The 56,856-nt window shown below is 70.9% G+C and carries 46 protein-coding genes, 5 tRNA genes and 1 other RNA gene (2 of these 52 cut by a window edge); 31 read left to right on the plus strand and 21 right to left on the minus strand.

Going from position 1 to position 56,856, the window contains the following annotated elements:
• Positions 1-587: the 3' portion of a tRNA threonylcarbamoyladenosine dehydratase gene (locus OWM54_RS08955; RefSeq protein WP_248544985.1), read on the plus strand. It extends 307 nt beyond the left edge of the window; only the last 587 of its 894 coding nucleotides appear in the window; its start codon lies off the left edge, out of view; it ends in the stop codon at positions 585-587.
• Between the two features lie 4 nt (positions 588-591).
• Here the strand turns inward: OWM54_RS08955 and OWM54_RS08960 are convergent, their stop codons facing one another.
• Positions 592-1,578 carry a PD-(D/E)XK nuclease family protein gene (locus tag OWM54_RS08960; RefSeq protein ID WP_223750587.1) on the minus strand — a complete coding sequence of 329 codons (987 nt, stop codon included), beginning with the start codon at positions 1,576-1,578 and terminating at the stop codon, positions 592-594.
• A gap of 124 nt (positions 1,579-1,702) precedes the next feature.
• Between OWM54_RS08960 and OWM54_RS08965 the strand changes: the two genes are divergently transcribed.
• The 3 genes from OWM54_RS08965 to OWM54_RS08975 all read left to right on the plus strand — a co-directional run bounded on the left by OWM54_RS08965 (position 1,703) and on the right by OWM54_RS08975 (position 4,637).
• Positions 1,703-2,512 (plus strand): SDR family oxidoreductase, encoded by an 810-nt coding sequence (locus OWM54_RS08965; RefSeq protein ID WP_267697203.1) that lies wholly within the window; start codon positions 1,703-1,705, stop codon positions 2,510-2,512.
• Positions 2,513-3,102: 590 nt separating this feature from the next.
• On the plus strand, positions 3,103-4,254 hold the full coding sequence (gene mutY / locus OWM54_RS08970) for an A/G-specific adenine glycosylase (RefSeq protein WP_420715320.1): 1,152 nt from the start codon (positions 3,103-3,105) through the stop codon (positions 4,252-4,254).
• 164 nt (positions 4,255-4,418) lie between these two features.
• Positions 4,419-4,637 (plus strand): DUF2934 domain-containing protein, encoded by a 219-nt coding sequence (locus OWM54_RS08975; RefSeq protein WP_141331348.1) that lies wholly within the window; start codon positions 4,419-4,421, stop codon positions 4,635-4,637.
• 39 nt (positions 4,638-4,676) lie between these two features.
• On the opposite strand, the gene OWM54_RS08980 is transcribed toward OWM54_RS08975, so the two are convergent.
• From OWM54_RS08980 to OWM54_RS08990, 3 genes are all read right to left on the minus strand, one after another.
• Entirely contained in the window at positions 4,677-5,768 is a 1,092-nt protein-coding gene (locus OWM54_RS08980) for a hypothetical protein (RefSeq protein ID WP_223750583.1), read from the minus strand.
• A 92-nt stretch (positions 5,769-5,860) separates the two neighbouring features.
• A complete protein-coding gene (gene metH, locus OWM54_RS08985) occupies positions 5,861-9,376 on the minus strand; it encodes a methionine synthase (RefSeq protein WP_267697204.1) in 3,516 nt (1,171 codons plus the stop codon).
• Complete coding sequence (locus OWM54_RS08990) at positions 9,373-10,269, minus strand: ArsR/SmtB family transcription factor (protein WP_141331342.1); 897 nt, start codon at positions 10,267-10,269, stop codon at positions 9,373-9,375. Before OWM54_RS08990 ends, metH begins: the two co-directional genes overlap by 4 nt.
• A 93-nt stretch (positions 10,270-10,362) precedes the next feature.
• Here OWM54_RS08990 and OWM54_RS08995 point away from each other — a divergent pair, with 93 nt between their 5' ends.
• Entirely contained in the window at positions 10,363-11,241 is an 879-nt protein-coding gene (locus tag OWM54_RS08995; RefSeq protein ID WP_082165584.1) for a patatin-like phospholipase family protein, read from the plus strand.
• 78 nt (positions 11,242-11,319) lie between these two features.
• Here OWM54_RS08995 and OWM54_RS09000 read toward each other — a convergent pair whose 3' ends face one another.
• The gene (locus tag OWM54_RS09000) at positions 11,320-12,696 is read right to left on the minus strand and encodes a sigma 54-interacting transcriptional regulator (protein ID WP_267697205.1); all 1,377 of its coding nucleotides are present in this window, start codon (positions 12,694-12,696) and stop codon (positions 11,320-11,322) included.
• Positions 12,697-12,905: 209 nt separating this feature from the next.
• Here OWM54_RS09000 and OWM54_RS09005 point away from each other — a divergent pair, with 209 nt between their 5' ends.
• Entirely contained in the window at positions 12,906-14,159 is a 1,254-nt protein-coding gene (locus OWM54_RS09005; protein WP_267697206.1) for an ADYC domain-containing protein, read from the plus strand.
• Between the two features lie 166 nt (positions 14,160-14,325).
• Here OWM54_RS09005 and OWM54_RS09010 read toward each other — a convergent pair whose 3' ends face one another.
• On the minus strand, positions 14,326-17,538 hold the full coding sequence (locus OWM54_RS09010) for a serine/threonine-protein kinase (RefSeq protein WP_267697207.1): 3,213 nt from the start codon (positions 17,536-17,538) through the stop codon (positions 14,326-14,328).
• Between the two features lie 246 nt (positions 17,539-17,784).
• Between OWM54_RS09010 and OWM54_RS09015 the strand changes: the two genes are divergently transcribed.
• Positions 17,785-18,384 (plus strand): hypothetical protein, encoded by a 600-nt coding sequence (locus OWM54_RS09015; protein ID WP_267697208.1) that lies wholly within the window; start codon positions 17,785-17,787, stop codon positions 18,382-18,384.
• Positions 18,385-18,446: 62 nt separating this feature from the next.
• Here the strand turns inward: OWM54_RS09015 and OWM54_RS09020 are convergent, their stop codons facing one another.
• From OWM54_RS09020 to OWM54_RS09030, 3 genes are all read right to left on the minus strand, one after another.
• Positions 18,447-18,890 (minus strand): CoA-binding protein, encoded by a 444-nt coding sequence (locus OWM54_RS09020; protein ID WP_141331334.1) that lies wholly within the window; start codon positions 18,888-18,890, stop codon positions 18,447-18,449.
• Positions 18,887-19,786: a hypothetical protein gene (locus OWM54_RS09025; protein ID WP_267697209.1), complete on the minus strand. Its 900-nt coding sequence runs from the start codon at positions 19,784-19,786 to the stop codon at positions 18,887-18,889. Before OWM54_RS09025 ends, OWM54_RS09020 begins: the two co-directional genes overlap by 4 nt.
• A 65-nt stretch (positions 19,787-19,851) precedes the next feature.
• On the minus strand, positions 19,852-20,169 hold the full coding sequence (locus tag OWM54_RS09030; RefSeq protein WP_223750576.1) for a DUF2795 domain-containing protein: 318 nt from the start codon (positions 20,167-20,169) through the stop codon (positions 19,852-19,854).
• A 194-nt stretch (positions 20,170-20,363) separates the two neighbouring features.
• Between OWM54_RS09030 and OWM54_RS09035 the strand changes: the two genes are divergently transcribed.
• The 4 genes from OWM54_RS09035 to OWM54_RS09050 are packed head-to-tail and all read left to right on the plus strand — an operon-like array spanning position 20,364 to position 23,740.
• On the plus strand, positions 20,364-21,941 hold the full coding sequence (locus OWM54_RS09035) for a YiiX/YebB-like N1pC/P60 family cysteine hydrolase (RefSeq protein ID WP_267697210.1): 1,578 nt from the start codon (positions 20,364-20,366) through the stop codon (positions 21,939-21,941).
• 7 nt (positions 21,942-21,948) lie between these two features.
• Positions 21,949-22,224 (plus strand): hypothetical protein, encoded by a 276-nt coding sequence (locus tag OWM54_RS09040; RefSeq protein ID WP_046712155.1) that lies wholly within the window; start codon positions 21,949-21,951, stop codon positions 22,222-22,224.
• 60 nt (positions 22,225-22,284) lie between these two features.
• A complete protein-coding gene (locus tag OWM54_RS09045; RefSeq protein WP_223750574.1) occupies positions 22,285-23,133 on the plus strand; it encodes a SirB1 family protein in 849 nt (282 codons plus the stop codon).
• Positions 23,134-23,179: 46 nt separating this feature from the next.
• The gene (locus tag OWM54_RS09050; RefSeq protein ID WP_223750573.1) at positions 23,180-23,740 is read left to right on the plus strand and encodes an NUDIX hydrolase; all 561 of its coding nucleotides are present in this window, start codon (positions 23,180-23,182) and stop codon (positions 23,738-23,740) included.
• 3 nt (positions 23,741-23,743) lie between these two features.
• Here OWM54_RS09050 and OWM54_RS09055 read toward each other — a convergent pair whose 3' ends face one another.
• The 4 genes from OWM54_RS09055 to trxB all read right to left on the minus strand — a co-directional run bounded on the left by OWM54_RS09055 (position 23,744) and on the right by trxB (position 27,248).
• Positions 23,744-24,001 carry a hypothetical protein gene (locus OWM54_RS09055; RefSeq protein WP_223750572.1) on the minus strand — a complete coding sequence of 86 codons (258 nt, stop codon included), beginning with the start codon at positions 23,999-24,001 and terminating at the stop codon, positions 23,744-23,746.
• Positions 24,002-24,488: 487 nt separating this feature from the next.
• Positions 24,489-24,977 carry a cyclic pyranopterin monophosphate synthase MoaC gene (gene moaC / locus OWM54_RS09060; protein ID WP_223750571.1) on the minus strand — a complete coding sequence of 163 codons (489 nt, stop codon included), beginning with the start codon at positions 24,975-24,977 and terminating at the stop codon, positions 24,489-24,491.
• A complete protein-coding gene (locus OWM54_RS09065; RefSeq protein WP_223750570.1) occupies positions 24,974-26,158 on the minus strand; it encodes a trans-sulfuration enzyme family protein in 1,185 nt (394 codons plus the stop codon). The genes moaC and OWM54_RS09065 overlap by 4 nt, the downstream gene beginning before the upstream one ends.
• Positions 26,159-26,282: 124 nt before the next feature.
• A complete protein-coding gene (gene trxB / locus OWM54_RS09070; protein WP_141328451.1) occupies positions 26,283-27,248 on the minus strand; it encodes a thioredoxin-disulfide reductase in 966 nt (321 codons plus the stop codon).
• Between the two features lie 79 nt (positions 27,249-27,327).
• Here trxB and OWM54_RS09075 point away from each other — a divergent pair, with 79 nt between their 5' ends.
• From OWM54_RS09075 to OWM54_RS09090, 4 genes are all read left to right on the plus strand, one after another.
• On the plus strand, positions 27,328-27,786 hold the full coding sequence (locus OWM54_RS09075) for a Crp/Fnr family transcriptional regulator (protein WP_267697211.1): 459 nt from the start codon (positions 27,328-27,330) through the stop codon (positions 27,784-27,786).
• A 183-nt stretch (positions 27,787-27,969) separates the two neighbouring features.
• A complete protein-coding gene (radC, locus tag OWM54_RS09080; RefSeq protein WP_267697212.1) occupies positions 27,970-28,737 on the plus strand; it encodes a RadC family protein in 768 nt (255 codons plus the stop codon).
• Positions 28,737-28,982, plus strand: coding sequence for a DUF3006 domain-containing protein (locus OWM54_RS09085; RefSeq protein ID WP_267697213.1), 246 nt, complete (start codon positions 28,737-28,739; stop codon positions 28,980-28,982). Before radC ends, OWM54_RS09085 begins: the two co-directional genes overlap by 1 nt.
• 40 nt (positions 28,983-29,022) lie before the next feature.
• On the plus strand, positions 29,023-31,113 hold the full coding sequence (locus tag OWM54_RS09090) for a RecQ family ATP-dependent DNA helicase (RefSeq protein WP_267697214.1): 2,091 nt from the start codon (positions 29,023-29,025) through the stop codon (positions 31,111-31,113).
• A gap of 15 nt (positions 31,114-31,128) precedes the next feature.
• Here OWM54_RS09090 and OWM54_RS09095 read toward each other — a convergent pair whose 3' ends face one another.
• Positions 31,129-31,449: a hypothetical protein gene (locus OWM54_RS09095; protein WP_141328453.1), complete on the minus strand. Its 321-nt coding sequence runs from the start codon at positions 31,447-31,449 to the stop codon at positions 31,129-31,131.
• A gap of 52 nt (positions 31,450-31,501) precedes the next feature.
• Complete coding sequence (locus tag OWM54_RS09100) at positions 31,502-35,281, minus strand: tetratricopeptide repeat protein (protein ID WP_267697215.1); 3,780 nt, start codon at positions 35,279-35,281, stop codon at positions 31,502-31,504.
• 92 nt (positions 35,282-35,373) lie between these two features.
• On the opposite strand from OWM54_RS09100, the gene OWM54_RS09105 reads away from it, so the two are divergent.
• Positions 35,374-35,790, plus strand: coding sequence for a hypothetical protein (locus tag OWM54_RS09105; RefSeq protein WP_223750565.1), 417 nt, complete (start codon positions 35,374-35,376; stop codon positions 35,788-35,790).
• A 416-nt stretch (positions 35,791-36,206) separates the two neighbouring features.
• Here the strand turns inward: OWM54_RS09105 and OWM54_RS09110 are convergent, their stop codons facing one another.
• A complete protein-coding gene (locus tag OWM54_RS09110) occupies positions 36,207-37,130 on the minus strand; it encodes an SDR family oxidoreductase (protein ID WP_223750564.1) in 924 nt (307 codons plus the stop codon).
• Between the two features lie 40 nt (positions 37,131-37,170).
• Entirely contained in the window at positions 37,171-38,025 is an 855-nt protein-coding gene (locus OWM54_RS09115; protein WP_141328441.1) for a lysophospholipid acyltransferase family protein, read from the minus strand.
• 351 nt (positions 38,026-38,376) lie between these two features.
• Here OWM54_RS09115 and OWM54_RS09120 point away from each other — a divergent pair, with 351 nt between their 5' ends.
• Positions 38,377-39,081 (plus strand): esterase/lipase family protein, encoded by a 705-nt coding sequence (locus OWM54_RS09120; protein WP_267697216.1) that lies wholly within the window; start codon positions 38,377-38,379, stop codon positions 39,079-39,081.
• A gap of 3 nt (positions 39,082-39,084) precedes the next feature.
• On the opposite strand, the gene OWM54_RS09125 is transcribed toward OWM54_RS09120, so the two are convergent.
• The 3 genes from OWM54_RS09125 to OWM54_RS09135 form a co-directional block, all read right to left on the minus strand.
• On the minus strand, positions 39,085-40,023 hold the full coding sequence (locus OWM54_RS09125) for a polysaccharide deacetylase family protein (protein WP_267697217.1): 939 nt from the start codon (positions 40,021-40,023) through the stop codon (positions 39,085-39,087).
• 20 nt (positions 40,024-40,043) lie between these two features.
• Positions 40,044-40,754 carry a glycosyltransferase family 2 protein gene (locus OWM54_RS09130; protein ID WP_141328445.1) on the minus strand — a complete coding sequence of 237 codons (711 nt, stop codon included), beginning with the start codon at positions 40,752-40,754 and terminating at the stop codon, positions 40,044-40,046.
• Between the two features lie 90 nt (positions 40,755-40,844).
• Positions 40,845-42,158 (minus strand): protoporphyrinogen/coproporphyrinogen oxidase, encoded by a 1,314-nt coding sequence (locus OWM54_RS09135; protein WP_223784968.1) that lies wholly within the window; start codon positions 42,156-42,158, stop codon positions 40,845-40,847.
• Between the two features lie 202 nt (positions 42,159-42,360).
• Between OWM54_RS09135 and OWM54_RS09140 the strand changes: the two genes are divergently transcribed.
• From OWM54_RS09140 to ffs, 9 genes are all read left to right on the plus strand, one after another.
• Positions 42,361-46,965 carry a tetratricopeptide repeat protein gene (locus tag OWM54_RS09140; protein ID WP_267697218.1) on the plus strand — a complete coding sequence of 1,535 codons (4,605 nt, stop codon included), beginning with the start codon at positions 42,361-42,363 and terminating at the stop codon, positions 46,963-46,965.
• Positions 46,966-47,101: 136 nt separating this feature from the next.
• Positions 47,102-48,382 (plus strand): serine--tRNA ligase, encoded by a 1,281-nt coding sequence (serS, locus tag OWM54_RS09145; protein ID WP_223785001.1) that lies wholly within the window; start codon positions 47,102-47,104, stop codon positions 48,380-48,382.
• A gap of 114 nt (positions 48,383-48,496) precedes the next feature.
• Positions 48,497-48,583: transfer RNA gene (locus OWM54_RS09150), tRNA-Ser, on the plus strand.
• Positions 48,584-48,625: 42 nt separating this feature from the next.
• Positions 48,626-48,715, plus strand: a tRNA-Ser gene (locus tag OWM54_RS09155).
• Between the two features lie 30 nt (positions 48,716-48,745).
• Positions 48,746-48,819 (plus strand) — tRNA-Arg (locus OWM54_RS09160).
• 23 nt (positions 48,820-48,842) lie between these two features.
• Entirely contained in the window at positions 48,843-49,310 is a 468-nt protein-coding gene (gene tadA, locus OWM54_RS09165; protein WP_267697219.1) for a tRNA adenosine(34) deaminase TadA, read from the plus strand.
• Positions 49,311-49,316: 6 nt separating this feature from the next.
• A tRNA-Ser gene (locus tag OWM54_RS09170) sits at positions 49,317-49,403 on the plus strand.
• Between the two features lie 13 nt (positions 49,404-49,416).
• Positions 49,417-49,503: transfer RNA gene (locus OWM54_RS09175), tRNA-Ser, on the plus strand.
• A 30-nt stretch (positions 49,504-49,533) separates the two neighbouring features.
• Positions 49,534-49,626, plus strand: an RNA gene (ffs, locus tag OWM54_RS09180) — signal recognition particle sRNA small type.
• 97 nt (positions 49,627-49,723) lie between these two features.
• Here the strand turns inward: ffs and OWM54_RS09185 are convergent.
• Positions 49,724-51,073, minus strand: a complete 1,350-nt coding sequence (locus OWM54_RS09185; protein ID WP_267697220.1) for a glycosyltransferase family 39 protein — start codon at positions 51,071-51,073, stop codon at positions 49,724-49,726.
• Positions 51,074-51,284: 211 nt separating this feature from the next.
• Between OWM54_RS09185 and OWM54_RS09190 the strand changes: the two genes are divergently transcribed.
• From OWM54_RS09190 to recR, 5 genes are all read left to right on the plus strand, one after another.
• Positions 51,285-52,823 (plus strand): phytoene desaturase family protein, encoded by a 1,539-nt coding sequence (locus OWM54_RS09190; protein ID WP_223750557.1) that lies wholly within the window; start codon positions 51,285-51,287, stop codon positions 52,821-52,823.
• A 55-nt stretch (positions 52,824-52,878) separates the two neighbouring features.
• Complete coding sequence (gene dnaX, locus OWM54_RS09195; protein WP_267697221.1) at positions 52,879-54,084, plus strand: DNA polymerase III subunit gamma/tau; 1,206 nt, start codon at positions 52,879-52,881, stop codon at positions 54,082-54,084.
• An 892-nt stretch (positions 54,085-54,976) separates the two neighbouring features.
• Entirely contained in the window at positions 54,977-55,972 is a 996-nt protein-coding gene (locus OWM54_RS09200) for a DNA polymerase III subunit gamma/tau (RefSeq protein WP_267697222.1), read from the plus strand.
• A gap of 60 nt (positions 55,973-56,032) precedes the next feature.
• The gene (locus OWM54_RS09205; protein ID WP_046712137.1) at positions 56,033-56,350 is read left to right on the plus strand and encodes a YbaB/EbfC family nucleoid-associated protein; all 318 of its coding nucleotides are present in this window, start codon (positions 56,033-56,035) and stop codon (positions 56,348-56,350) included.
• Positions 56,351-56,356: 6 nt separating this feature from the next.
• Positions 56,357-56,856: the 5' portion of a recombination mediator RecR gene (recR, locus tag OWM54_RS09210; RefSeq protein ID WP_046712136.1), read on the plus strand. It continues 94 nt past the right edge of the window; only the first 500 of its 594 coding nucleotides appear in the window; the start codon lies at positions 56,357-56,359; its stop codon lies beyond the right edge, outside the window.

Consider the following 56,856-nt stretch of genomic DNA (forward strand, 5'->3'; position numbering starts at 1 on the left):
CGACGGTGAAGGGCGTGGGCAAGTCGAAGGCGGAGCTGATGGCGCAGCGCTGCCGCGAAATCAACCCGGAGGCCCGGGTGGAGGCGGTGCGCGAGTTCTACCGCGAAGAGGTCGCCGAGCAGATGCTGCCCGCCGGCCAGTACGACTTCGTGGTGGACGCCATCGACAACGTGAAGGCGAAGCTGCACCTGCTGCACCGGTGCGTGTCGCTGGGCATCCCCGTGGTCAGCTCCATGGGCGCCGCCGCGCGCCTGGACCCGACGGCCATCCGCGTGGAGGACCTGTCCGAGACGCACATGGACCCGTTCGCCAAGGACATCCGCAAGCTGCTCAAGCGCAAGTACGGCGTGGAGACCGAGCGGCACACGGGCATCACCGCCGTGTACTCCATCGAGGCGCGCCGCATGCCGGTGGCCCTCAACTACGACGACGCGACGGACGGGTTCCTGTGTGTCTGCCCGCAGGACAACGAGTTCCACACGTGTGACCACCGCACGCAGATCGACGGCAGCGTGTCCTTCGTCACCTCGTGCTTCGGGATGAACGCCGCCGGCGTCGTGGTGCGAAGGCTCGCCTCCACGCGCTGACGGCTCAGGCCACCTGCTGGGGCTGCGACGCTCGCGCCTGCTGCTCGGCGAGCGCCTCGGCCTCTCGGCCACAGGGCCTGCGGAACACGCAGCGCGTGCAGGGCGTCAGCGTCTCCGACCGGGGGAACGCGTCCGCGTCCAGCGGCGTGTTCGTGACAGGGTCCTTCAGCAGCGCGCGCATCTTCGCCACGCTCGTCTCGAAGTGCCGGTGGAAGGACTCCATGGCGCCCAGGTCCACCTGGACGTCCTGCTCCTTGCCCTCGTTGAGGTACACGAGCGACGCGCGCACCTTCTCCACCGGGAAGCGGTAGCGCTGGGACACGTACAGCGCGTAGCCGAGCACCTGCTCGTCGTAGCCGTCGCGAGACTTGCCCGTCTTCCAGTCCACGACGACGGGCGCGCCGTCCTGGTCCACGAAGGCGAAGTCGGGGATGGCGAAGACCTTGAGGCCGCCGAGCGTGAAGTGGGCGAAGTCGAAGCCCGCGTCCACCTCCAGCCACTGCTCGGGCTTGAGGCTCTTGGCGAGCAGCGGCCAGCGCGAGTTGAAGAACCACGCGAGCGCCACGCGCACCGTCTCCCAGTTCTGCTTCCAGGCCTCGTCGGGGAGCGCCTCGGCGTACTCGTGCTCCACGAGGCCGGTGAACTGCTTGCGGTACTTCTGCGTCCAGTACGCCTTGCCGCGCGAGTGGCGGTAGTCGTCCTGCATCAGCTTGCGCGCGCGGGCCTCCACGACGGCGGGGTCCACCACGCGGCCGGCGCGCCAGTCCAGCAGCACGTCCTTGATGCTCTCGTGCACGACGCTGCCCGCCCAACTGAAGCGGTTGGCCAGCTTCTTGAGCACGTACAGCTCCCGCACGTCCTTCGGCGCGTCCGGCTCCCAACCGCCCCAGGAGCGGTAGTAGTAGAAGTAGTAGGAGCGCAGGCACTCGGAGAACTTCTCGTGGCGGCTCTTGGACCAGGAGAAGTCGTTGTGGAGGGGTGGGCGCCGCATCGAGGCGGCGCATCCTAGGCGTTCGCTCGCTCCGCCAGAAGGGGAACAGGCAGGGAAACGAGCCCTGGGGGTGGGTTGAATGACAGTCCGGGTGGGGAACCCTGGGAGTATGGTCCGCGCCACCATGAAGAGCCGACCCCTGACGGAGCGAGTCGTCCTGATCACAGGCGCTTCCAGCGGCATCGGCCGCGCGGCGGCCCGGGCCTACGCGGAGGCGGGCGCCCACGTGGTGCTCGCCGCCCGGCGGCTGGAGCGGCTGGAGGACGCGGCCCGTGAAGCGGAATCACTGGGGGTCCGGGCACTGGCGGTGCGGTGCGACGTGACTCGTGGCGAGGACGTGGAGCGGCTCATGGCCCAGGTCCGCGCGGACTTCGGTGGGCTGGACGTGCTGGTGAACAACGCGGGCCAGGGGTTGTACGGACCGCTGGAGGCCATCAGCGAGGAGCAGCTGCGGCAGGTGTTCGAGCTGAACGTGTTCGCGCTGTGGCGGGTGACGCGGGCGGCGCTGCCGCTGCTGCGCGGGCGGCGCGGGGCGCACGTGGTGAACGTCAGCTCGGTGCTGGGGCATCGGGGGCTGCCGCTGCTCGGCGGGTATTGCGCGTCGAAGGCGGCGGTGAACGCGATGACGGAGTCCTTGCGCACGGAGCTGGCCTCCGAGGGAATCGGCGTGCGGCTGGTGTCACCGGGCCTCACCGAGAGCGAGTTCCGGGACCACCGGCTGAACGCCCAGGGCTGGGCGCAGGACGCGATTCCGCTGAAGGCCATGTCCTCCGAGGAGGTGGCGCGGGCCATGGTGAAGGCGAGCGTGCGCGGACGACGCGACACCATCCTCACCCTCCCCGGCCGCGCCATGGTACTGGCGAACCGGCTCGCGCCCGGCTTGTTCGACCGGGTCGCCCACCGCATGGCCAACCCGGTGAAGAAGGACGCATGAGCCCCCGCAGTCGCCCCGCGAAGCCCGCTGTCTCGTCGGACACGCCGCCTGTCTCTCGCGAACAAAACGCCAAGACATCCTCAGGCAAGAAGCCGGAGACTGGCGACGTGCCCCGACCTCGCCGCGGACGTCCGCCGAGCGGCAAGGCCGAGCCCCTGCCCTCGCGCGTTGAGCCGACGCTCGCGGATGCGAAGGCACGCAAGGTGTCCACCGGCTCGCTGTTCGATTCCTCCGGGTCACGCGCAGACGTGGGGATGGTTGCGGAGAGCGCCTCGCCGCGCGGTGATGTGGCAAACACCCCCTCGACGCCAGCGAAGGCGCGTCGAGGACGCCCGCCTCGCACCGTGGGAATGGACACGGAGGGCGCCTCGCCGCGCGAGGACCTGGCAAGCCCCTCCTCGACACTACTGGAGGCGCGTCGAGGACGCCCGCCTCGCACCGTGGGAATGGACACGGAGAGCGCCTCGCCGCGCGAGGACGCGGCAAGCACATCTGCGCCTCCTCCGCAGGCCCGTCGAGGACGCCCACCTCTCACCCTGGGGATGGTTGCGGAGAGCGTCGCGCCGCGCGAGGACCTGGCAAGCACACCCTTGACGCCACCGGAGGCGCGACGCGGCCGTCCTCCTCGCACCGCGGCCACATCGACCCGCGTCCCGACAGCGACACCGGGTGCCGCGCAGCTGGCCAGCATCCGCGCGCCGCTGCTCGCCTGGTACGACCGCAACAAGCGCGACCTGCCGTGGCGCCGCACCAAGGACCCGTACGCCATCTGGCTGAGCGAGGTCATGCTCCAGCAGACGCAGGTCTCCACCGTCATCCCCTACTGGGAGCGGTTCCTGAAGCGCTTCCCCACCGCGCTCGCGCTCGCCTCCGCTCCACTCGATGACGTGCTCGCCGGCTGGAAGGGCCTGGGCTACTACACGCGCGCTCGCAACCTGCACCGCGCCGCGCAGGACATCGTCTCACGCTTCGGTGGCACCCTGCCCTCCACCGCGGAGCAGTTGCTCTCGCTGCCCGGCTTCGGCCGCTACACCGCGGGCGCAGTGGCCTCCATCGCCTTCGGTGAAGAAGCCCCCCTCGTCGACGGCAACGTCGCCCGCGTGCTGTCCCGGCTCTTCGAGGTCGAGGGCCTGCCCGGAGACCGCGAGCGCGAGGCCACGCTGTGGGAGCTCGCGGGCCTGCTCGTGAAGGGCGAGCGCCCCGGCGACTTCAACCAGTCCCTCATGGAGCACGGCGCCACCACCTGCCGCCCGGAGAACCCGCTCTGCCTGCTGTGCCCCGTGCGCGAGGGCTGTGTCGCCTTCAAGAAGGGCCGCGTCGCCGAGCTGCCTCCCGCCAAGGTGCGCGCCGCGCCGAAGAAGCTGACCCTGGCCCTGGCCGTGTGGGCCCACGCGGACACGCTGCTGTTCGCGCGCCGCGCGGACTCGGGCCTCTTCGGAGGGCTGTGGGAGCTCCCCGCCGCCGAGGTCGACGAGGACGCCACCGTGGAGGAGACCACGCTGCGCCTCACCGCCGCGCTCGGCACGGGCGTGAAGCTGGAGTCCCTCCTGGGCACGGTGAAGCGGCAGCTCACCCACCGCGACCTCACGCTGCGCCTGTACCGCGTGTCCGGCCCCAAGCGCCCCACCCACTCCGCTGCCTTCCAGGAGCTGCGCTGGTGCACACCCGCCGAGGCCGCGACGCTCGGCATGAGCACCGCCATGCAGCGCGCCCTGGACACCGTGGTGGGCACGCAAGCGTAGGGCCGCTGACTGCTCCGGTCGCCGCCCGGCTCGCCCGCAGTTGTCCTCCCGACGACACGCCCCGGGACGTCGTGTTGCTTCGACAACCCCCGCCAGGTCGGGTCGCTTTCGCGCGTCACGCACGCGACTCAAGCTTCGCGCGCCCTTTCACCGGAGGCGTCCCGATGGCTCGAAACAACGCTCCCAAGTCGACCCCGCACACGAAGCCCCAGCACGCGGAACACGCGCATGAGCCGCAGGGCGCTCACGCGCGCTCCGACATCTCCCACGAGCAGATTGCCCGGCGCGCCTACGAAATCTACATGGCCCGCGGAGGCAGGCCCGGCAACCACGAGCAGGACTGGCAACAAGCCGAGCGAGAGCTGAAGCTCGGCCGTCAGTAGCGGTCCGCCACCTGGGCCCGTGTCCACACCGGGCCCACGTCAGTGAGGCGGCGGCGAGTGCAGCACGGGGCGCTCGGCCTCGAGCGCGCCTCGCAACCTGCGCTGCGCCACCTTCAGCTCCGAGAGGATGCGCTCCGCGTCCTGCACCGAGCGCATCGCCAGGCCGCACGCCGGCGTCAGCAGCACCGTGGACACGGCCCGGGGGAACGAGAAGCCTCGCGGCAGCGCGGCCTTCAGCGAGGCCTCCACCGAGTCCGCCAGCTCCGTCACCTCGTACGTCGACGCGAGGTCCGTGGGGATGATGCCCAGGCTCAGCGTCGCGCCCGAGTGCAGGTAGCGCTCCAGCGCGTCCTTCTCCTCCAGCATCGCGTCGAGCGACAGCCGCACATCCAACGACAACAGGTCCGCCTGCGCGTCCAGCAGCGCGCTCCAGTCCGTGTTGCCGCAGCAGTGCAGGCCCACCAGCGCGCCCTCCCGCTGGAGCGCGACAATCAGGAGCCGCAGCTCCTGCACCGCCAGCAGGTGCCGCGGATTGACGCGCTGGAACGCATACAGGCCCGGCTCGTCGAGGAAGAACAGGGGCGTGGTGCCCGCGCGCCGCAGCGCCTTCACCATGGCCAACGAGCGCGCCAGCACCAACCGGTAGATGGCCTGGTCCAGCCCCGGCACCTCCAGCGCGGACAGCCCCGAGTCCGTCCTCGCCACCGAGCGCACCGTGAAGGGCCCGGCGAGCTGCGCCTTCGCGAAGGCCAGCTTGCGGTGCTCCACCTCCCACAGGAACGGCCGCCATGCACGGCACGCCTCAGGGGAAGGCTCGTACGCCTCCAGCGCCCCGGCCGCGAGCGCGGACTCCAGCTTCGCCTCGAACTGGGCGCGCCCCGCCTCCCAGGCCTGGAGGTCCACCGTGCACAGGCCCTCGTCGTCGAAGCGCAGCCCGGGAAGCCCCTCCAGCGCCGCGGGAATCATCAGCTCGGAGGGCTTACCCACCGGCAGCTGCGGCAGGAAGGGGATGTCCATCGACAAGGCGACCTGGAGCCCCAGCTCCACCTGCGTGTGGGGCAGGCTCCCGATGCCCGTGGTGGCACAGGCGGGCAGCAACTGGACGGCTCGACGGATGTTCGGCGCGCTCATAGGCGCGGGAGTCTAACCGCTCCCCTTCCCCACGGCGCGCTTCGGTGGCCCCGGGCGGGTCCCCAGGGCCCCCGGAGGCCCGTGCGTCCGAATCAGGACACCGAGAAGTACGAGGCCTGGGGATGGTGGAAGACGATGGCGGAGACCGAGGCCTCGGGCTCCATCATGCAGCCGTCGGTGAGCTGCACCCCAATCTCCTCCGGCCGCAGCGCCTCGAAGAGCTTCGACTGGTCCTCCAGCCGGGGGCACGCGGGGTAGCCGAACGAGTAGCGCTTGCCCGCGTACTCCGCCCGGAAGCGCTCCAGCATCGTCATGTCCGGCTTGTCCGGGGTGCCCCACATGCTGCGCAGCTGCGTGTGCAAGAGCTCCGCGTAGCCCTCCGCCGTCTCCAGCGCGAGCGCCTGCACCGCGTGCATCTTCAGGAACTCGCCCCTGGCCTTGAGGCCCTCGGACAGCTCGCGGATGCCCGAGCCCGCCGTCACCACGAACATGGCCACGTTGTCGGTGGGCACGCCGCGCTCCAGCGGCCGCAGGTAGTCGGCCAGGCACAGGCCCCCGTCGCGGTCCTGCCGGGGGAAGTCGAAGCTCGCCGCCTCGCGGCCCGTCGTCCCGTCGAACAGCACCACGCGGTTGCCGTCGCTGCCCGCCTTGAAGAACTGGAACACCGCGCGCGCCTGCATGAGGCCGCCGCGCAGCATGCCCTTGAGCTCCTCCACCGCCTCCTTCAGCGCCAGCGCCTTGCGCCCCTCCTCCGTCTTCGCCAGCTCCGCCTCGGCCGGAGTCCCCAGCGCGCGCGACGACGTGCGCAGGCCCAGGTGCCGTCCGTACAGCATCACCGGGTTGATGAACTTCCAGATGTGGTCCAGCGGCGTGTTCGTCAGCACGTGCCGCTCGAAGTCCGGCGCGGGCGGCACCGTCTCCAGCACCCGAATCTCCGCGCTGCGCCCGCGCGCCACCACCGCCTCCGCGCGGGGACGCTCCTTGACCTCCTGGGCCAGCTTCACGCGGCGCTCGGCCAGCTCCCCGCGAAGCCGCTCGTGCGACGTCGGGTCGACGATCTGCTTGGCCAGGTCCAGGCCGCTCATCGCGTCCTGGGCGTAGGCCACGGTGCCGCCGCCGTACGCCGGGGCGATGTTGCGGTCCACGAAGTTGCGGCTGAGCGCGGCGCCGCCCACCAGGATGGGCACCTCCACGCCCGCGCGCTTCAGGTCCTCCGCCGTGGCCACCATCTGGTGCGCGCTCTTCACGAGCAGGCCCGACAGCCCGAGGATGTCCGGCTGGTGCTCGCGCACCGCCTGCACCAGCTGCTCGGGCGGCACCTTGATGCCCAGGTTCACCACGTGGAAGCCGTTGTTGGCGAGGATGATCTCCACCAGGTTCTTGCCGATGTCGTGGACGTCGCCCTTCACCGTGGCCAGCACCACCTTGCCGCGCATGGCCGCCTTGGCGGAGCTCATGTGCGGCTCCAGGAAGCCCACCGCGGCCTTCATCGACTCGGCGCTCTGGAGCACCTCGGCGACGATGAGCTCGTTGGCGCCGAAGAGCCGACCCACCTCGTCCATGCCCTTCATCAGCGGGCCGTTGATGATGTCCAGCGGCGCGTACTTCTTGAGCGCCTCCTCCAGGTCCGCGAAGAGGCCGTCGCGCGAGCCCTCGATGATGTAGCGCTGCAGCCGCTCCTCCAGCGGCAGCGTGCTCACCGCCACCTTGACGGCCTTGCGCTCACGGAAGTGCGCGGCGAACGGCGTGACGGGGTCCGGTCCCCGGTTGTAGAGCAGGTCCTCCGCCAGCGTGCGCTCCTCCTCGGGCAGCGACGCGTAGCGCTCCAGCTTCTCCGAGTTGACCAGCGCCATGTCCAGGCCCGCCTGGACGCAGTGGTACAGGAAGACGGAGTTGAGCACCTCGCGGCCCGCGGTGGGCAGGCCGAAGGACACGTTGGAGATGCCCAGCACCGTGCGGCACTGCGGGAAGCGCTGCTTGATGAGGCGTACGCCCTCCACCGTCTCCACCCCGCTGCCCGTGTACTGCGCGTCACCGGAGGCGCACGGGAAGACGAGCGGGTCGAAGTAGAGGTCCTCGGCGCGCATGCCGTACTTCTTCGTGAGCAGCTCGAACGAGCGCTCCGCCACGGCGAGCTTCCGCTCGCGCGTCACGGCCATGCCCACCTCGTCGATGCAGCCCACCACCAGCGCCGCGCCGAAGCGCCGCGCCAGGGGCACCACCTTCTCGAAGCGCTCCTCGCCGTCCTCCAGGTTGACGGAGTTGATGATGGCCTTGCCCTGGCTGTACGTCAGCGCCATCTCCAGGACGCGCTCGTCCGTGGAGTCGATCATCAAGGGCACGCGCACCTTCTTGACGACCACCTCCAGGAACTGGCGCATGTCCTCCAGCTCGTCGCGGTCCGGGTTGGCCAGGCAGATGTCGATGACCTGCGCGCCGCGCTTCACCTGGGCGCGCGCAATCTCCGACGCGTCCTCCACCTGCCCCGCGACGATGAGCTCCTTGAACTTCTTGCTGCCGATGACGTTGGTGCGCTCACCGACGATGACCGGGCGCACGTCGTCCGTCACCTCCAGGTAGTCCACGCCCGACAGCGTCGAGCGGGGCTTGGGCACCTTCGTGCGCGGCTTGAGGCCCTTCACCGCCTGGGACACCGCGCGGATGTGCGCCTCCGTGGTGCCGCAACAGCCGCCCACCACGTTGAGCCAGCCCTGCTCACAGAAGCGCGTGAGCGAGCGGGCGATCATGTCCGGCGTCTCCAGGTAGTGGCCGTTCTCGTCCGGCAGGCCCGCGTTGGGCACGCACGACACCGGGAACGGGCTCAGCTCCGACAGGGAGCGCAGGTGGTCCGTCATGAAGTCCGGACCCGTGGCGCAGTTGAGCCCCAGGTAGAGCAGCTCCCAGTGCTCCAGCGACGCCGCCAGGCTCTCCACGCTCTGGCCCGCGAGCATGGTGCCCATGGGCTCAATCGTGCCCGACACCGCCACCGGCAGCGCGTAGCCCAGCTTCTGGAACGCCCGGTCGATGCCCAGGAGCGCCGCCTTGATGTTGCGCGTGTCCTGGCACGTCTCCACCAGCAGGTAGTCGGAGCCGCCCAGCGCGAGCCCCTCCGCCTGCACGGCGAAGTTGTCCACCAGCTCCTCGAAGGTGATGCCGCCGGTGACGCTGATGGCCTTGGTGGTGGGGCCCACCGAGCCGGCCACCCAGCGGATGCGGCCGTCCTTCGCCTCGGCGGCCTCGGCGGCCTCGCGGGCGAGCCGGGCGGAGGCCTGGTTGATTTCGAGCGCCTTGTGGCCCAGGCCGAACTCGTTGAGCACCAGCGGCGTGCCGCCGAAGCTGTCCGTCTCCGTCACGTCCGCGCCCGCGGCGAAGTAGCGCGCGTGGATGTCGCGGATGAGCTCCGGCCGGGTGAGGACCAGGTTCTCGTTGCAGCCCTCGAACTCGGCGCCGCCGAAGTCCGCGGCCTTGAGGTCATGCTGTTGCAACAGCGTCCCCATGGCGCCATCCAGCACCAGCACGCGCTCACGCATGGCGGAGCGCAGGGCCTCCACGCGGCGGCCATGCTCTCCAGGAGGGGGAGGAAGGACGGTGGGCGTCGGGCTCGTCATGATGGCTTCACTCCTGTCAGCAGAAAGACTCGAAAGGGGCTGGCACCGTCGCGGGCGTGCGACTCGCGGGTGAGCTGCGCGAACCCCTGCTCGCGCAAGCTGGCCTCGAGCTGTGACGGCTCGAAGCCCAGGTGGCGGTGGCCCAGCCGGTCCACCACCCAGCGTTCGTCATGCGGCATCAGCTCCAGCACCACCAGCCGGCCGCCCGGCTTGAGCAGGCGCGCGGCCTCGGCCAGCACCGCCGCCGGCTCCTCCACGTGGTGCAGGCTCTGTGAAATCACCACCAGGTCCAGCTGGCCCGATTTCAACGACAGCCGGTGCAGGTCTTCGCAGAGGAAGCTCACGTTGGTGAGGCCCTCGCCCGCCGCGCGCTCCCGCGCCTGCTCCAGCGCGACGGCGTTCTGGTCGATGGCCCACACGTGCCGGGCCCACCGGCCCAGCGCCACGCTCAACACGCCCGTCCCACAGCCGAAGTCCGCGACGTCCAGCGGCGGCAGGAGCGACGCCAGCGCGCCCGCCCACAGGAACCACGACTGGCCCGGCTCCAGGAGCCGCTCGTTGAGGGCCTGCCGGTCCGCGCGGGCGCGCAGCAGGTCCTTGAGCCGCGCCGAGTCCCCCGCCGCGTCCTCCGCCTCGCGCGCCAGCCGGATGAGCGGCCAGCGGGAGTCCTCACCGCCCAGCGCCAGCGAGTAGTAGCTGAAGCCCGCCTGCCGCTCCTCGCGGATGAGCCCCAGCCCCTTGAGCTTGCCCAGGTGATGGGACACCGAGGACTGCGCCACCCCCACCAGCGACACCAGCTCCGTCACGTTCAGCGGAGCCTCCGACACCAGTCGGAGGATGCGCAGCCGCGTCGGGTCGCCGAGCGCCCGGAAGGATTGGGACAGAGCTTCCATATCGCCGCATCAACATACGTCGATGCCGGACTGGAGGCCAGCGGACTTTCGACGCACCGCGTGCTTCCCGGCGGACAGTGGTAGATGTGGGACATGGCATCTCCCAACCTGCAGCAGTTGCTCGAGGGCAAGCGGTTCGGCCTGGTCCTCTCGGCGGGCTACTTCGGCTTCTACGGGCACGCTGGCTTCCTCAAGGGGCTGGCGAGCACGGGGCTCAAGCCCTCGGCGTACGCGGGCACGTCCGCGGGCGGCATGGTGGCGGCGTACGCGGCGGCGGGGATGCCGGTGCACGCGATTGAGGAGCTGGTGCTGCGCCAGACGCGCGCGAACTTCTGGGACCCGGACCCGATTGGCGCCGTGCTGAACGCGGACGCCGCGGGCCATGGGCTCACGGGCCTGCTCAAGGGCGAGCGCTTCCGGCGGCTGCTGGAGGACACGCTGGGCGCGCCGACGTTCGAGGACCTGCCGCATCCGCTGCTGCTGGTGGGCGCGAACCTCACGCTGGGCACGCACGACGTCTTCACCACGGGGGAGCTGGCGCCGCGCGTCCACGCCACCTGCGCCTATCCCGGCCTGTTCCGCGCGGTGCCGCTGGATGGGAACCTGTATTGGGACGGAGGCCTGGTGGACAAGGCGCCCGCGCTGTCGCTGCATGACAGCGCCGCCGGGAAGGACCTGGACGCCATCCTCGTGCACTTCCTGCCGAGCAAGACGCGCAAGGTGGTGGGTGGGCCCATGGCGTATGCGCAGGGACTGGCGGCGGGCTCCGCGGCGCTGCGGAGGGACCACTTCCGGCTCCAGCTGACCGTGCTGGAGGGACGCGGCATCCCCGTCTACGTCGTCGTGTCCAACCTGCCGCCCGTGACGCCCACGACAATGGAGCGCGGGTTCGATGCGCTGGACCAGGCGCGCCTGGCCGCCGCGGTGGCCTTGTCCCGTCCGCCCGTGCCCTTCGGGCAGGCGCAGTGGTGAGCTGAGGCTCCGCGCCCGGCCTCTCGACACGCGCGGCCTCGCCCATCGAGGTGCCGCGCCTCCGACGATGGGGGCACGTCACTTCTCGCCGGGCTTACCGTCCTCTTCGCGCTCGGACGACGGAAGGTCCCAGCGCTCCAGCAGTCGTCGCAACGTCGTGCGGTGCATCCCGAGTTCCCGAGCCGCCGCGCTCACGTTGCCCGAGTGCGTTCGCAGCGCGGCCTCGACCCGGGCGCGCTCCTCGCCCTCCAGCGTCTTCGCCTTCGCGGAGAGTTCGCGCGCCGCGGGGCCCGCCTCGCCGTCACCGAAGGCCGTCCCCGCGCCCGAGCCCAGGTGCACCGAGGAGACGCGTCGCGAGCCCTCCGCCAACGCCTTCTGGACGGCACCACGGACTTCGACGAGCAGCTCGCGCACGTTGCCCGGCCAGGGCCTGAGCAGACACGCCTCCAGCAAGGAGACGTGAGTTCCCATGTCGGGCTCGACACGGTGGACCTGCTCCTGGAGGAGCAACGTGAGTTCCTCCGGGCGCTCACGCAGCGGAGGGAGCACCACCTCCGGTCTGCCGATGCGGAAGTACAGGTCCTCGCGCAGGCGCCCCTTCGCGACGAGCGCTCGCAGCGGCTGATGGCTCGCGGAGCAGACCCGCACGTCGACCTTGGTGGGCCTCGCGGCGCCGAGCGCGAGCACCTCCCCTGTCTCGAGCACGCGCAGCAGCTTCGCCTGGACCGCGAGGTCCAGCTCCACCACCTCGTCGAGGAACAGCGTGCCGCCGTCCGCGCTCTGCAGATAGCCCTGCGCGTCCGCCTCCGCGCCCGAGTACGCGCCGCGCCTGGCGCCGAACAACAGTCGCTCGGCGAGCGCCTGGGGGATGGCCGCGCAGTTGACCGCGATGAAGGGCCCCGTGCTCCTGGGGCCCGACGTATGGAAGGCCCGCGCGACGCCCTCCTTGCCCGTGCCGCTCTCACCGTGGAGGTGCAGGGAGGTACCGAGCCGCGCTGTTCTCGACACCTCGTCCAACACGGCGCGGAAGGAAGGGCCTCGCAGGAAGCCGTCGATACGCTCGACACCGAGTCGCTCCAGTGGACCGACATCCGCGCTGGGGACGAACAGCGAGGTGCCCATGCGGATGACCCGCCGCGCTTCCCGGGGCGCGCCGACGGGCAGCCGCTCACCGTCCACGAAGGTGCCGTTCTGACTGCCCAGGTCCGTCACCCAGAAGCGCTGACCGTCGAAGCGGATGCGCGCGTGCCTGCGGGACATCCTCGGGTCCTCGGTCTCACCCAACGAGGGCGTGCCCCGTCCGACCTCCAGGCTCTCGCCTCTCAGCGGTAGCGCCACCGCCAGGGCGACTCCCGCGCCGTACACCCCCACCAACCCCGGCGTCCGCGCGCGCGCAAAGTCCCCCGCCTCCAGGGAGCCCTCGCTCGGTCCGAGCGTCGACACGTCCCGCGCCATGCCTTCGTCCCTCTCCCGGGGCGCACCGCGTTGGCACAGCCCCTCGTGCCAAACACGCTAGCGCAAGTGTGTCAGCGCTGCTGATGGCACCGAGCTACCGCTCACGAGCCCCCGTGGCACGAAGCTGGCTATGAAGTCGTCGAGGACAGGTCGCTCCGGGTCTGTCCTCGCCACCATCCATGAGGGGGAAGTCATCCGTGAAGGCATTCGTGCGAGTCCGTCCTGGCGTGTCACCGAAGCGGCCACTGTGGGCCGTGGGGCTTCACTGCGCGCTCCTGCTCCTGCTGGCGAGCGGCGCCAGTGGCTGCTGCAAGTACATGGGGCGCTCGTGCCCATCGAGGGGTCCGAGCAAGGACGACACCCTGCCCCACAAGGACTGCGCGCGGGAGAACTGCGAGACGCCCCCGTACGAGGGACGGCTCGTCTCCGATGACTGCCCCTCCGGCCAGTGCGACCCGGAGAGCCCCAACGGCCTGGGCATCTACAACCTCGAGGGCCACAGCCACTGTCTGGCCATCTCCACCAAGGACCGCTACTGCCCGGAGACGTTCCTGAACACGGCGGACGGCATCGCGCTGCGCCTGCGTGACGCGAATGTCGGCGCGCAGGTCATCATGGCCGACGTCGTCGACGCCCGACTGCTCGACGAAGCGATGAGCGCCTCCGAGCCGGTGAAGGTGCTCGAGATTCAAGGCGGGACGGGACAGCTCCGCTTCAAGGGAGTCCACGTGGGCCGCTCCACGGAGCCCTTCGCCATCGAGGGCGGTGAGCTCCCCAGGCTCATCCTCGCGTTGAGCGTGAAGGACCCGTACGAGGAGCCCCGTCGCTACCAGGTGAGGTTCCGTCCCCTGACCCACGCCTCGATGCCGCGCGGCGCGGTGCCCAAGTACGTGATGGAGTACCAGGAGGGTGAGTGGAGGCCGAGCATGTCCTGGGTCAATCCCTGCTCGGGCGTGACGGACGTCCCGGCCCGACCCGACGCCTCGATGGCGGTGCTGCCCGACTTCGCCGTCGACAGCCTCACCGCGGGCGTCACCCACCAAGCGAGGTCCGTCACCCTCGCGTGTGACAAGGGCGCCATCGCGACCTGCCTCGACTGGGGCTACACGCCCTGGGACAAGCACGGGCGACCCGACGCGAACCGCGCGTACCTCTACGCCTCCTGTCTCCAGGCGAAGCGCGCCGCGTACTTCGTCCGGTTCAACAACCTCAAGAGCTACACCGCCAACAACACGCTCATCCGCCGGCGCGACGAGTTCGCGGTCGGCCTGGAGCAGAGCAGCAACCTGGAGACCCTGCCCCGCCTGGAGGCCCTGTGGAGCCCGCGTGGCGCGGAGTGCATCATCCCGGAGAACTTCCGTCGCCCCGAGCTCGTCGACCCCAGGTGGGTCGGCCTGCTGCCCCGCTGCGAGCCCGTCCACTGGACGCAATGGGGCAAGCTCGCCACCGCGCCCGCGCGCTGACTCGGGCCCGTGTACGACACCATCGGGCACGTCACCTGCGCGTGCCCGATGCGCTGGCCCCGTGGGTCTCGAGACAACTCCGTGGACGTGGGACTACGGCGCGATGCCCGGCGTGATGAGGTCTACCTCGGACATGAGCACGTCCAGCTCGCACAACGACAACGGCTCAGCGCCCGGCGTGATGAGGTCCGCGCTCGGAGGTGAGCACGCCTAGCTCGTTCAACGATTGGGCATGCTCCTCGCGGAGGAAGGCATCGAGCGCCAGGGCCCGTTCCAACGACGCGCGGGCCTGCGCTCTCAGCGGTTCGCGCTCCGCCGAGGTCGCGCCCTGTGAGCGCGCGAGCAGGAGGGCGCCTCGAACCGCATGAGCAGCCGCGAGCCGGGGATTGAGCCCGAGGGCGAGGTCGGCCTGCGCCAGCCCCTCGGTGATGAGCGATGACGTACGCGACTCCGACGCCATCCACCAGCTCGCGCGCGCAAGCTCCAGGTGGGCCTCGTCGTAGGGATAGAGCTTCACGGCCCGCCGAGCCTCCTCGAGCGCCTCGCCCACCCATCGCCGCGCGGAGTGTCCGCGCACGCGCTCCCACGAGGCCCGAGTCAGCGACAACCGCGCGCCCAGGACACGGCAGTCCGCGCACGAGGTGTCTCCCGGATAGGGCACGGCGAGGGCTCGACGCGCGGACTCCAGTGAAGCCGTGGGGTCCACCCCCGAGCGCACCGCGTGTTCCGCCGCGAGCAGGTGCACCGACGCGCCCAGGAAGTGCGTCCTTCCCGCCGTGGGGTTGAGTTCGAGCGAGCGCGCGACATGCGCCAGCGCCGCCGCGAGCAAGGTCCCCGGCTCGCCGCCCGTGCGCGACACATGGCGCGCCTGCGTCAGCTCCGCGAACCCCAGCTGCGTGAGCACCGGCGCATACCGCGCATCCAGCGCGAGCGCCCGTGCCCCCGCGGAGCGGGCCTGCTCGACATCCGCCGAGGGGTCCCTCCCGAGGGAGAGCTCATACTGCGCCAGCGCGTTGTGCACCTCCGTGAGGTTGGCGTGCGCGAAGAGGTACTTCGGGTCCACGCGCGCGGCCTCTCGCAGGTGACGCGCGGCCTCGGCGAACGCGGCGCTCGGGTCCTGGCCATGCTCTCGCAACCACGTCCCCCGCCACCGGTGCACGAGGGCCAGGTCATTGAGCGCCCACGGGTAGCGGGGTTGCAGTCGCAATGCCTTCTCGAACCACGCGACGGCCTCGTCATAGGCGGGACGCGGGTCCTTCCCCTCGCGCGCATCCTGGAGCCCGCGCATGAAGTGGCTGTAGCCCAGCGTGTCGTGGGCCTGGACGTTCGCGGGGTCCAACGCCACGGCGCGCGCGGCGGTGGTGGTCCAATCGGACAGCACGGCCTTCGGGTCCATGTCGCGCTCCTGGAAGTTCACCAGCCGGTACCAGTTCATCAGCACCCAGGCCCGCTTCGTGTGCACCGAGGAGCGTCCGGGCGCGGCCTTCACGGCCCGCTCGCTCGCGACCAGCGCCTGCTCCAATGAGGCCCGACGCGAGCGTCCCTGTCGCTTGTCCAGCTCCGACTGCTGCAGCCAGACCTCGGCCAGCGCCTCGTATCCACGGGCGTCACTGCGTCCCAGGTCCGTGGCGGCCTCGTAGCGACGGGTGGCCTCTTGAAGCCCCGTGCGCGCCGCGTCGTAGGCCCCACGCTCCAGCTCACGCATCGCCCGAGCCAGCGTCACCTCGCCCGCGAGCAGCCGCGCCTCCAGGCTCCACGGTGACTCATCGACCGCACGCGCCACCGTGTCCGCCGCCGTCTCCAGCGAGCCCCGGTAGTACGCGATGAGCCCCTCCAGATACGTCCCCGACTCCACCTCCCGACTGCGCTCCAGCGATTGCAACGCAGGAGCCAGATAGCGCGCCTCCAGCGAGCGCTGACGCTCCGCCACCCACGCCGCGTCGCCACTGCGTCGAGCCACCTCGAGTTCCTGGTGGTACAGCCCACCGAGCACCCGCCCCAGCGCATGATGCAGCTCGGGGGACTCGAGCCCCTTGGCCCGCGCGGCCTCCAGCGACTCGCGCGCGGCCTCCAGTTCGTTCATCGCCAGGTGTCCCAACCCCAGCGCCTGCAGCACGAGCACCTCACCCGAGGTCCCCAGCCCATGAGGCAGCGAGGCGATGCGGCGCATGTGCTCGCGGACCAGCGCCTCCTCCCGCCCCGTGTCGTGCAGCGGCGCCAGGTGTGCGGCGCGAAGAACCCACTCGAGGTCCTTCACCTGCTGCCCGAGCTGCTGCGCGAGCAAGGCACGTGCTCCCGAGCGTTGCTCGACGGCCCGCGCCTCCCACCACGAGTGCACGCCGAGCACGGACACCCCCCCGATGCACACGAGGGACACCGCGCTGACGGTGACGAGCGCGCGCTGCGTCCTCCACCGTCGCGCGAGCCTCGCCCACGGCCCCGGCCGTCGTCCGAGGATGGGCTCGCCATCGAGGAAGCGCCCCAGGTCCTCCGCCAGCGCGCGCGCCGAGCCATAGCGGGCCGCGGGCTCCTTGCTCAGGCACTTGAGGAGCACCGTCTCCAGGTCCACGGGCAGGTCCGGCACCAGCGCTCGCGGCGCACGGACGTCCTCGTGGAGGACCTGGTGCAGCACGCTCGCCGCGGACACGCCATGAAACGGCGCGACCCCACAGAGCACCTCGTAGAGCGTCGCGCCCAGGCCGTAGACATCCGAGCGTCGATCCAACGCCCGAACATCTCCCCGAGCCTGCTCCGGCGCCATGTACGCCGGAGTCCCCAGCACCGCGCCGGACTGCGTGAGCCCGCGCTCCAGCCCCGTCTCCTGCGCCAGGCCGAAGTCCATCACCACCGGCAACCAGCGCCCCTCTTCACTCCGCTGCACCAGGATGTTGGAGGGCTTGAGGTCGCGGTGGATGACGCCCAGTCGATGCGCCTCGTGGATGGCCAGGGCCACGTCCCGAAGCACCTGGACCTTGTCCTCCAACGACATGTCCACGGCCGCCACATCCAACGTGCGCCCGGAGACCCACTGCATCGCGATGAAGTCGCGGCCCGCGACCTGCCCCACCTCGTACACCTTGCAGACGTTGGGATGGTCGATGCGCGCCTGCGCCCGGGCCTCCTGGACCAAACGCATCGCGCGCGCGGGAGACGTCCCCTTCACGAACTTGAGCGCCACGTCGCGGCCCAGGCGCGTATCCCTCGCGCGGTAGACCACGCCCATTCCACCCTGCCCGAGCAGCGTCAGGTCCGTGAAGCGCTCCCAGGCCTCGGGCGGCCCCACGTCCTCCCAGGGCGCCCCCGGAGCGACGCTGTCTTCCTGGGTGGAGAGCCCCCTGGGCACGCCGGCCCCCTCCCGGCGGTCATCCGCGTCCGACATGCCCGCGACTCTAGCGCGCCCGCTTCTCCACGGTGAGCCCCTGGCACGGAGCCCACGTGCCACCCGTGCCAACCCAGCGTGTCACCGCACGGCGACTCGAGGCCCATCGCCGAGCGACCTCCTCGGAGAAGCCCGTGCAAGCACGCGGGCACGAGCGGTGCACAAGGCCCCCACGCGACACGCCGGGCAACCCACGTGTCACCGCACCGCGAGCGGTGCGTCCCACCGATATCCGAAAGGCACCCCGTGAAGACTCACGTCACCGTCGCTTCCCTCTCCCTCATGTTCGGCCTCGTCGGCTGCGGCCCCGAGGTGGAGGTGGACTCCACGCAGGCCCCCACCACGCAGGAGCCCGTCAGCGCGCCCGCGGCCGAGGAGCTCGACACCGCGACCCAGGCCATCAACCCCGGCTGCAGGGACCCACAGGTCTACTGGCCCTACGGCGTCATCAACTCCAACGGGACGGTCAACAACGGCTGGGCGGGCAACCTCATCCAGAGCTCGGAAGACCGCGTGTTCTTCTCGTACAGCGGCGCGGGGGTCGCCCCCTCCAACGTCGTGCGCATCACCCTCACCGCCGCCGCGAACATCACCTGGTGGAAGGGCATCGAGGTCTTCCGCCCGGACGGCTCGCGCCACCCCAGCGTGCTCGAGACGCACAACTCCGGCCGCGGTCCCTACACGATGGACATCGTCGTCAACAACACCGACTCGCCGAACCTGTGGGCCATCAAGTTCCTCAAGGGCAAGCTGTTCGGCATCCACACCGGCATGTACTGCCTGGAGGACCTGTCGGCCTGGCGCGGCCGCAACCTGTACTTCACGTGGACCTATGACGCGTCCTGAGCCCTGACGTCGGGCGTGCTTCGTCGGGCCCCCGCACACGAGGCCCGACGGAGCGCGGCGGCTCAGCGTCCGCCGTAGCGGCGGTGGTCCACCATGAGGCAGCGGTCCTGCACCACCTGGATGCCCGCCTCCGCGAGCTTGCGCGCCGCCGCGTCGTTGCGGATGCCGGACTGGAACCACACCGCCTTCGGCTTCTTGGCGATGATGTCGTCCACGTGCGCGTCGATGTCCTGGGGCCTGCGGAACACGTCCACCAGGTCCACCTCGCCCGGCACGTCCGCGAGCTTGCGGAACACGGGCTTGCCGAGGATGTGCGTCACGTCCGGGTAGTAGACGGGCACGGGCACCACCTCCACGCCCGCACGTGCCAGGTAGTCCGGCACGTAGAAGGCCGGCTGCCCCGACTGCTGCTCCGTCTTGATGCCCAGCACCGCCACGCGCCTGGCGCCCTTCACCACGCGCTCCACTCCCGCTTCGTCCTCGACGAGGTTGTCTTCCCAGCTCATGGCGTCTCCTCCTGAAGGGCCTGCGCTCGCGACTGCATCGTCACCGTCCACGCCGCCGGGCCCACCCGGGCCTTCACCGTGAGCTCCCGGCTCACCGGCACGAAGCGCCCGTAGGCCACCACCTGCTCGCCCTCGCACGTCACGCCCGCCGTCAGCTCCGGGCGCCCCGCCGCCACCCACGCGTCCGTCAGCTCCTGTGGCGCGTCCTCCGGCACCGAGTCCAGGCACTTGAGGCTCAGCACCACCGCGTCGCCGTACTCCGTGTCCCGCGTCCCCTGCAGCGTGCGCTCCAGCACATACGCCACCTGCGTGTCGCCCAGGGGCAGCGTGTCCACCGCCCACGTGCGTTGACCCTCCGACAGATGACGCTGGAACAGGCCGCCGAACTTCGCCTCCCACTCGCGCCGCGTGCGCGCCTCCAGGGCCTCCGGCGCCAGGAAGCGCTCCAGCGCCTTCGCGTCCGCGCCCGCGGGCACCGACTGCCGCAAGGCCTCGCTCGCGGACTCCGGTGACACCAGCTTCACGAACGCGCCGTCCGCCGCCAGCTGCAGCCGGAGCACGAAGCGCAGCAGCACGTCATCCACCCAGCCCTCCACCGCCACGCCCGCGCGCGTGCGCTGCGCCCGCGTCACGGACTGGGTCAGCAGCCAGCCGCCCTCGGAGGTGGCGAAGCGGGACTCGGTGGTCAGCTCCGCCTCCTCACGCAGCACCTGTCCGTCCTGCTCCACCGCGCGGCTGGCCTGCTGGGATTCGGTGAGCACGCGCCCCACGGGCGGCTGGAAACCCAGGCGCACCCGAGGCGTCACCGAGGGGACGGGCACCCTCAAGGGCGGCGGCTTCCGACAACCGGACGAGAGCAACAGCACGAGACAGCTCAGCAGGAGACCTGGACGCATGCGCCCGCGAACGCTGGCAGAAACGGCCAGCGCCCGCGAGCGCTTCTTCCCAGGGATGTCGCCCCTCAGGGGTGACGCGAGCTGCCGTCGGGCGCGTTCTCCACCAGGTCCCGACCGATGTTGCGCCGGTCCCTGTTCGCGCCGTCGTCATCCTGCAGCCCGCCCCGGGCGAACCGCCGCGCGGCCTCCGCCAGGTCCCGCATCACGTCCTCGCGCGACGCGTACTCCGTGCGAGGCAGGCACTTGAGGACGTTGATGACGTTGACGGGGGCCTCGCTGTCCTCGGCGGCCTCGACCAGGTCATCCCTCGTCGTGGGGTAGTCCACCGAGTCCAGGTGGGGGGTGATGGAGAGCCCGGGGTCTTCCGCGGTTCCGAATGCCATCTGCCGCTGCCTTTCTGCCCGGCCAGCCCGGTCCGGACGTGAGTCACTTGAGTCCCAGGAACCTGGGGACGAAACCCACGCCGGACCACCCGGCCGTCCCCCTCCCCTCCCCTGGGCAGCCAGGGGGCCAGCCGCCCCGGCAGCTCCCGAGGTAGAGTCCCGCCGCCGCCCTGTCTCCGCCGGAGCCCCACCCCATGCCCGCCGCCTCCCTGCTGCTCGCCTGGCTCACCGTCGCCAGTCCGCCTCCCCAGGCGCCCACTGCCCCTCCCAAGAGCGTCTATGCGCTCGAGGACGACGCCTTCGTGGCCCAGGCCCAGGAGGACCTGCGCCAGCTGGAGCGCTACGCCCAGGGCCTCAGGCGGCTGTCGGAGGAGGTGAAGACGTCGCGCGCGCTGTATCTGCAGAAGCAGAGCGAGCCGTACACGCCGGACCAGAAGCAGCGCCTGCTCACCACGTGGGCCGCCTTCTTCGACTACTTCCTCTCCACCGAGGTCATCCGTCAGCGCTACTGGGACTTCGTGAAGGAGCCCTTGCTCACCCAGCCGAAGAAGCACGCCTGGGGCTTCCTGCTCACCCACGGCGCGCTCACCACGGAGCTGGCCCACGGCCTGACGTTCGCGGAGCTCACCGGAGGCCGCAAGCAGCTGGAGGTGCTCCTGGACGAGCCCGCCCCCGAGTACGGCCTGCCCGCGCGTGCCTTCGCCCGCTTCAAGGAGAAGGTCATCCACGTGGGCACCACCACCCAGCTGCTCACCGGGGACGGCTACAAGCAGCAGCTGCGGCCCCTGCTGGTGAAGGCCGGCGCGCTGGATGCGCCGCGCGTCCCGTGGGTGATGCAGGAGATGAAGCTCAACAGCGAGGTGGCCAAGGGACTGCTCATCAAGCGCGGCCCGGTGCTCTTCGCCAAGGCCGCCACGGACCTCACCCAGGACAGCGCCCAGCGCGCCTTCTTCCCCGTGCAGCGCGCGGTGGCCGAGTGGATGGGCGACACGCGCGTGCACCGCTCCGGCCAGCCGCTCATCTCCCGCGCGCAGGTGCAGGCGTTGCTCGAGCGCATGGAGCCCGGTGACATCCTGGTGGCCCGCCAGAACTGGTACCTCTCCAACATCGGCCTGCCGGGCTTCTGGCCGCACGCGGAGCTGTACGTGGGCACCCAGCAGGAGCTGGCCGCCTACTTCGACGAGGACAAGGACGTGAAGGCCTGGCTCGCGACGCTCGAGGGCAAGCCCCAGAGCTTCACCGGCCACCTGGCCACGGCCTTCCCCACGAAGTGGGCCGCGTACAACCAGACCGACACGCATGGAGATGCCCTGCGCATCATCGAGTCCATCAGCGAGGGCGTCAGCTTCACCGGCCCCGAGCACGGCATGCGCGTGGACTACCTGGGCGTCATGCGCCCCCGGCTGACGCGCGTGGACAAGGCGCGCGCAATCCTCCGGGCCTTCGGCTACCAGGGCCGCCCCTACGACTTCGACTTCGACTTCTTCTCCGACCAGACGCTGGTGTGCACGGAGCTGGTGTGGAAGTCCTACGCGCCCTCGAAGGAGCTGCGGGGGCTCTCCATCCCCCTGGTCGACGTCGTCGGCCGGCGCACCCTGCCCGCCAACGAGCTGGTCCGCCTGTTCGACGCCGAGTTCGGCCGGGAGGACCGCCAGCTGGACTTCGTCGCCTTCCTGGACGGCCGGGAGGGCGAGGGGCTCGCGAAAGAGGCGGACGCGGCGGCTTTCCGTTACAGCTACCGCCGCGCCAAGTGGGACATCGCCCAGGAGTAGACACGCAATGAAGGAAGACGTGGCCCAGGACATGCTGGAGCTGTCCGCCCAGCTCTTCGAGCGGATGATTTCCCAACAGCAGGCGAAGGTGTTGCGGCTGGCCCGCGAGGCCGTCCCCAACATCACCCCCGAGGAGCTCCGCAATCCCCACGACTTTCCCCAACTCAAGGAACACCCGACTTTCGAGTTCGAGGACGGAATCCTGGCGGGGTTGATTTCGGCCCAGATGGGGCTGCGCGCCGAAATCAAGGGGAGGCTGCCCTATGCGCCGCCCACCTTCTGACGCTCGGCCGCCTGCCTTTGCTGTCGGGCTCGTCGTGGGTTAGTGGTTGCCGCCGTGAGCATGACCACAGGATTCAGCCCGCCGCTGGCCCGGGAACGGTTGGTGTCGGCGCTGGCCGCGGAGCCTCCCCGCCTGGACCTGGCGGCGCTGGCGATTGCCACACTGGACAGGCCGGAGCTGGACGCGCCGGCGTGTCTGCACATGCTGGACGTGCTCGCCTGCCGGGTGCAGGTGGAGGCGGAGCGGCTCCACGACAAGGGCGAGGCGCTGGCCCCGCTGCGGGCGCTGCGTCACGTGCTGTCGGACATCGAGGGCTTCCGGGGCAACGAGGACAACTACCACTCGCCGGAGAACAGCTTCCTGGACCAGGTGCTGGAGCGGAAGCTGGGCCTGCCGATAACGCTGTCGGTGGTGTACCTGGAGGTGGCGCGGCGGGCGGGAATCCCGCTGTACGGGGTGCCCTTCCCCGGCCACTTCCTGGTGGCGCACGACGCGGGGGACCACAAGCTGGTGATGGACCCGTTCCACCAGGGGGACATCCTCACGGAGCACGGCTGCGAGGAGCTGCTCAAGCGCGTGGCCCCGCAGCTCAAGTTCGACCGGTCCATGCTGGCGCCCGCGCCGGTGGAGCTGATTGCGTACCGGATGCTGTCGAACCTGCGGCGGGTGTACCTGGGCCGCGAGGACCGCGAGCGCGGGCTGGCGGTGGTGGACCTGTTGTTGCTCCTGGCGCCGGACCATCCGGGGGAGCTGCGCACGCGCGCGGCGCTGCTGGCGAACCTGGGCGCGTACCGGGCGGCGCTGCGCGACGTGGAGCGCTGCCTGGAGCTGTCCCCCGAGGCACCGGACCGTGAGCGGCTGGAGCTGACGGCCCAGGAGCTGCGCGAGCGCGCGGCCCTGCTCAACTGATTCCGAGGGGGCCCACCGCTGTCGCGGGCCCCGCAAGCGAGTGCCCATGTCCCGGACGGTGAAGCCCTGGCTGCGACTGCGCCAGGGGATGGAGCATGACTACCAGGTGCTGACGGTGCGCGAGGACCAGTGGGCGGACCCTCGCACGAACCTGGAGCACCCCCGGGTGCGGGTGGACTGCGCGGACTGGGTGAACGTCATCGCGGTGACGCCGGCCGACGAGCTGGTGCTGGTGCGGCAGTTCCGCTTCGGCACGGGCGCGGACACGCTGGAGGTGCCCGGCGGCATGGTGGACGAGGGCGAGGACCCCGCCGCCGCCGCCGCGCGCGAGCTGGAGGAGGAGACCGGGTACGTGGCGGGCCGTGTGATTCCGCTCGGCTGGGTGCACCCGAATCCCGCGCTGCAGGACAACCGGTGCTTCAGCTTCCTGGCGCTGGATTGCGTGAAGGTGCATGCGGGGCAGCAGGACGAGGGCGAGGACATCGCGGTGGAGCTGCACCCGCGCGCGGATGCGCCCAGGCTCATCCTGGAGGGTCGCATCACCCACTCGCTGGTGGTGGGGGCGTTCTTCCTGGAGCGGCTCCGCGCGGAGGCGAAGACGCCGTAGGGCTCATCGACGCTCGCAGCCGCAGCCGCAGGCGTCGAAGAACGGCGTCTCCCCGGGGGCGCAGACGAAGAGCATGTGGCGGCAGTCCGTCGGGTCCTTGGAGAGGGAGCGCCGGTCCGCGCTCGCGCCGCAGCGCGCGTGGGACTCCTCGGCCACCAGTGTCCGAGGCATCTCCGAGGAGCCCTCGCCCGCGCTGCAGCCGACGCCGAACACGGCCGCGAGCAGGGCCAGGGCGGAGCGGGTCGTCCTGTCGTTCAGCACCGTTCCAACCTCCTCCCTGGCCGAGGACACCCTCGGGCGTACATGGCCCACTCAACATGGGAGTCCCCTCCGACAAGGGGGAGCCCCGAAGGGCACGGGTTCAGGGTGTGACGTGTGGGGGGACACAGTCGCGACGTCCCGCAGCGGACAGTGGCTTGCCCGCACGGGAGCGTGGGCGAATGACGCGGTCTGACCATGCATGCGCGAGCTCGCGGCGATACCGGTGAACGGCTCGGGTGCGGTCTCCGAAGTGGACCTGCCGCGAGAGGGGGGCGTCAGGGACATGCGCTCCCTTGGGCCCCTTGCGCCGCGAGGGCCGACGGGCTGACGCGTCTTCGCGGGCGCCGCGAAACGGGCCCCGATGCGGTGGGAACGCTTCGCATGCTCGCACCCCCTCTTTTCGAGAGAGACGACCGTCCGACCAGCGGAGGGCGAGCCGATCTTCTTCATCGGCTCAAGCCCGCCGCTGGGAAGCAGCGACGAGCGCCTACCGCCCGGAGCGCTTTCGGGCGGTACGCGAAGACGCGGTGGTCTTCTTCACCGGCTCGCGCTCCCATGTCCCCGAGCGGCCGCCGGACTTGTGCTCCAATTGCACCGCGTCCAGCACCATGCCGCGGTCCGAGCTCTTGCACATGTCATAGACGGTGAGCGCCGCCGCGCACGCGGCCGTGAGCGCCTCCATCTCCACGCCCGTGCGGTCCACGGTGCGCACCGTCACGCGGACGGTGAGCCCCTCGACCACGGGCTGGAGCGTCACCTCGACACCGGACAGCGCGATGGGATGGCACAGCGGGATGAAGTCCGGGGTGCGCTTGGCGGCCATGATGCCCGCGAGCCTCGCCGCCGCGAGCACGTCCCCCTTCTCCATCTTCCCCGCGAGGATGCGCTCGCGCGTCTCGGCCTGCATGCGCAGAAGCCCCGTCGCCACCGCCACCCGCTCCGTCTTCGGCTTCGCGCCGACGTCCACCATCTTCATCGCGCCACCCCACGGGCCACGGCCTGGAGCAGGTCGTCCACCACGTCGTCCGGGTCCTCCAGTCCCACGGAGACCCGGATGAGGCTCTCGCGGATTCCCGCCGCCTCGCGCTCCTCGGGCGTGAAGCGCCGCGCGCTCGCGCTGGCCGCGTGCATCACCAGCGTGCAGACATCCCCCAGCGAGGGCCCGGGCCGCCCCACCTTCAGCGCCTCCAGGAAGCGCATGGCCTCCGGTCGCCCCGCGCCCCGAATCTCGAACGACACCATGGGCCCGCCATCCTTCAACAGCTCGCGCGCCACCGCGTGGTCCGGGTGCGTGGGCAGCCCCGGGTAGATGACGCGCTCGAGCAGCGGCGACTCCGACAGTCGCCTCGCCACATGGGCCGCGTGCTCCGCATGCGCCTTCATCCGCACCGGCAACGTGCGCAGCCCGCGCAGCGTCAGCCACGCCTCGAACGGCCCCAGCACATCGCCCGCGAGGATGCGCGCGGCGCGCAGCACGTCGATGCGCTCACGCGAGCCGCTCACCGTGCCGCCCAGCGCGTCGCTGTGCCCGTTGAGCCACTTGCTGGTGGACTGCACCGCGTAGTCCGCGCCCAGCTCCAGCGCGCGCTGGCCCATGGGTGAAGGGAACGTCGCGTCCACCGCGAACGCCGCGCCCACGTCGTGGCTCGCCTTGGCGAGGACGCGCAGGTCCGCCACGCGCAGGAGCGGATTGGTGATGCTCTCCGCCAGCACCAGCCGGGGACGGAGCTCCCGGATGCGCGCCGGAGCGTCCGCGTCCGTCAGCTTCAGCGCGTGCAGCTCCACGCCCAGCGCCGCGCACAGCTTCTTGTAGAGCGCACGCGTGACGCCGTAGCCGTCGGCCGGCATCACCAACCTGTCCCCGGGACGCAAGCCCTGCGCCTCGAAGAGCGAGCGCAGCGCGGCCATGCCGCTGGCGTAGGCCACACAGGACTCGGCGCCCTCGAGCGCCGCCACCGCCTCCTCCAGCAGCGTCGTGTTGGGCGCGCTGATGCGGGCATATGCGTAGTCCTTGCCGTCGAGCGCGCCGTCCAGGTCGTCACTGCTGTCGAACCAGCTCACCGCCGCCACGGAGATGGGCGGCGAGACGGGCACCGCCTTGCTCCCCGTCAGCCGCGTCCCGGCGTGCACCGCCAGCGTCTTCTGCTTCGTGCTCATGAGAGAGGGTCCTCGGGTCCGTTCCCGGGCGCATGTGTCCCGGCTCGACGCGAAAAAGGCCGGCCCGCTCGTGTTCGGAGCGGACCGGCCTGGAGCATGCGTCACGCGGCGCTGCGCGGGCTAGCTACTCGCCGTGCTCGATGAGCCAGCGCTCGGCGTCGATGGCCGCCATGCAGCCGGTGCCCGCCGCCGTGATGGCCTGCCGGTAGTAGCTGTCCTGCACGTCACCACAAGCGAAGACGCCGGGGATGTTCGTGCGGGTGCTGCCCGGCACCGTCTTGAGGTAGCCGCCCTGGTGCGTCTCCAGGATGCCCTGGAACAGCTCCGTGTTCGGCGTGTGGCCGATGGCGACGAACAGGCCCGTCGCCTTGAGCAGCTGGCTGTCGCCCGTCTTGAGGTTGCGCACCACGGCGCCGGACATCCCCTTCGCGTCGCCCTGGACCTCCTCCACCGCGGAGTTCCACAGGAAGGAGATCTTCGGGTTGTTGAGCGCGCGCTCCTGCATCACCTTGGACGCGCGCAGCGAGTCGCGCCGGTGGATGAGGGTGACGTGCTTGACGATCTTCGCCAGGTACGTGGCCTCCTCCATCGCCGTGTCGCCTCCGCCGACAACGAGGACCTCCTGGTTCTTGAAGAACGCGCCGTCACACGTGGCACACGCGGACACGCCGCGGTTCTTGTACGTGTCCTCACCCTTGACGCCCAGCCACTTGGCCGTGGCGCCGGTGGAGATGATGACCGTCTCCGAGCGCACGCGCAGGCCGCTCTCACTCTCCAGCAGGAACGGGCGCGAGCTGAAGTCCACCTTCACCACGTTCTCCATGTGGATGACGGTCCCGAAGCGCTCCGCCTGCTTCTGGAAGCGCTCCATCAGCTCCGGGCCGGTGATGGCCTCCGGGAAGCCCGGGTAGTTCTCCACGTCCGTGGTCACCATGAGCTGCCCGCCCGGCACGCGCTGGGGGTGCTCCAGCGTGGGCCCACCGGCGAACACCACGGGCTCCAGGTTGGCACGCGCGGCATAGATGGCCGCGGTGTAGCCCGCCGGCCCCGAGCCGATGATGGTCACCTTGTTGATCTTCTCCTCCGCCACGGGTGGCTCCTTCCCTCTTGTCTCGTTGAGGCCGCGAAGGTACCAGAGGCCCTCGGGCGCGTGATACGAAGCTGGCCTCATGGATGCCGAGCTCCTCAAGAAGGTTGCGCTGTTCGAGGGTTTGACCCAGGGCCAGCTCGCCAAGGTGGCTCAACTCGGCCAGACCAGGGACTACCCTGCGGGCGCCTTCCTCTTCCGCGAGGGGGAGTTCGGCCAGGAGATGTTCGTCATCTCCCGGGGCAAGGTCCGCATCTCCAAGTCCGTGCCGGGCATCGGCGAGGAGGCGCTCGCCATCCTGGAGCCCGGCCAGTACTTCGGTGAGATGGCGGTAATCGAGGACTCGCCCCGCTCCGCCGACGCCATCGCCCACATCAGCTGCGCGGTGTGGGTCATCGAGCGCTCCAAGCTGGACCAGCTCATGTTCACCGACAAGGACCTGGCGTACGTCCTGCTGTGGACGTTCGTCCGGACGCTGAGCGAGCGACTTCGCGAGACGAACGACAAGATCAAATCGTTCTTCGCCATCTCCCGCTTCTGAGACAAAGCCTGGACACGGGCGCTCGTCGGGCAGCAGGCCCATGGCGGGGCGGTGACAGTCCGCCGGACGGGCCGCTGTCGCGCGGGTCGGGATGGGTAGGCACCGCACGCTCCAGGTAGAGACAGCGGGCACACGCCTTGCTCAATCGCCGCGCCGGTGAAGGTGGGCGGGACGGGGTGGCGGATGGGCGAGGCGTGGGCGGCGGACGAGGTGGTCGAGGAGTCGAGGGGCGCGCGAAAGGGAGTGGACGCCGAGTCCTCCCGGGAGCGGCTCTTCCGGTTGGGAGCGCGGGCACTCACGGACCCGGAGCTTCTGTGCGTGGCATGGGGCGTGGCCTCGGGCTCGCGCGGCGCGATGGAGGCGGCCCTCGCGGTGTTGAAGCGCTGCGGGGGGCTCAAGGCGCTGTTGCAGGCGGAGCCGGTGGAGCTGGCCCACGTGCCGGGCCTGGGGCCACGGCGGACGGCGCAGGTGCTCGCGGCGCTGGAGCTGGGAAGGCGCGCGCAGCGGACGCCGGAGCGCAGACCCCGGCTGCGCTCTCCCCGGGAGATCCACACGTACCTGACACCGGGCCTCACGGGGTTGAGGCGCGAGGTCTTCCACGTGCTGTGCTTCAACACGCGCAACGTGCTGGTGCACGACGCGCGGGTGGCGGAGGGCACCATGAACACGTGCCCGGTGGACCCGCGGGAGGTGTTCGCCGCGGCGCTCGTGTCGCGGGCGACGGCCATCGTCCTGGCGCACAACCACCCTTCGGGAGACCCGGAGCCCAGCGTCCAGGACGTGGCGCTGACGCGGCACCTGGTGGCCGGCGCGAGGTTGCTCAACGTGAAGGTGCTGGACCACCTGGTGGTGGGCGACGGCGGCTTCGTGTCGATGCTGGAGCGAGGCCTGCTCCCGGACGGGGAGTGGGAGGCGAAGCGGGAATGGAACGCGGCGGGAGGACATGGGTGATGGCGGGATGTCTGGTGGGGCTGGTGCAGGTGGAGCTGCTCGAGGACACGCGGGCGCAGGTGGTGCGGCTGGAGGGCGGCCGGGCCTGCGTGGTGGAGCGGGCAGCGCTCCCGGCGGACGCGCGCGAGGGGGACGTGGTGGTGGACGCCCGCGTGGAGCCGGAGGCCACGGCGCTGAGGGTGTTGGAGGTGGCGCGGAGGAGGGCCCGCCTGGCCGTCCCCGTGCCGCCGGGGCTGGAGCTGTGAGGGGCGGCGGGGTGTGGTTTGCGTTGACGGCTGGACCAGGATGGTGGACATGCGAGCGATGTCGGTGGCCCTGCCCTACTTCGAAGAAGCCCAGCAGGGCCTGGTGCGCCACTTCGGCCTGACGCAGTTCCGTCCGGGACAGGCGGAGGTCATCTCCACCGTGTTGTCCGGGCGCAACACCGTGGTGGTGATGCCCACCGGCGCCGGCAAGAGCCTGTGCTACCAGCTGCCGGCCACGCTGCTGCCGGGGCTGACGCTGGTGGTGTCGCCGCTCATCGCGCTGATGAAGGACCAGGTGGAGCAGCTCACCGCGCGCGGCATCTCCGCCACGTTCATCAACTCGTCGCTGACGGACCTGGAGCGGGCGGAGCGGATGCGCCGGCTGCGCGGCGGCGAGTACAAGCTCCTGTACGTGGCGCCGGAGCGCTTTCGCAGCGCGAGCTTCGTGCAGATGGTCACCGACGTGGGCGTGGACCTGCTCGCCGTGGACGAGGCGCACTGCATCTCCCAGTGGGGCCACGACTTCCGGCCGGACTACGCGCTGCTGGGACAGGTGCGCAAGCGGCTGCGGCCTCCGCGCACCGTGGCGCTCACCGCCACGGCCACGCCGGAGGTGCGCGCGGACATCGTCCGGGTGCTGCTGATGAAGGAGCCCCGCGAGTTCGCCATGGGGTTCGACCGGCCCAACCTCTTCCTCGGCAAGCAGGAGGTGGGCGGGGACACGGACCGGCACGAGGCGTGCGCGCGCCTGGCGGCGCTGGGGGGCAGCGGCATCATCTACTGCTCCACGCGGAGGGCCGCGGAGGGCGTGTTCTCGGAGCTGCACGGGCGCAAGCTCAAGGCGGTGCTGTACCACGCGGGCATGGAGGACGACGCGCGCCGGCGGGCGCAGGACACCTTCATGTCCACCCCGGACGCGGTGGCGGTGGCCACCAACGCGTTCGGCATGGGCATCGACAAGCCGGACATCCGCTTCGTCGCGCACGCCAACATCCCGCGCGCGGTGGAGGCGTACTACCAGGAGATAGGTCGCGCGGGCCGCGACGGTGGGGATGCGCGGGCGGTGCTGCTGTTCAACCACTCGGACGTGTACACCCAGGAGCGGCTCATCCAGGGCAGCCACCCCTCGGAGGCGGTGCTCGCGGACGTGTGGGGCGTGCTCCAGTCGGTGGAGGAGTTCGAGCGGGGCGTGCACGTGCTGGCGGGCATGGTGAACGCCAGCGAGTTCGAGGTGTCCGCGGCGCTGCGCATCTTCGAGCGCGCCGGGAAGCTCGAGCGCGGCGGCCGGGGCGAGGGCGAGCACGGGGTGCTGCTGACGGAGAAGGCCCAGGCCGCGCACCCCCACTCCCCGGACGCGCAGCGGCTGCTCAAGTCGCTCGTGGAGACGTTCCCCATCGGCCGGCAGGCCACCACGGAGCTGACCATCCTCGCGCGCCGCATCGGCCTGTCGGTGGACGAGACGCGCCACGCGCTGGGGCTGTTGGAGAAGGCGGGCGTGGTGCGGGTGCGCAGGCCCTTCTCGGGCCGCTCCATCCGCGCGCTCCTGCGGATGCCCTTCCGGGAGCTGGGCATGGACCTGTCCCACGTGCGCGAGCAGGAGCGGCAGAACCTCCAGCTGCTGCGGCGGATGACGGACTACGCCTACGCGGACCGGGACTCCCGTTGCCGGCGCGGTGCCATCCTCCACTACTTCGGCCAGCAGGACGTGGAGACCTCCTGCGGCAACTGCGACGTGTGCGCGCCCGCGAAGATGCCGGTGCTGCTGTCGGGCGGGCCGTCCGCCTCGCGCGCCCGCGCCGCGGCCGCCGCGCCTCTGGTGACGAACTACAGCGAGCTGGCCTCCACGGAGCTGCGCCGCTGGCGCAAGGAGCTGTCGAAGGATCTGGGCGTCGCGCCCTTCATCATCTTCAACGACGCGACGCTGCTGGGCCTGGCGGCGGCGCTCCCCATCGACCGGGAGGGCTTCCTCACGGTGAAGGGCACGGGGGAGAGCCGCTGGGAGCGCTTCGGGCCCAAGGTGGTGGAGATCTGCCTCATGGCCCGCGCCGCGGGACACGAGCCACAGGTGGCGCCCATGGCCCAGGCGCGCGCGAAGAAGCCTCGCATCCGTCGCGCGCTGGGCACCGACTGACGGCGGCCCCGGGGCTCAGGCGCCCCGGGTGCGCCGGGAGAGCAGGTGGCGCAGGGTGCCCATGACGGTGCCCACCACCAGCGCGAGCAGGAAGATGACCGCCACCGTGGTGAGGCCGAAGACCAGGCGGACCGCGTACTCGGGGATGCGCCCGTTGAAGTACGCCGTGCGCAAGGGCTCCATCGCCCCCATCAGCTCCAGGGCCCTGGCGGGCAGCGAGTCCAGCGACAGCGACAGCCGCTGGAGGAAGAGCGAGGGGAAATAGCGCAGCGCCACCTCCACCACGACGCCCACCAACAGGTAGAGCGCCGACAGCAGGAAGGCGTTGCCCCACATGATTCGCAGCAACGGGGATTCGGGCCCCGAGCCGGGGGGAGGATTCCTCACGCTAGCGGGCCGCTTTCTTCTTGAGGGACGGCAGAGCCTTCTTCACGCGGCCCGCATCCTCGCTTCCTCCGGCCAGTCGGAGGAAGGCCTCATAGGACTCCACCGCCCGGGGCAGCTCCGCCGACTCGCGCACCAGCACGTCCGCCAGCGCCAGGTGCGCCAGTCCGTCCGTGGGCTCCAGCTCCACGGCCTTCAAGAGCGACGCCTTGGCCACGGGCTCCTGGCGCTGCTTGAGCGCCACCATGCCCAGCGCCAGGTGCGAGCGGCCCTGGTACGGCGCCAGCCGCACGGCCTCCTCCGCCGCCGTCCGGGCCTCCTTCACCGCGCCGGCCCCGAGCAGCACCCGAGCCATGGTGGCCTGGGCGAAGGCCTTGTCCCAGACGGTGGGCGCGCGCGACGCCAGGTCCTCCAGCGTCCGCGCCGCGGGACGGCCTCCGCTGGGCAGCTGCGCGTAGAGCTCCCCCACCCGGCCGCAGGTGGCATCCGGCCCCTCGCGCCGCGCCGCCGCGAAGGCCGCGTCCGCGTTGTCCGGGTTGCCCTGGCGCAGGAACGCGTGGGCAATCTCGCAGAAGGTGTCCGGGTCCTTCGGGTTCAGCTTGTTGGCGCGCTCCAGCGCGGAGAAGCCGCCCTTCGCGTCGCCCGAGGCGAAGAGGATGGCGGCGCGCAGCCGGTGGGCCTCGGCGTCGTCCGGCGCCAGCTTCGCCGAGCGCCCCACGGCCCCTTCGGCCTCCTTGCGACGCCCCGAGTGGAAGAGGGCCAGCGCGAAGCCCTTGTGCGCCTCCGCGCTGCCCGGGTTGTCGAGCTGCCAGGTCTCGAACTGCTTGAGGGCCTCCGGCGTGCGCCCCAGGGCCAGCAGCGTGCGCCCCAGCGCGTCACGCGCCTCGCCGTGCGAGCCGTTGCGCTCCACCGCCTGCGTCAGCGGCTTGAGCGCCATGTCCGGCAGGCCGCGCGCCAGCATGAGCCGGCCCAGCGAGCACGACGCCTCGTAGTCCCGGGGGTCCTTCTGCGCCTCCTCGAACTGGGACTGCGCCTTGTCGAAGGCGCGCTCACGCCAGTACACCTGCCCCAGCGCCAGTCGCATGTCGTTGCGCGGGCGCTTGCTCGCGGCCAGCGCCTTCTCGAGCAGCTCGCGGGCCTGCGCCGCGTTGCCCTCCGCCGCGTCCGCCAGCGCGAGCAGCGACACGGCCTCCGGCGGGTAGCGCTCGTTCACCCGCGTGCGCGCGAGCTCCGTGCGGGCCCGCTTCCAGTCTCCGAGCCGCGCGTACGCGGTGCCCCGCACCAGCGCCACCCTGCGGCCGCCGTCCGCCTCCAGGCGGGTGAGCACGTCGCGCTCCCTGTCCCGGTCCAGCAGCGTGCGGCCCAGTCCCTCACGGGCCTCGTCGCTCTTGGGTTGCAGCTTCAGCGCCGCCTCGTACGCGGACTGCGCCGCGTCCAGCTTCCCGGCGGCCCGGCTCGCCGCGCCCTGCGCGAGCTGGAAGTCGAAGGCCAGCGGCCCCTGCGTGCCCTTGGCGAGCAGCGCGCGGGCCTCGTCGTGCTTGCCCACGGCGGACAGGAGCCGGCCGTGCACCAGCTGCTGACGAGCGCCGAGCGCGGCGGGCAGCTCGGGGCTTCCCGCCAGGGGCGCCACGTCCGAAAGCGACGCCTCCAGGTCCTGCTCCAGCGCGAGCCGCGCCTCGGCCTGACCGATGCGCGCCACGGGGTGCTTGGGGGACTTGGTGCGCGCCTTGCCGAACATCTCGATGGCGTGCGGGAAGTCCTCGGAGGCCAGGTAGTAGCCACCCAGCGCCACCAGGGCGCGCACGTTCGACGGCGAGGCCCTCAGCGCGCGGTCGAAGCGCTCCAGCGCCTTCTTCTCGTCCTTGGCGGCCAGCAGCAGGCTGGCGGCCAGCGCGTGGACCTCCGTGCTCTCCTCCGTCGCGGCGAGCAGCGCGCGGCGCGCGGGCTCGCGTCCCCGGTCATCCGCCACGAGGACGTTGGTGGCGAGCGCCAGCCCCGGCGCGGCCTCCTTCACGCCAGGCTTCTCCAGGGCCTCCAGCGCCTTGAGCCGGTCATCCGGGGACAGGCCGTGGTCCGCGAAGAGCAGCGCGTGCGTCCAGGCCTTGAGGGCCCACGCGCGGCTGCTGCTCTCGTCCATGTCCAGCGCCCGGTCCAGCTGCTGCAGCGCCCCGTCCAGCGACGCGCGCGTGTCCTGGGTGATGAGGTCCTCGCTCCTGGCCAGGGCCTCGTTCAGCGTCTGGCCACCCGTGGCCGCGCGGATGCGCACCACGCCGACGATGACGGCGATGACCACCATCAGCAGCGCGGCGGCGCCGGCCACCTTCACGCCGTTGCGCTTGAGGAAGGACGTCTTGGCCGCCTCGCGCGCCAGCTTCTGCCGCAGCTCCTTCTCGTAGGCGGCGGTGAGCGCCTCGGTGTCCTGCTTGGGAGCGCCCGCCTTCGCGCGGCCGGTGGCGCCCGGGGCGTCCGAAGCGTCGGGCAGGTCCTCCAGCAGTGAGCGCTTGGAGCCCGAGCCACGCGCCTGGGGCTGAGCGCGCGCGACGACGGGCGTGGCGGCGGTGGGCTCGGGCGGAGGCAAATCCCCCAGCAGCCCGCCCGACGCCGCGGGGACCACCGGCTTCGCGGTGGTGAACTCGCTGGAGCGCAGCAGCGCCTGCTCTTCGTCCGACTCGTTCGAGTCGGTGGACGCAGCGGGGACCACCGGCTTCGCGGTGGTGAACTCGCTGGAGCGCAGCAGCGCCTGCTCGCTGGTCTCGTCGGACACCGCGCCCGCTTCAGGGGACGCACCGGGGCCGCCCTCGAAGGCGGCCGGGTCCAACGCCTGACCATCCTGGGAGGAGCCAGCGTCGGCGCCCTCCCCCGTCGGCGCATTCGCGTCCGGGGAGCGGGCCCCATCCTCCTCGTCGAAGAGGGACAGCTCCAGGCTCGGAAGATGGGCGCCCGACGCGGGCTGCAGCACCGGCACCTGCCGGTCGATCAACCCAAGCGAATCAGACGACGGCGCCGAGGCCTCCGCGTCCGACACTTCGCCCGGAGCACCCGCTGGAGCCTGAGCGCCCTCCTCCGTCGAGGGCGCAGCATCTCCGTCCGGAGCCCCCGCCTCCGCCGGGCTCGCGGCCCCACCCGCCGCGGCGGCGCTCGCCAGGTCCGCGGCGGCCCGCGCGCCCGCGCTCTTCGCGGCCCCAGGTCCCGAGGCACTCGCGGCCTTCGCGGCGTCCCCGAGCGCGGCGGCGCGAAGCCTCGCGGCCGCCATCGGCGACGCGGCGGCGTGAGCACTCTCGGCGCTCTCGGGCCTGGCCGCGTCGGGCTCGGCCTCACCCTCTTCGGGCTCGGCCTTCTCCAGCCCCATCAGGTCCGCGAAGACCGGCGCCGGGCCACCGGCCAGGGCCTGCTGCGCCTGCTCCAGCCACAGCTTCACGCGGCCGTCATTGGGCTGCAGCGCCACGGCCTTGCGCAGAATCGGCAGCGCCGAGCGGTACAGCCCGCGCTGGAGCAACACCTCGCCAATCAGGTTGTAGGCGTAGGGGTTGTCCTTCTCGATGGCGATGGCGCGGTCGAACTGCTCCATCGCCTCGGCGGGGCGGCCCAGTTGGATGAGCGCCTTGCCCCAGAGCACCCGGCCCACCGTCGAGGACGGATGGTGCGAGACACCCTGCTCACACACCTCGATGGCGCGCGGCGCGTCCCCCTTTTCCAGCAGGGCCTTGGCCAGTTCGACGAAAACGGAAGAAGTGGGGTCCTGCCGGAGGAGCTGCTCGTAGCGCTCCACCATCGACTTGGCCATGAGGGCTTGCGACTCCGGTGCTCGGGCGGGGGAGCCGGACCATAGCACCCCGCCCTCGTCCGGGGCGGGCGCCGGATGCTACCGTCCCCCTCGTGAATCGCCTGCCTGCCCTTTTCCTCGTCCTGGCCCTGTCCGGGTGCGCAACCGTATCCAAGAAATCCAACCTGGAAGAACTCAAGCCCACGGTGGAGCAGTTCCATCAGGTCATCCGCTGGAAGGACTTCCGCTCCGCGGCCCGCTTCATCGTCCCGGAGAAGCGCAAGGCGTTCACCAAGGCCCGCATCGCGCTCAACGACGAGCGGGATTTGACCATCACCGACTACGAAATCGAGGACGGGCAGCTGTCCGAGGACGGCACGCGGGCCTTCATCCAGAGCCGCATCCAGTGGATGCGCCTGCCCTCCGCGTCCGAGCACGTCTCGGTCGTCACGTCGGAGTTCGTCTACCAGCACGGCACGTGGCTGCTGGAGCGTCAGGACGAGGGGCCGTTCGCGGACGAGCTGCGCTGAAAAAGAAACCGCCCACCGACTCGGGGCCGGCCGAGGCGGTGGGCGTCGGGAACTCCCCAATGGAGTGCCCTACAAGAATCCGCCCATCGGCTCGGGGCCGGCCGAGTCGATGGGCGTCGGGAGCTCCCCCATGGAGCGCCCTGACATGTGAGCGGGGCGACGGTGTGTTGAACAGGCCCGCGTCGCCGCGCGGTGACGCCGGCCACTAGAGCAATGGCGATGCCACGCCCCGCGCACCGGGCAGCCCGCATCGCATCACCTGGAGATTCAAGGGCTTGCGAGGAGGGCGCGCCGACAGTCCTGGGGTGGGGCCGTCGGGGTCCTGACACTCGTGTCAGAGGGTCCAGCCTTCGGCGTCGTGCCAGGCACGACAACCGTGTCAGGGGACCCTCGGACTTTCCTCCGGGGAGTGGCGGCTACTCGCCGTTCACCGCGCGGATGGTCTCGCGCATGGAGTGGCGGGGCTTCCAGTCCACGTCCCGCACCCAGCGGCTGCCGTCCACGGCGCACAGGAACTGGATGTGGTCCAGCTCCGGGGGCGGGAAGTTGGCCAGCCGGTACTTGAAGAGCATGCCCAACAGGGGCCGGGCCACCGGGTGCGGCACGGGGATGGGCGAGTTGCCCAATTCGCGCATCACCGCGGACAGGGGCACCTCGCCCGGGCCCACCACGTTGTAGACGCCCTTGGGCTCCGGCCGGAGCGCGGCCACCATGGCGCGGGCGACGTCCTCCACGTGGATGAGCTGAACCATCGGGTCGAAGCCCGCCATCATCCACGGGTGGCGCAGGCGCAGGTAGTTGGAGGGCGCGTTCTTGATGGTGGGCCCGACGATGTGCACGGGCCGGAGAATCACCGTCTCGATGTGCGGGTGCTTCCAGAAGAAGCCATGCGCGAGCATGTCCACTTCAATCAAGTCGCGCACGCCGGAGAAGCGGCTGGCCGCCATGAGCGGCGCGTCCTCGGTGAGGAAGTTGGAGTTGTCCGGGCTGGGTCCGTAGACGTTGGCCGAGGACAGCACCACCACCTTCTTCACGCCGTACTTCGCGCAGTACTCGAGCAGCCGCGTGGTGCCCACGACGTTGAACGAGTGGTGCTCCTCCTCGCTCATGCGCGGGTCATGCATGATGCCCATGTGGATGACGGCGCGGACCTCGTTCTTGCGGAAGACGTCCTCGGCCTTCTTCTTGCGCAGGTCCAGCTCGTACATCTCCACGTCCTTCGGCCGGCCCACGAAGGGGCGCCGGTCGATGCCGATGATGCGCTCGTGCTTGTGGAGGAGCTTGGCGAGGGTGCGGCCGAGGTTGCCGCTGATGCCCGTGACGACGACGGCCGGTCTCATGGTTGCACTCTCTTGGTCCCGCGACTCCGGGCGTAATCGCTCACCAGAACACCCCGCGGCGCTCCTTGAGGCCCTGGTGGAGCATGGACTGGATGGCCGCCTTCACGGTGCGGACCTTCTTGTCCAGCTCGCTGTCCTCGTCGTCGGGGCGCCCCGAGAAGTGCATCGGGTCCCCGAAGTAGATGCGGTACTTCGTGGGCAGCGGGAAGGGCACGCCCGTGGGGGTGATGGGGAACGACGGGAAGCCCAGCAGCTTCGCCACCGGCTTGAGGTCCATGAGCGCGGGGGCCTGCTCCTCGGCGCCCACGACGGCCACGGGGACGATGGGCGTGCGCGTCTCCAGCGCCAGGCGCATGAAGCCCAGGCCGAACTCCTGGAGCTGGTAGCGCTGGGGCCACAGCTTGTTGATGCCGCGCAGCCCCTCCGGGAAGACGAGGATGGCCTCATCGGACTCGAGCAGCCGCCGGCAGTTCTCCGGCGTGCCGACAATCTGCCCCATGCGCGCCATGAAGGTGGAGACGTACGGCAGCGAGGGCACCCACTTCTCCACCATGCTGCGCATGGCGCGGGGGGGACTTGCCTCCAGCATCAGCGACACGCCAATCATGGCGCCGTCCAGCGGCAGCTGCCCGGAGTGGTTGGACACCAGCAGCACGCGGCCGGCGGGGACCTTCTCGACGCCGAAGGTCTCCACGCGGAAGTAGTTGCGGTAGAGCCACAGGAAGGGCGCCACGGCGGACAGGCTGAAGTCCAGGTTGTACCCGAAGGGGTCCACCCCGTACTCGTTCTGCGGCCGGGCCAGGGCCTGCATCCGTTCCTTCTGCTCGTCGTTGGCCAGGCGGTCGGTCCAGTCGCGCAGGCCCTTCTTCACTCGGTCGCCGAGTCGCTCCAGCATGGTCCCGGCTCTTTACACCACCGGCCCTTCCACCGGGAGTGGAGAAACCCTCCCCCGCGCCGGGCCCGGGCCCGGGGACGTGGCGTTGGGCTCCGGACAGTCCGTGAAGGGCGGCCATCCCCGGGGATGCCGAGGGGCTGGCGCGACCGGGGTGCGCCTGGGTGTAGGCTCCCGCGGGAGGGGAATGAGCGACGGGCGGGGCCGTTTCGTCGCGTGGACGCCGATGGGGCCCTTCATGGACAGCCGGGAGTGCACTGCGTGACGGGAAGGGTGTGCGCCATCGACTCGCGTGAACGGATGCGCCGGGGGTCCCTTGCGAGCGGGGAGTGACATCGCCATGTCCCGCCCTGCATGCGCGCGATGCTCGTCCTGCTGGCCCTGGCGTGGTTCTGCGAGGGGTGCGCCATGACGGCGTCGTCCCTCGCGGTGTCGCCGCGGCGGGCGCCCGTGGAGCAGCGCGCGCCGGTGTTGCTGGTGCACGGCATCGGAGACGACGCCAGCGCCTTCGACGCCCTGCGCGTCCGGCTGGAGCAGGAGGGCTGGCCGCACGTCCACGCCATCTCCCTGGTCCCCAACAACGGCAGCGAGGGCATCCCCGCGTTGGCGCGGCAGGTGGCGCGGGAGGCCGAGGCGCTGCGTGCGCGCACCGGCGCCCGTCGTGTGGACGTGGTGGGCTTCAGCATGGGCGCGCTGGTCAGCCGCTACTGGGTGCAGCTGTTGGGCGGCAGGCTGGTGGTGCGGCGCTTCATCTCCATCTCCGGGCCTCACGCGGGCACGGGCCTGGCGTTCCTGGGACGCGGCAAGGGCGTGACCCAGATGCGCCCGGGCAGCCGGCTCTTGCGCGCGCTCCAGCAGGACCCGCGCCCCTGGGGCGCCACGGAGGTGCACAGCTTCTGGACGCCCTGGGATTTGACCATCCTCCCCGCCTCCAGCTCGCGGCTGCCCGGCGCCAGCGAGCGAAGGTTCCCCGTGCTGCTGCACCCGTGGATGCTCACGGACCGGCGGGTGCACGACGCGGTGGTGGACGTGCTCGGCTCGCCCGCGGTGGCGCGCTGAGGCTCAGACGCTGGCGGACAGGCGCCTGGCCGCGTCGCGCAGGGTGACGACGTCGCACTCCGAGCGCAGCCAGCCGAAGATTTCGCGCAGCCGCTCCAGCTTCCGCGCCGCTCCGACGCGCAAGTCCCGCTGCTGGCGCACCAGTTCGCCGGGGATGCCGTCCGTCGCGTCGAGCACGTCGACCCCATGCAGCTCGAAGTTGAAGAAGGGGTCGCGTCGGCACGCGCGCCAGGCTCCGCGCAGCGAGCGCAGGGGCAGCGTGGTGGCGAAGGTGCCGATGAACGGGAAGCGCAGCGCGGGCGTCACCGCCATGGGCAGCTCCAGCACGGAGCCTGTGCCACGCCGGTAGGGATTCGCGGGGTCCGGCCGGTACGGCGCGCGCGGCGCGAGCAGCACCCGGGGCGTGTCGAGCACCGAGCGCGAGGGCCGGCCGACCAGGGCCAGCGCCCCCATCACCGCCGCCTTCGCCGCGTAGTACGGCGCGGCCGGGAAGGCGGAGGAGCCGTACTGGTAGCCCAGCGCCTGGGTGGCGGCGTAGAGGTCCGCGTTGAGCGTGTAGCCCGGCGCGCGGAAGCCCACCGGGCGCGCGCCCGTGGCCTGGAGGATGGCGTCATCGGCGCGGCGCAGGTCCGCGAGGATGGCGTCCGGTCCCCGGCGCGTGAGCGCGTAGTCGTGGGCGTGGCTGTGGCTCGCCACCTCGATGCCCGCCTCGTGGGCGGCGCGCATGCCGGCGGCGACGGGGTCCGACTCCAGGTCCTCGCCGATGGCGAAGAAGGTGCCGGGCACGCCCAGCGCGTCCCACAGCTCGCGGAAGCGAGGCACCGCCACCTGGTGCACCAGCGAGCGGGCGCGCGCGTCCAGGAGCGACTCCGGCAGCCCGTGGATGCGGCAGTAGTGCGGCAGCGAGTCCAGGTCGACGGAGATGGACGCAATCCTCGTCACGGCGCGCCCCCTGCTTCGCGTCAGGTGCCGCGCACGCGGATGACGTAGAACAGCTTGCCCACGTTCTTGAGCACGTTGGGCACGCGCTTGAAGAGGTGGATGGACGGCTGGCGCTTCTCGTGGAGCTGGATGGGAATCTCCATCACCTTCAGCCCCTCGCGCCACGCGCGGATGACGAACTCGCTGGCGAACACGTCCATGTCCACCACGCACTTCTGGATGACGGGCAGGAGCGCCTCGCGGCGGAAGGCCTTGAGGCCGTGCGTGTCCGTGCCCTGGAAGCCCAGCGTCACCTTGAGCAGCTTGTTGTGCACCCGCGTGGCCGCGCGGCGGATGAGCGGGCGCTGGTCGCTGGCGCCCTTGGCCGCCTTGGAGCCCACCACCATGTCCGCCTCACCCCGCTCCAGCCGCGGCAGCGCCGCGTCGTAGAAGGTGACGTCGCACAGGTCGATCTCGTCGCAGATGACGTACGTGCCCCGGGCCATGAGGATGCCGGCCTTGAGGGCGACGCCGTAGTTGGGACGCTCGGAGTGGAACCAGCGCATCCGAGGGTGCTTCGCGCACAGCGCGTCGAGGATGCTCGTGGTGGCATCCTTCGAGCCGTTCTCCGCGAAGATGATTTCGTAGTCGAGCCCACGCGCATCCAGCCCCTGGCGCAACTCCTCCGCCGCCGAGGCGATGATGGACTCCTCGTTGTAGACCGGGATGACGACGGACAGGTGCGGTGCCATGGAATCACGTCCGGACGAGCGACAGTCCGGTCCGCCTAGCATGCCGCGCGGCACCCGTCGACAAGATGCGTCGGAAGTCGCAGACGTCCGTCAGCCGTTCAGCGTCCGGGCACAGGCCCGCCCGCCGAGGATGGCATCCTCCATGGACGAGTACTCCCACTGCCCGTAGCGCCCCGCCGTCTGGATGCCGGCGTGCTCCAGGAAACGGAGGATTTCCGCCTTCGCTGGACCGTAGGCCTCGTCGTAGAGGACATACGCGTGGGGAATCTCCCGCGCGTGGGCGAAGAGGACGTCGTCCGCGGAGTGGATCATCTGGGAGCGCAGCAGGTCCTGCACCGCGTACTGCTCGGCGGTGGCCGGGGCCAGCTCTCCGTGGTGGCTGTACTCCACGTAGAAGGTGGACGTGTCCCTGGGCGCCAGCGCGTCGTAGACGGCCGACGGCGAGCCGATGCGGTACGTGTGGAACTCCGGCTCCGGCAGGTAGATCCAATGCCAGGGCTGGCGGTTGGGCCCGCGCGCGGCCACGGCGACGTAGGTGACGGTGGTGGCGCGAAGGCGCTTCGCCGCGGCGACCACCTCGTCGGGCACGCCCGAGGCCCCTTGCGCGAGCAGCCGCACCAGCCCCGGCAGGGACACGGAGGAGACGAGGCCCGAGTACGACAGCGTCCGGCCGTCGTTCAGCACCACCTTGCGCGCCTTCCAGTCGATGGAGGTGGGCTCGGTGTTCAGGCTCAGCTCGCCGCCCTTCAGGTCGCGCAGCATGGCGCGCGCCAGGCTCTCGATGCCGCCCTCGCGCGGGTAGAGGAAGGACGCGTTGTAGCCCACCGCGTCGCTGCCGGCGCCCAGCGCCCCGTCCACCACCTCCTTGAGCGAGGGGCGCGGCACGAAGCGGCCCACCCAGGCGGCGGACATCTCACGCGGGTGCACCGTCCAGAGCTTCTGGTTGTAGGGCACCATGAAGTTCTTCGCGAAGCCCTCGCCCATGTAGCGGAGGATGAACTCCTCGAAGTCGCGGGGCTCGCGCTCGCGCAGGGCGCGGCCCTTCTCGCCGTAGATGGCGTCCACGTAGCCGATGAGGTTCTCGGAGACGACCTCGGGCGGCAGCCCGTGCGTGTTCACCTGGTACGGGAAGCGGGTGAAGACGCCGCGCGTGAAGATGCCCGCCTTGCGCTGGATGCGGACCATCTGCCCCGGCAGCCACCGCGTGTTGACGAGCTCCTGGATTTCAGGGTCGCGCAGGTGGAGCCAATGGCCGGTGGGGTCGAAATAACACCCGTCGATGACCTCGGTCTTGATGAGCCCGCCGACGCGCTCGGACTTCTCGATGAGGCGCCAGGGCTTCTGGAGGAAGTGGGCGGTGGACAGGCCCGCGAGCCCCGCTCCGAGGATGACGATGGGTTCCATGGCGGGTCGGTCCTACCACCTCCTCCCGGTGAGGGGGGAGCCGAACGCGCGGTGGGCGGAAACGCGGAGCCGACGGGGCCCTCGGATGCTCGCCTGGGGAGGCGGGGGCGGAACAACGCCCCCAGTGCGGGCTTGCGCGTTCTTTCCGGGCTGGAAACGCCTCTGCTACCCTGCGCCGCGCCGGTCCTGTCGAAGGAACCCCATGAAAGTCTCCTGCCCGTCTTGCCAGACGAATTACAACATCGATGACAAGCGGATCCCCCCGGGTGGCGCGAAGCTCAAATGCGCCCGGTGCCAGACCACCTTCCCCATCAAAGCCGAGGCCGTGAGCGCTCCGGCGCCCGCCGCCGCCATTCCCCTCCCGGGACAGGCCAGCGCGCCCGCCGCCATTCCCCTCCCCGGCGCCGCGCCATCCGGCGCCATGGGTGCGAGCGCCGAGGCCATTCCGCTCCCCGGCGCCGCGCCCCAGTCGGGCGGCTTCGGCTACGACGCCGGCGCCATTCCGCTGCCCGGCAGCGCCCCTCAGGCGGATGCCTTCGGCGGCGGCGCGATTCCGCTGCCCGGCGCCGCTCCCTCGGGTGCCATCGCCATGGGTGCGGGTCCCGAGGCCATTCCACTCCCCGGCGCCGCGCCCCAGGCAGCCCCCTACGGCTACGACGCGGGGGCCATTCCGCTCCCCGGCGCCGCGCCCCAGGCGGACGCCTTCGGCTACGACGCCGGCGCCATTCCGCTGCCCGGCAGCGCCCCTCAGGCCGACCCCTACGGCTACGACGCGGGCGCGATTCCGCTGCCCGGCGCCGCGCCCCAGGACGCCTTCGGTGACAACGCCGGCGCCATCCCGCTGCCCGGCGCCGCCTCGGCCGTTGACGCCATCCCCCTGCCCGGCGCCGCGCCCCAGGCGGATGCGTTCGGCACGGGCTTCGACGACGCGGAGCCTCCTGCGCGCCAGGACCGCGACGTGACGCGTGTCGTGGCCATTCCGATGCCCAACGCCGCGTTCCCGGAGCAGGCCGCCCCGCCCGCCCGGGCCAACGGCACGCGCGACTTCGACTTCTCCGATGACGCGCTGGCGCCGCCCGTGGACCTGGACCCGTCCTCGTCCTTCAGCCAGCCCGACACGCTCGGCACCGCGCGCGACTTCGACTTCTCCGACGACTCGCTGCCCGTCCCCGCGCAGCCCCAGCCGGAGGCGGACCCGTTCGCCTTCGACGTCGAGTCGCCGAGCGGCGAGGCCACCGCCTTCGCCCTGCCCCCGACGCCCGCGCCCGGACACGCCAGCGCCCCCGTCGAGGCGAACCCGTTCGCGCTGCCGCCTCCGCCCGCGTACTCGCAGCCGCCCGTCAACGACGACCCGTTCGCGCTGCCCCCGCCCCCCGCGTACGCACAGGCCCCCGTCAACGACGACCCGTTCGCGCTGCCCCCGCCTCCCGCGTACTCGCAGCCGACCGTGAACGACGACCCGTTCGCGCTGCCTCCGCCTCCCGCGTACTCGCAGCCGCCCGTCGACGCGGATCCGTTCGCGATGCCCCCGCCTGCCGACGGTGGCCCTTCGTTCGACTTCGCCGAGCTGCCGATGCCCGCGGATCCGTTCGCGGCCGCGCCACCGGTGGCCTCGCCCGGACTGGACTTCTCGGATTTGCCGTCCCCCGCCGCGCCCGCGATGGACTTCGCCGACCTGCCGGCCCCCGCCGCGCCGCCGCAGGACCTGTCGTTCGACTTCGCCGCGCCCTCCGCGCCCGCGCCGATGCCGGACTTCAGCCTCGACTTCGCCGAGCCCCCGCCCCAGGCCGCGCCCCCGCCGCCCGCGCCCTTCAACCCCGCGGTGGACTTCGGCGACGTGGACTTCGGCTCGCCCCCGCCCTCGGCGTCGCCCGGCATCCCGGACTCGCTCGAGTTCGACCCCACCGCGCGCCCCGCGGATGACCTGGAGGCGGACCTGTCGGATCCGCTGCCTCCGCCGCCCAACGCCGGCCCCGCCGACGGCCTGGAGATGTTGTCGTTCATCGACGACGCCGCCGGCCGCGACGCGGGCGCCCAGGCGGGCGCGAAGGTGCGCCGCTTCCACGTGCGCCGCCGCTCGGGCAAGGTGTTCGGCCCGTTCGACGAGGGCGTCGTCGTGAAGATGCTCGAGGATGGCCAGCTGCTCGGCAACGAGGACGTCTCGCTCGACTCCGAGTCCTGGTCCGCCATCGGCACCATCCCCACCTTCGCCGCCGCCATCCAGCGGCTGATGGAGGGCCCGGCCAAGGTGGTGGCGGCCGCGCCCGTCGCCGCCGCGTCGGACTCGCCCAGCGCCCCCGCCTCGGACGCCAACGGCCAGCAGGCGAACATGCGCCGGCTGGAGCAGCTCTACGAGGGCCGCATGGCGGCCGTCTCCGTGGTGGACCGCAGCGGCGCCAACGAGAAGCTCAAGAAGCGCGTCCCCATGTTCATCGCCGCCGGCGTCGGCGTGGTGCTGCTGGGCATCGGCGTGGGCACCGAGTTCGGCACGCGCTACGGCGCCTTCGGCCGCCGGGCCCTGTTCCCCGCGCGTGTCTCGGACGGCTCGCCCCAGGCGCAGCTGGTGAGCCAGGCCCAGCAGGCCCTGCTCCAGGACACCTTCGCCAGCTACAAGCAGGCCCACACGCTCTCCGCCCAGGCGCTCCAGGAGAAGGAGTACCCGGCGGTGCGCTCGCTGTGGTGCCAGTCCGTCTACTACCTGCAGCGCAGGTACGCCGCCGCGGACGCGTCCGACATGGCCCGCTGCCGCGACGGCATGGCGGACATCGAGCTGCTCGGTGAGAAGGACGTCGACTTCATCAAGGTGACGGCCTCGCTCGCGCTCACCTCGCGGCAGGCGGACGCCGCGCTGGCGCCGCTCCTGGACGCGTACTCGCGGGAGGGCAACCAGGGCGACCTGGAGCTGGCCTTCCTCGTGGCCGAGGCCCAGACGATGAAGCGCGACTTCAACGGCGCCGTCGAGACGCTGAAGAAGGTACTCGCCGCCGACGGCAAGTCCGCCAAGGCCCACCACGCACTGGGCAACCTGCACCAGGCCGCCGGCCGCGCCGACGAGGCCGCCGCCGCCTACGCCGCCGCGCTCGAGGCGGACCGCAAGCACGCCTCGTCCGCCGTGGAGCTCGCCGCCGTGCAGCTCCTGGTGCGCAAGGACGCGGAGAAGGGCGCCCAGTCCGTCGACGAGGCCCTGGCCGAGGACGTCCAGTCCGCGCTGGGCCCGGCGGAGCTCGCCCGCGCCCGGGGCCTCAAGGGCGTGGCGCTCTTCCATCAGCACAAGCCCAAGGAGGCCGAGGCCGAGCTGAAGTCCGCGATGGAGAAGGACCCGCAGTCCGACTTCCTCAAGGCCCAGCTGGCCCATGTGCTGCGCGCCCAGCGCAACTACGAGGGCGCCCTGCCCCTCTACACGGCGCTCGCGTCGGAGGAAGGCGACAACCTGGAGTACGCCGACGGCCACATCACCTCGCTGGTGATGACCGGCAAGATGCAGGCGGCGCTGGACGCCGTGCAGAAGGCCAGCCAGCGCTTCCCCAACGAGGCGCGCATCGCGTACCTCTACGGCCGCATCGAGGACGCGCTGGACAAGCTCTCCGAGGCGGAGGGCCACTACAAGCGCGCCATCGCCGCGGACGCCAACCTGGTGGAGGCGAACCTCTACCTGGGCCGCTTCTACCTGCGTCAGCGCCGCAACGCGGAGGCCCGCACCCAGCTGGAGCAGGCCGCCACCAAGGCCCCGGACCTGGCCGGCGTGCGCGCGGGTCTGGGCGAGCTGGCCCTGGCGGAGAACAACGCCCTGTTGGGCCAGCAGGAGTTCGAGCGCGCCGTGCAGCTGGACCCCAACCTCGCCGACGCCCACCTGGGCCTGTCGCGCGTGGCGCTGCTCAATGGTGACCTGGAGAAGGCCCAGACGGAGGCCAACCGCGCCCTGGAGCTGGACCCGCACCTGTTGAAGGACGGCCGGCTGCAGCGCGGACTCGTGCTGTGGCGGCTGGGCAAGCTCGACGAGGCCGTGGCGGAGCTGGAGAAGGCCAAGGGCGAGGACCCGCGCTCCACCACCATCCCCATCACCCTGGGCGCGGTGCTGCTGGAGCGGGGCGATTTGCCCGGCGCGGAGAGCAACCTGGGCCTGGCGCTCAGCAACGAGCCCTCCAACCACGAGGCGCTCTACTACCTGGCCCTGGTGAAGGCGAAGCGGCTGGAGTTCACCCAGGCCATGGACGCCATGCGCAAGGCCGTGGAGCGCGCCCCCAAGCGCCCCGACTACCACTACGCCTACGGCGTCATCCTGCGCGACGCCAAGCAGCTCCCCGACGCCATCCGTGAGTGGAACACCGCCGTGGAGCTGGACCCGGCCAACGCCGACGCGCACGAGGCCCTGGGCCACGCCCACCTGGAGAACAGCGAGTTCGACGAGGCCATCGAGTCCTTCGAGGCCAGCCTCAAGTCGGACCCGCGCCGCACCCGCGTGCTCGGCTCCATCGGTGACGCCTACTTCAACGCCGCCCGCTGGAACGACGCCATCAAGCGCTACCAGACGGCGCTCAAGGCGGACACCAAGCTCACGTACGTCTATTACAAGGTCGCCCGCGCCTTCACCGAGCAGACCCAGCACGCCAAGGCCATCGACTGGTACCGCAAGGCCGCCGACGCCGAGCCGGAGAACGCGATGACCTACTACTACCTGGGCTTCGCCTATAAGGAGAAGAACAAGCGCAAGGAAGCCGTCCAGGCCTTCAAGGACTACCTGGTGAAGAAGCCGGACGCGACCGACAAGAAGGACATCGAGGAAGAGATCTACGACCTGCAGAACTAGCGGGCAGCCGACAGCCGGCCGTCCTCACGGGGATGGCCGGCGTCAGGCACCTGTCGCCCGGGGCGTCCGCCCTTGAGCACCCCGGGCGCGAGGAACCTTGCTGACGCCCACCAAGGGTGACTACAAGGCGTCCCCCATGCTGGACCTCCGGTACGTTGCGCAGAACTTCGATGCGGTCGTCGCTCGCCTGAAGACGCGGGGCGGCAACCTGGACCTCGGCCCCTTCCAGCGCCTCTTCTCCGAGCGCGGCGAGCTGTACCGCGCCACGGAGTCCCTCGCCGCGCGCCGTAACGCCGCCAACGAGGAGATGAAGAAGAAGGCGAAGGAGGACCCCCAGGCGCTGGACGCGCTGCGCGGCGACCTCCGCGCCGTCTCCCAGGAGATCAAGGAGAAGGACAGCCGCCTCAAGGAGGTGGAGGAGGAGATCAACCGCATCCTCCTGCTCATCCCCAACCTCCCCCACGAGTCGGTGCCCGTGGGTGAGAGCGCGGACCAGAACGTCCAGGTGAAGAGCTGGGGTGAGAAGCCCAACCTGCCCTTCACGCCCAAGCAGCACTTCGAGCTGGGCGAGAAGCTGGGCATGCTCGACTTCGAGCGCGCCGCGAAGGTGTCCGGCAGCCGCTTCACCTTCTACAAGGGCGCGCTGGCCAGGCTGGAGCGGGCGCTCGTCACGTTCATGATCGATGTGCACACCCAGAAGGGTTACACGGAGCTGCTCCCGCCCTACCTGGTGCTGCGCGAGACGATGATGGGGACGGGCCAGCTGCCCAAGTTCGAGGACGACGCCTTCAAGACGCTGGGCGACCCCGAGCGCTTCCTCATCCCCACGTCGGAAGTGCCCGTCACCAACTACCACGCGGACGAAATCCTCGAGGGCGAGTCGATGCCCATCCGCTACTGCGCCTTCAGCCCGTGCTTCCGCGCGGAGGCAGGCGCGGCCGGCAAGGACACCCGCGGCCTCATCCGCCAGCACCAGTTCCACAAGGTGGAGATGGTGAAGTTCGCCCAGCCGGACAAGAGCCTGGACGAGCTCGAGGCCATGACGGACGACGCGTGCGACATCCTGCGGCGGCTCGGCCTGCACCACCGGGTGATGCTGCTGTGCACCGGCGACATGGGCTTCTCGGCCCGCAAGACCTACGACATCGAGGTCTGGCTGCCGGGGCAGAACGCCTACCGGGAGATTTCGTCCTGCTCGGACTGCGGCGACTTCCAGGCGCGCCGCGCGAAGATCCGCTTCCGTCCCCAGAAGGGAGACAAGCCCCAGCTCGCTCACACCCTGAACGGCAGTGGCCTGGCCGTGGGCCGCACGTCCATCGCCATCCTGGAGAACTACCAGCGCGACGACGGCACCGTGGCCATCCCGGAGGTCCTCTGGCCGTACATGGGAGGGCTCAAGGAGCTCAAGCCGCTGTAGCGAAGCAGCGTGGCGAAAAGGTGTGATCATCCGCTTGCAACGGGCGAAGAATCAGGTAGAAGGGCGGCCCCACGGTCGACGTCGGTCCGAGGGACACCGCCGGCTGGGTTGTTTGGAGGCGTGGCCGAGCGGTTGAAGGCAGCGGTCTTGAAAACCGCAGAGGGTGCAAGCTCTCCGTAGGTTCGAATCCTACCGCCTCCGAAAATGTTCTTGAGTTTTGCGGTTCTTTGACAGAGAAGAGTTGGAGAGATGGCCGAGAGGCTGAAGGCACAGGTTTGCTAAACCTGCATACTCGAAAGGGTATCGAGGGTTCGAATCCCTCTCTCTCCGCCACTTGTCGTTGTAGCAGCGCGTGAAGATTTTGCTCCCTTAGCTCAGCTGGATAGAGCGTCGGACTACGAATCCGAAGGCCGGAGGTTCGAATCCTCCAGGGAGCGCTCCCTTCTCTCACGCCGTCTCCATGAGTGACGACGAAGCTTTCATGCAGCAGGCGCTCGCGCTCGCGCGGGAAGCCGCGACACTCGGAGAGGTCCCCGTCGGTGCGGTTGCCGTCCATGATGGAAACATCATCGGCACGGGCTTCAACCGCCGCGAAGTGGATCGCAACCCCCTCGCCCATGCGGAAGTCCTCGCACTGGATGCCGCTCGCAGGCATCTCGGGGTCTGGCGGTTGACGGGCGTCACCCTGTACGTGACGTTGGAGCCGTGTGCCATGTGTGCCGGAGCGCTGGTCCAGTCCAGGGTGACTCGCCTCGTGTTGGGCGCCATGGACCCGAAAGCCGGCGCGGTCGGCTCTCTCTACAATCTGGCCGAGGAACCCCGGCACAATCACCGGCTCCAGGTCACTCGTGGTATCCTCGCTGAGGACAGCGCGACTCTTCTCAAAACGTTCTTCGGGCGCCTGCGCGCGAAGCGACGCGACAATTGAATACTTGGAGAGCTGGCCGAGTGGTCGAAGGCACCTGACTCGAAATCAGGCATACCGGTAACGGTATCGTAGGTTCGAATCCTACGCTCTCCGCTCCAGACTTTCTGGAGAGGTGGCCGAGCGGTTGAAGGCGCACGCCTGGAACGCGTGTATATCTGAAAGGGTATCGTGGGTTCGAATCCCACCCTCTCCGTTGTTGATACTGCAGTTGATGTCTACAGCCTTTGTGGTCGGGACAACGTGGGGGCGCGAACCCCGCCAGGTCCGGAAGGAAGCAACGGTAGCGTACCACCGCGTGTGTCCCGGCCGTTCTGAAGAGCCAGCCTCCGTTTCGGAGGCTGGCTCTTCGCCTTTGCGGGGTACGGAGTCCGCCCTGGGCCAGAGCACCTGACCGGCGCCCTGCCCTGTCGACCTTAGTCGCGGACGAGCAGCGTCTCGCGGCCGATGCGCTCCGCAATCCGGAAGCCGCCAGCCTGGAGCTCGGGCAGGGCCCGGTCCTCGAAGGAGACGGCGCGGTTGAAGGTCCGGTCGTTCAGCCCTCGCTGGAAGGCCTCGTCTCGGGGCCAGTCACAGGTGAGCCAGGGGATGCGCTGGCCCAGGTAGAAGAAGCCGCCGGAGCCCCAGAGCCCCTCGTTGACGATGAGCAGCCCCGTGGCGCCGCCCATCCGTGTCGACGCGACGATGGCTCGGAACTGGTCCGCCCGCAGGTCCTGGGGAGGGAACCAGCGGGCGGAGACGAGCCCCGTCACCAGCGCCATCGCCGTCACGCCCCATCGAGCGGATGCGGGAACGCGCGTGGTGAGGAGGTCCGCGACGACGGGCGCCGCCGCGAGCACGCCCAGCACCAGCGCCGGGTAGAGGAAGCGCTCCTCCTTGTGCGCGGTGACGAGCAGCACGCCCAGGTAGACGGCGGCGCACGTCAGCGGCAGGGACACGCCTCGCCGCCCCGCTCGCAGGCCCAGGGGCACCGCGACCCAGGCCCAACCGGGAACGGCCGTCACCAGGGGGAGCAGGTAGAAGCCGGGAGCCGCCGAGCCGAAGCGGGCCGCGGCCTCGCCCGAGAGGACGTTGAAGCGGACGTAGGTGAAGAACGAGTGGAAGGGGCTGCCCCAGGTGAGGTGGTCCAGGAGTCCCAGGCCCGCCGCGACGACGAGCCCGCCCAGGCAGGTGAAGGCCAGCATCCGCCAGCGCCGGGCCACCAGCAGATAGAGCAGCGCGGTGAGGACACAGATGGCGGACGGGTAGCGCGTCACCACCGCGAGCCCCAGCGCGGCGCCACCGAGGAGCCCCGCCCGCGTCTCGCGCTCACGCCGGTCCAGGGCCTCCATGGCCACCACCAGGAAGGACGTGGAGAAGGACTCCGCCAGGGTGCGGCCCGCGAAGACGAGCACCGGCCCGTAGAGGCCCACCAGCAGGACGGCCAGCCAGCCTCCCGAGACGCCTGTACGCCGGGCGGCGAAGCGGTACGCGGCCCACAGGCTCCACGCATGCAGCGCGAGCTGGGGCACGGCCGTCATCGCGCGGTAGCCCTGGGGGTCGGTGATGCCCAGCATCCCCGCCAGTTTCAGGAAGCCGGCCAGGACTCCCGGAACAGCCCAGTTACGGATGCCATCGCGCCACTCCCACGCCAGCACGCCATAGCCATGCACGCGCCAGTACGCGGGCTCCAGCGCCTGGAACACCTCGTCGGGGTGGATGCGGCCCAGCTGGGCCACGGCGATGACAGCCGGCAGCAGCGCCACGACGACGAGGGCAGCCCTCACAAGGAGGGAGGGGCTCGCCGGAGGATGTGGCCGAGCGACATCCGACGGCGGGGGCTCGGGCGACATGGGCGGGGTGGGCGTCTCGGGCAGGGCGGCGGACACGGGCGCCCGGGACTCTCCCCGGCCCGGCGGCGAGGTGCAAGCCAGCGGACGTTTGTCCGCCAGGGCCTCGCTCGGGTAGGAACGCGGTTCCCTCGAGAAGGAGCAGGCCATGCCGGACGTCATCGTGGTGGGAGCGGGACACAACGGACTCGTGACAGCGGCGATGCTCGCGCGCAGGGGCCTGTCCGTCACCGTCCTGGAGGAGAAGGACGTCATCGGCGGAGCGTGCCGGACGGAGTACCCGTTCAAGAGCGCGCCCGGGCTGGGCGTGTCCACGGGCGCGTACCTGCTGGGACTGATGCCCCCGGAGCTCCTGCGCGAGCTGGAGCTGGACCTGCCCCTCAAGCGGAGGGACCCGCACTACTTCCTGCCCACCACGGGCGAGCGCTATCTGCTGTTCGGCTCGGACGAGCGCGAGCTGAAGCGCCAGTTCCTCGAGTTCTTCTCGCAGGCGGACTGGGAGGCCAACCAGGCGATGAACGCGGAGCTGGCCGCGCTGCGTGACGACCTGGCGCCCGCGTGGCTCAAGCCGCCGCTGACCCACGAGGAGACCGCCGAGCGCTACATCCGGCCCGCGCTGCGCGAGCACTTCCTCAAGCTGTGTCGGGGCTCGGCGCGCCAGTACCTGGAGCGCTTCGGCTTCAAGTCCGACCTGGTGAAGGCGATGTACGCGGTGACGGACGCCTTCTCCGGACTGGACGGCGGCTATGACACGCCGGGCACGGGGATGAACCTGCTCGTCCACAACATGTGCCGGCTGCCGGGCAGCGGCGGCACGTGGATGATTGTCGGCGGCGGCATGGGCACCGTCACCCAGTCCATCGCCAACGTCGCGCGCAAGCACGGGGCGGTCATCCGCACGGGCGCCAAGGTGACGTCGGTGCGCGTGGACTCGGGCGTGGTGAAGGGTGTGGTGCTGGAGAACGGCGAGGAGCTCCAGGCCTCCGTGGTCGTGTCCAACGGAGACCCGTTCCGCACGCTGAAGCTGGTGGACACCGCGGCACTGCCGGCGGACTACCGCGCGAAGGTGGGCGCGATGGCGGTGCCGGGCACCACGCTCAAGGTGAACCTGTGCCTGAAGGAGCTGCCGAGGTTCACCTGTCTGCCCGAGGACAAGGGCCAGTTCGGCCCCACCATCCACCTGCTGCCGCAGGAGGACGACGTGCTCGGCGCGCTGGAGCGCTCGTACCGCGACACGCAGGCGGGCAGGCTGTCCGACTTCCCCTCCATCGAGTGGTACATCCACACCACCGTGGACCCGTCGCTGCGTGACGCCGAGGGCCGCCACAACTCCGCGCTCTTCGTGGAGTGGGTGCCCTACAAGCTCGAGGGCACGACGTGGGAGAAGGAGGAGTCGCGCTACGTGCAGCAGCTGCTGTCGGTGTGCGACCGCTTCGCGCCGGGGACCAGTGATCTGGTCCAGGAGTACTTCGCCCTCACGCCGCCGAAAATCGAGAGCCACTTCGGAATCACCGGCGGGCACATCCACCATGTGGACAACAAGCTGGGCTTCACCGACAGGCTGCCCTACGAGACGCCGGTGCAGGGGCTCTACTTCTGCAGCGCGGGCTGCCACCCGGCGGGCAGCGTCATCGGCGCGGCGGGGCACAACTCGGCCCAGGTCGTGCTGAAAGCGCTCGGACGCTGAGTCGCAGCGCCTGGAGATGGATCCTTCGCGCCGTCGTGTTTAGATGACTGCCCCCATGAGCTACCTCGTCCTCGCCCGCAAATGGCGTCCGCAGAAGTTCGATGACATGACCGGACAGGAGCACGTCGTCCGGACCATCGCGAACGCCATCAAGATGGACCGGGTGGCGCACGCGTACCTGTTCTGCGGCCCGCGCGGCGTGGGCAAGACGACGGCCGCACGCCTGCTCGCCAAGGCCCTCAACTGTGAGAAGGGCCCCACGGCGACTCCCTGCGGTGAGTGCCGGGCGTGCACGGAGATTGCCGCCGGCACCAGCGTGGACGTGGCGGAGATCGACGGTGCCTCCAACAACGGCGTGGAGAACGTCCGCGAGATTCGCGAGAACGCGAAGTACCTGCCGCAGCGCGACCGGCACAAGATCTACATCATCGACGAGGTCCACATGCTGTCGGGGGCGGCGTTCAACGCGCTGCTCAAGACGCTGGAGGAGCCGCCCGGGCACGTGAAGTTCATCTTCGCGACGACCGAGGCGCACAAGCTCCCGGACACCATCCTGTCGCGCTGCCAGCGCCACAACTTCCGCCGCATCTCCGCGGCGCGGATGCTCCAGCGGCTGCAGGAGATCTGCAAGGCGGAGGGCGCGGGCATCTCGGACCGCTCGCTGTCGCTCGTGGTGCGCCAGTCCGAGGGCGGCATGCGCGACGCGCTCAGCCTGCTGGACCAGGTGCTCGCCTCGTGCGGAGCGAATCCCACGGACGAGGAGGTCGCCGAGGCGCTGGGCGCCATCGACCGGACGATGGTGCAGGACTTCGCCGACGCGCTGGTGCACAAGGATGCGAAGCGCGTGCTGGAGCGCGTGGAGGAGGTCTTCAATCGGGGCCTCGATTTGAAGCGCCTCGCGGAGGAGCTGGCGATGCAGCTTCGCCACCTCTTCGTCACCAAGACGCTGGGCGAGGCGCCCGCGGAGCTGGCCGAGTCCGAGCAGAAGGCGCTCGTGGCGCTGGCGAAAGACGCGGAGAGCGCGCAGCTCACGCGGATGTTCGACGTGGTGCATGGCTCCGTCTGGGATGTGTCGCGCGCGGCGCAGCCGAGGCTCGCGCTGGAGATGGCGCTGTTGAAGGCCATCCAGCTGTCGCCCGGAGGGTCGATTCCGGAGCTGCTCGCGAAGGTGGACCGGCTCACGGCTGGACTGCCTCAGTCGGACAAGGCCAATGCTGGAGCGCCAGGAGGTCGCTCCAGCTCCACGAACTTTCGCGCCTGAGCCTCGCCAGGCTCCGCCCCCCGAAGCCGCGCCCGCCCCACGTCCGTGGGAGACGGGTCGAGCCGCGCCTGCGACGGGGCAACAGCCCGCCTCGACGCCGAGGCCGACGGGTGCGTCCGGAGGAGTGCCATCGCACGATGGCGTGTCCACGGCCATGCCGTCGGCTCCGCCGCACTCGAGTGCGGGGGCGAGCAACGGGAGCACGTCGTCCCATGGAGCGTCGACTCGCGGGCCGCTGGGTGGCGCGTTCGAGGGTGCACCATCCGTCGCGCCAAGCGGACCGAGTGGCGCCGCGGGTCCTCAGCACGCAGTAGTGCCGGTGGGCCCGCCGCACGGGGGTCCATCGGATGCGTCTCGCGCGACTGTTGGCCAGGCCCCCGCCGGAATGATGGGGCGTGCGCCCTCGGGCCCGCCTTGGGACGCGACGGGGGCCTCGGCTGGGCAGCATTCCGCTGGAGCGCTGGGGCGTGCGCCATCGGGCCCACCCTGGGATGCCCCGGGTCCATCTGCGGGACAGCCCACCACCGGGTCCACGACACGTGCGCCGACAGGCCCACCGTGGGATGCGCCAGCACCGGCTTCCGGACCGCAGCCCACAGGAGACTTCGCGCGTCCCGCGCAAGCGCCTCGCTTCGATGCGCCCGCGTCATTCGACACGCGAGGCTCGGGCGCCTCTCGCTACGACGACTCCGACTACCAGCCCGAGCCACCACCGGACATCGACCTGCCCCGCCACGGTGGAGGCGCATCAGACGAGCCGCCCGCCAACATCGCGCTGCCACGGCATGACGGGGCCGCACGTGACATCCCCCCGCCCCAGCCAGCCGCGGGCGCGTGGACGCCTCCAACTTCCGTCAGCGCCACCCCTCCCGTCCCCGCCACGGGTCCGGTGATGGCCGGGCTGCCTCCGTCCGCCGCGCGCCCCCTGTCCTTCCTGCGCAACGGCGGCGGCGCCCAGACTGTCTCGGACGCTCCGCCCCCATCGGCGTATCCCGTCGAGAATCCCCTGCCCTCGGGCCCCGTCCTGGAGGGCCTGCCCCCGTCCGCCGCGCGGCCCCTGTCCTTCCTGCGCAACGGTCCGCCCGCGCCCACGGCAGCGCCGCCCCCGCAGCAGCCCATCAGTCCCCCCGGCCCGCATGCGGGCGCCACCCCGCTCTCCCGCACCACCGAGCCGGCGCCCACCGTCCGCGTCATCAACGTCCGCAAGCCCGAGCCGCCGCCCGGCCCGCCCGAGCCACCTCCCTACGGCGACAGCGACGAGGAGTCCCGCTTCTATCCAGAAGAGGCCTCTCCGGGCGGCTGCGCCTCCGGCGAGTGCATTCCCGAGCCCGAAGCCCCCACCGCCGCGCCCGAGCCCGAGCCGCCTCCCATGGCCGCCGCGCCCGCCCCCGTGGCACGCGGGCGCGACAACCCCAACCTGCCGCTCATCGAGCGTTGGCGCGCCGCGGTGGAGACCGTGAAGGCGGGCTCCCTGCGCCACGGCACCGCCCTCGCGAACGGCCGGCTCATGTCGATGAAGGCCGGGGAGATCATCCTCGGATTCCTCCCCTCCGCGGGACTGCACCGCATGTCGGTGTCCGCCGCCGCGGGCAAGGCCACCATCGACAAGCTCCTGGCCGAGCACTTCGGCCGGCCCGTGAAGCTGTCCTTCCAGGACGTGTCCGCGGACGACTCCCGGGCCGCGCCCAGCCTCGCCGAGCGCGACGCGCAGAGCCGCGCCACCCACGAGAAGAACACCGAGAGCAAGGTGCGCAACCACGCCTCGGTCCGCTCCGTGCTCTTGGTCCTGGGTGGAGAAATCGAGCACATCCAGATCTACGAGCCCGAGCGCCCCTCCGCCGCCTCGGTCGCCGACGCTCCTGTCGAAGCCCCTGACGACAGCGCCTGACAATGGACGCGCGCGACGCTAGGGTGCGCGCCACACTCCACGCCCGTACCGAGGAAGCACATGCCCGGCGTCGACCTGAACTACTTCATCCGGCAGGCGAACAAGCTGACGGAGAAGATCGAAGAGCGCAAGCAGCAGCTGGCCGAGGAGACCGTCGAGGCCAAGGCCGGCGAGGGCCGCGTCACCGTCGTGGCCAACGGCATCCAGGAGATCCGCAGCATCAAGATCGACAAGGAAGCCATCGACCCGAACGACACGTCGATGCTCGAGGACCTCATCACCGCCGCGGTGAACGCCGCCCTGGCGAGCAGCCGTCAGCACATGCAGCGCGAGCTCGCGAAAATCTCCGGCGGCATCAAGATCCCCGGCGTTACCTGATACCGGATGACTCCCGATCCGCTGAACCGCCTCGTCGCCCAGCTCGCGAAGCTGCCAGGCATCGGGGAGAAGACCGCCCAGCGCCTCGCGTTCCACATCCTGCGCTCTCCGGGCGAATACGCCTCCGAGCTGTCGCAGGCCATCCGCGAGGTGAAGGAGAAGGTGCACCTGTGCGTGCGCTGCTTCTCCCTCACGGACACGGAGACCTGCGGCTTCTGCAGGGACCACCGCCGTGACGAGCGGGTGCTGTGCGTCGTGGAGACCTTCGCGGACCTGATGGCGCTCGAGCGCACCCGCGAGTTCAAGGGCCGCTACCACGTGCTGCACGGCGTGCTGTCCCCGCTCGAGGGCGTGGGCCCGGACCAGCTCCGCATCAAGGAGCTGTTGGAGCGGCTCACCGACAGCCAGGTGGAGGAGCTCATCCTCGCCACCAATCCGGACGTCGAGGGCGAGGCCACCGCGCTCTACCTGACGCGCCTGCTCAAGCCCATGGGCCTGCGCCTCAC

Source organism: Myxococcus sp. MISCRS1, from assembly GCF_026626605.1.
In the GTDB taxonomy this organism is placed as follows: domain Bacteria; phylum Myxococcota; class Myxococcia; order Myxococcales; family Myxococcaceae; genus Myxococcus; species Myxococcus fulvus.

Excerpts from the sequence above, each read along its gene's own strand:
- radC (WP_267697212.1), top strand. The coding sequence starts at position 27,970 with ATGGGCGAGGCGTGGGCGGCGGACGAGGTGGTCGAGGAGTCGAGGGGC.
- OWM54_RS09035 (WP_267697210.1), top strand. The coding sequence starts at position 20,364 with ATGCCCGCCGCCTCCCTGCTGCTCGCCTGGCTCACCGTCGCCAGTCCG.
- OWM54_RS09090 (WP_267697214.1), top strand. The coding sequence starts at position 29,023 with ATGGTGGACATGCGAGCGATGTCGGTGGCCCTGCCCTACTTCGAAGAA.
- dnaX (WP_267697221.1), top strand. The coding sequence starts at position 52,879 with ATGAGCTACCTCGTCCTCGCCCGCAAATGGCGTCCGCAGAAGTTCGAT.
- OWM54_RS08965 (WP_267697203.1), top strand. The coding sequence starts at position 1,703 with ATGAAGAGCCGACCCCTGACGGAGCGAGTCGTCCTGATCACAGGCGCT.
- tadA (WP_267697219.1), top strand. The coding sequence starts at position 48,843 with ATGAGTGACGACGAAGCTTTCATGCAGCAGGCGCTCGCGCTCGCGCGG.
- OWM54_RS09075 (WP_267697211.1), top strand. The coding sequence starts at position 27,328 with ATGGATGCCGAGCTCCTCAAGAAGGTTGCGCTGTTCGAGGGTTTGACC.
- OWM54_RS08980 (WP_223750583.1), bottom strand. The coding sequence starts at position 5,768 with ATGAGCGCGCCGAACATCCGTCGAGCCGTCCAGTTGCTGCCCGCCTGT.
- OWM54_RS09045 (WP_223750574.1), top strand. The coding sequence starts at position 22,285 with ATGACCACAGGATTCAGCCCGCCGCTGGCCCGGGAACGGTTGGTGTCG.
- OWM54_RS09110 (WP_223750564.1), bottom strand. The coding sequence starts at position 37,130 with ATGAGACCGGCCGTCGTCGTCACGGGCATCAGCGGCAACCTCGGCCGC.
- OWM54_RS09030 (WP_223750576.1), bottom strand. The coding sequence starts at position 20,169 with ATGGCATTCGGAACCGCGGAAGACCCCGGGCTCTCCATCACCCCCCAC.
- OWM54_RS09205 (WP_046712137.1), top strand. The coding sequence starts at position 56,033 with ATGCCCGGCGTCGACCTGAACTACTTCATCCGGCAGGCGAACAAGCTG.
- OWM54_RS09115 (WP_141328441.1), bottom strand. The coding sequence starts at position 38,025 with ATGCTGGAGCGACTCGGCGACCGAGTGAAGAAGGGCCTGCGCGACTGG.
- OWM54_RS09095 (WP_141328453.1), bottom strand. The coding sequence starts at position 31,449 with ATGTGGGGCAACGCCTTCCTGCTGTCGGCGCTCTACCTGTTGGTGGGC.
- OWM54_RS09200 (WP_267697222.1), top strand. The coding sequence starts at position 54,977 with ATGGCCGGGCTGCCTCCGTCCGCCGCGCGCCCCCTGTCCTTCCTGCGC.
- OWM54_RS09135 (WP_223784968.1), bottom strand. The coding sequence starts at position 42,158 with ATGGAACCCATCGTCATCCTCGGAGCGGGGCTCGCGGGCCTGTCCACC.
- OWM54_RS09190 (WP_223750557.1), top strand. The coding sequence starts at position 51,285 with ATGCCGGACGTCATCGTGGTGGGAGCGGGACACAACGGACTCGTGACA.
- serS (WP_223785001.1), top strand. The coding sequence starts at position 47,102 with ATGCTGGACCTCCGGTACGTTGCGCAGAACTTCGATGCGGTCGTCGCT.
- OWM54_RS09140 (WP_267697218.1), top strand. The coding sequence starts at position 42,361 with ATGAAAGTCTCCTGCCCGTCTTGCCAGACGAATTACAACATCGATGAC.
- OWM54_RS09025 (WP_267697209.1), bottom strand. The coding sequence starts at position 19,786 with ATGCGTCCAGGTCTCCTGCTGAGCTGTCTCGTGCTGTTGCTCTCGTCC.
- OWM54_RS09040 (WP_046712155.1), top strand. The coding sequence starts at position 21,949 with ATGAAGGAAGACGTGGCCCAGGACATGCTGGAGCTGTCCGCCCAGCTC.
- OWM54_RS09020 (WP_141331334.1), bottom strand. The coding sequence starts at position 18,890 with ATGAGCTGGGAAGACAACCTCGTCGAGGACGAAGCGGGAGTGGAGCGC.
- OWM54_RS09130 (WP_141328445.1), bottom strand. The coding sequence starts at position 40,754 with ATGGCACCGCACCTGTCCGTCGTCATCCCGGTCTACAACGAGGAGTCC.
- moaC (WP_223750571.1), bottom strand. The coding sequence starts at position 24,977 with ATGAAGATGGTGGACGTCGGCGCGAAGCCGAAGACGGAGCGGGTGGCG.
- OWM54_RS09065 (WP_223750570.1), bottom strand. The coding sequence starts at position 26,158 with ATGAGCACGAAGCAGAAGACGCTGGCGGTGCACGCCGGGACGCGGCTG.
- OWM54_RS08975 (WP_141331348.1), top strand. The coding sequence starts at position 4,419 with ATGGCTCGAAACAACGCTCCCAAGTCGACCCCGCACACGAAGCCCCAG.
- OWM54_RS08990 (WP_141331342.1), bottom strand. The coding sequence starts at position 10,269 with ATGGAAGCTCTGTCCCAATCCTTCCGGGCGCTCGGCGACCCGACGCGG.
- OWM54_RS09085 (WP_267697213.1), top strand. The coding sequence starts at position 28,737 with ATGGCGGGATGTCTGGTGGGGCTGGTGCAGGTGGAGCTGCTCGAGGAC.
- OWM54_RS08995 (WP_082165584.1), top strand. The coding sequence starts at position 10,363 with ATGGCATCTCCCAACCTGCAGCAGTTGCTCGAGGGCAAGCGGTTCGGC.
- OWM54_RS09120 (WP_267697216.1), top strand. The coding sequence starts at position 38,377 with ATGCGCGCGATGCTCGTCCTGCTGGCCCTGGCGTGGTTCTGCGAGGGG.
- OWM54_RS09010 (WP_267697207.1), bottom strand. The coding sequence starts at position 17,538 with ATGTCGGACGCGGATGACCGCCGGGAGGGGGCCGGCGTGCCCAGGGGG.
- OWM54_RS09050 (WP_223750573.1), top strand. The coding sequence starts at position 23,180 with ATGTCCCGGACGGTGAAGCCCTGGCTGCGACTGCGCCAGGGGATGGAG.
- OWM54_RS08960 (WP_223750587.1), bottom strand. The coding sequence starts at position 1,578 with ATGCGGCGCCCACCCCTCCACAACGACTTCTCCTGGTCCAAGAGCCGC.
- metH (WP_267697204.1), bottom strand. The coding sequence starts at position 9,376 with ATGACGAGCCCGACGCCCACCGTCCTTCCTCCCCCTCCTGGAGAGCAT.
- OWM54_RS09000 (WP_267697205.1), bottom strand. The coding sequence starts at position 12,696 with ATGGCGCGGGACGTGTCGACGCTCGGACCGAGCGAGGGCTCCCTGGAG.
- OWM54_RS09100 (WP_267697215.1), bottom strand. The coding sequence starts at position 35,281 with ATGGCCAAGTCGATGGTGGAGCGCTACGAGCAGCTCCTCCGGCAGGAC.